This window comes from Oceanicaulis sp., assembly GCA_040112665.1.
Taxonomy (GTDB): Bacteria; Pseudomonadota; Alphaproteobacteria; order Caulobacterales; family Maricaulaceae; genus Oceanicaulis.
In genome coordinates, this window is the sequence record CP157796.1 from 1,466,899 (window position 1) to 1,523,220 (window position 56,322).

A 56,322-nucleotide genomic window follows, 5' to 3' on the forward strand; every position below is an offset into this window, starting at 1 on the left:
GGGCCTTGTCCTGCTGCCCGTCGGCGCGCAGCTCATCGTCACCGGCGGGGCGGGGATCGCGCGCGAGTTCGGCGTGTCCGAGGCGGTGATCGGGCTGACCATCCTGGCCTTCGGCACCTCGCTGCCCGAGCTCGCCACAGCCCTGGTCGCCGCGCTCAAGCGCCAGGCGGAGATGGCGATCGGCAACGTCATCGGCTCGAACATCTTCAACATCTGCGCGGTGGGCGGCATCACGGGCGTGGCCGCGAGCCTCGCCACGGGCGAACCCGCGCCGGTCGAGCAATCCTTCATCGCCTTCGATTTCTGGGTGATGGCCGGCGTCATGATCGCCATCGCGGGGCTGATCTTCGCCGGCCGCAAGGTCTCCCGGCCGGTCGGCGCGGTGTTCGCAGCCGCTTACGTCGCCTACGTGGTCTGGCTGGTCGCCCAGAACGTGCCGGGCGTGCTCTAGCGGTCAGCGCCGCCGCACGTCTCCTTGATGAAGGCGACATACTCCTCGAGCGTCCGCGGCTTGGAGCGGTAGAGACACGCGCCAGCCTCCAGCGCCCGCTTGCGGTCGTCTTCGGAGCGCGAAGTGGAGAACGCGGCGATCTGAGGGGGGCGGCTGGGCAGGGCGGTGATCTCGGCGATCACCTCGAACCCGCTCTTGCCGGGCATGTTGAGATCGACCAGCACCAGGTCGGGCGAGAGCGCGCCGCATTGCGCCAGCCCCTCGCTGCCGCTCTCGGCGTAGTGGATGTCGCAGGCGATCCCGGCGCTGTCGCGCGCGCTGCGCAGAAGCTCGGCCTCGGTCGGATCGTCGTCGATCAGCAGGACGGAGTGCACCCGGCCGGTCTTCGCTTCTCGCCTGACGTCCATCCCGCCCCCGTTTCGCGGTCCGCTCCTGCATAAGAAGAATACGTTGACCAAGAATGCCCGCGCCCGGCGAGCCCGCGCAAGGGCGCAACCGGCAAAATCCAGAACATATTATATTTTTCGCCGCCAGGTCCGGACCGGTTACCCGCGCCGCGCGCAGGCGGGGGCGGTCACACGCCCCTTAGACGCCACGCGGCGCGTCTCGCGCGCGGCCTGTGCATACCCGCTCTCTACGCCCCCAAGGCTCGCGCGCCCGCGCTTCCAGCCGGGCCCGCTCGCGGTGGGTGCGGATCCTCTTTCTCATGGACTGCAGGGCAAGCCCGGTGCGGGGGGAGGGGGGTGAGCCGCGGTCCGCGCCTTGCGCACGGCGTCCGCCTGGGCTGAAATCGGCGATGACAGAGGGGTCCGGGGGGAGCTCATGAACGCGATGATCACGGCGGCGGCCGAACATGTACGCTCGCTCGGCGATCCGCTGATCGCCGCGCTGGCGGTGCTGGCGCTCGGGGGCGGGGTCTGGCTGGCGACTGTCGTCTTTCGGCTCGGCGCCAGCTTGCTCTTTTCTGGAAACGGCGGCGCAGCGCGTGGTTTCCAAATTTCCGTGCATGACGAAAATCGCGGCGACCCGGAAGTTTGGATGAACTGGAACCAGGCGAAGGCGCTGGGTTTCGAGGACGGCGCGCCGGTCCTCCTCCGAGAGGACAAAACGATCGGCGCCAAGGCGGCGAAGGCGCTCGTCCGGCGACGGTACGCCTCGAAAGTGGAGGAAGGCACGCTCCAGCTGGACCGGCGCACCTTCGCCGTCTTGTTTCCCGACCTCGCGGACACCGAGGAACAGACGACTGAAGCGGCCTTGCGCCTCAAGCGCGACGGCGGGTTATGGAGCCATCCCCGGACAGAAATCCGAATCAGCGTGCGTCTGACCTTCTGGGTCTTCGTCGCCTCGGTTTTGGCGTCCATCCTGATCGAGCTGCTCGTATAGCCCCGGGCCCCCTTAACGGCATGCCCAGCCCGTTCGGCCCGTCGATCGATTCCCCGGATCGATCTCAAGGCCTCACCCCAGCGCGCCGGCCGGGGTGAGCGCTGGTCCGCAAAGCGGATGAAAGGGTCCGGGGGATCCTTTCAAAGCAGCGAACGGGCTGGCGAGCCCTCATTTGAAAGCGCGAACGGCCGGCCCTCCAGGCCGCTGCGAAGCGGTGAGCGGGCGCAGGCCGGTCTCCCGGACTTGATCCGGGGAATGACGCTCCGGCTTAAGCTGCGGGAGACGCGGGGTTGGAGTTAGGGGAGGGGGATTGCGTGTATTAGCTTGATTTCCCGCTAGTAATTTTGTTTTAACTCGACTTAAAGCTTTAATTATACTTAGATCGCTCAGTTAGCTAACGAATCGATGAGTTCCCAATGAGTCAGTCCGCAACGGAGCCGCTGCCAAAGCCAACCGCAATTGATCTTTTTAGCGGATGCGGCGGCCTGACTCTGGGTCTTAAGAAGGCGGGATATAGGGTCATTGGCGCCGTTGAAAACGACAAGCTTGCGGCTGAGACCTTTGAGTTAAATCACCCAAAGACGTACGTATTTAAGCGTGACATCAGGGACCTCCCGCTGAAAACGGTGACAGAAAAGCTCGGCCTTGAGCCAGGCCAGCTGACCCTGCTTGCTGGCTGCCCGCCATGTCAGGGGTTTTCAACTCTCAGAACCCGGAATGGTGCCGTACAGATTGCCGAGCCGATGAACGACCTTGTGTATGAGTTCGTACGGTTCGCCGAAGGCCTGCGCCCCCAAGCCGTAATGATGGAGAACGTGCCGGGTCTTGCTACTGATGAGCGCATTGAGGAAATCAAGGCTTCTTTGGAAGCGATTGGATACCAATGCGATTATAAAGTTTTCAACGCTGCTGAGTTTGGTGCCCCCCAGCGCCGCCGCAGAATGATCCTTATTGGCCTGCAGGGGCGAAAGCCTGAGTTTGCGGAGCCAAGCAAGCGACGGCGGACGGTTAAGTCGGTAATCGGTGCACTGCCTCCCGCCGGGAAATCGGGTGATCCCCTGCACGATTACGAGGTCCGCCGAGCTCATCATGTCCAGCAGATAATCAAAAGCATCCCGGTAGATGGCGGGAGCCGCAGAGATTTGCCTAAAGCCTTGCAGTTGAAATGCCACAAAGACTTTGATGGCTACCGCGATATCTATGGTCGGATGGCTTGGTCAAAGCCATCACCGACAATCACAGGCGGATGTATCAATCCGTCAAAAGGACGCTTCCTCCATCCTGAGCACGATCGTGCAATAACCCTACGTGAAGCAGCGATGCTCCAGGGGTTTCCAAAAAACTTCAAATTTGACGTTTCCAAGGGGCGTTATCCAACGGCGCAGATGATCGGTAACGCGTTTCCACCAATTTTCGCGCAGAAACACGCAACCGCGTTGCTCGCGCAGCTAAACGCAAGAACGGCGAACAAGGACGCAAACTCTCAATGACGGATGTCTCTGAGGTGCTTGCAAACGCATTGAATGACAGGCAACGCGCAGCAGCGACCGAGACTGCGGCCGAGACAGTCACACTTGCGTGCGCGGGATCAGGTAAATCGCGTACACTTGCCTATCGAATCGCATGGCTGATAGCAGACCAAGGCGCTGACCCGACAGGCATCGTCGCGTTCACTTTTACTGAAAAAGCGGCAGACTCGATCAAGCTTCGTGTTGCCGATGCTTTGCAGCGCTGTGGACTGGACGTGAATCTGCTTGGCCGAATGTACATCGGCACCATCCACTCGTTTTGCCAGTATCTACTAGGTCAAGTGGACGCAGCCTATCGCCAGCACGATGTCTTGGACGACAATAAGCTCAAACTCTTCCTGATGGAAAAGTATGGAATGCTCGGCCTCCACCGCTTCCGCCAACGCTTCTCCAATTCGTATTTCAAGACCATCCAGGGCATTTACGAGGCTTGGCTTCTTCTAAACGAAGAGCAACTGAAGATTGATGATATCGCGGAGCACGAAGTGGAATTGGCCGAGTGCCTGCGCGACCTTCGCGAAGCGATGTTGGAAAGCCGTTTCATTGACTTCTCGCTTATGCAGCGCTTGGCTGTGGAAGAACTGAGCGGCAATTCGCCGGCTGTAGAAGTTGCCGCCGAGCCAATTCAACACCTTCTGGTTGATGAATACCAAGACATCAACCCTATTCAAGACGCATTGATTCAGCAGCTTCACGAGCGATCGGAGACGCTGTTTGTGGTGGGTGACGATGACCAGTCAATCTATGGCTGGCGAGGGGCCGATGTTTCGCGAATTCAGACATTTACGGACCGCTATCCGGACGCTGCGACCCATACGCTTTCAGTAAATTATCGCAGCACGCCGCTTATTGTGAGGACTGCTGACCATTTCGCGCATCAAGAACTAGGCGCGGCCCGGATCATCAAAAATCCGGAAGCGCCAGAGACAGACCAGCCGAACGAATTTCGGACATTGTGGTTTGATACACGAGATGACGAAGCCGATTGGGTTGTCGCCAAGATCAACGAATTGCTCGGCACAGCTTACCGCGAAAGCGACGGAACTGTGCGAGGCCTTACGCCAGCCGATTTCGCGATATTGATGCGGTCCACGCGTCAACCCGAGCCAAATAATCACCCGCCACGCCACGTTGCATACACAGCCCGGTTGACTCAGTCTAACATCCCCTACTCGCTTGAAGCTGGAGGCGGTTTATTTGACCGGCCACACGTTCAAGTGATGCGAGCGGCATTTGATCTCTTGCGTGAGGGCCAACCGACGCGCGACGATGTGCAAGCGTTCGTCGACGAAAGCGCTGGCGACGTTTTCCCAAATACCGACTTTACGAAGCTGACGCGCGTATTCACCTCATGGGGGCGCGACATACATGCGCCTGTGGTCGGGGGCGCGCGCCGGCGCATCTATCCGCAGAATCTCGTCTTTGAGCTTCTTGAGGCATTCGGGGCGGCCCAGTCGAACCTTGACGAGGCGGTCTGGCAAGACTTGGGGGTCTTCAGCCGCATCATCCAGGACGTGGAGAGTGTCTATCCGAGTGTCGATTCAACTTCCCGGTTTCAGAGCATTCTCAACTTTTTGAATGTTGTAGCGGAGGCCGGATATGACACCTCTAGCTCAGAGGTGCTCCAGCGCCCTGATGCCGTAACCGTCTCGACTGTCCACAAGATGAAAGGGTTAGAGTTCCCTGTCGTCTTCGTGGTCGATGTCGAAAACAACCGCTTTCCCGGAAGGCGCAAGAGCTATCGTGGTATTGTTCCTGAGGCTGTGCTGGCAGGTGCACTGGAGCGTGGTGCGTATCAGGGGACACGCGAGGAGGAAGCGCGGCTGTTCTATACTGCCATCACTCGCGCCGAACGCTTTTTGTATGTAACCGGCTCCGCAATGGGTCCAGGTTGGAAAAGGGCTTTTCGTTCTTCTTCTTTCGTCGCCCACCTTCAAGACGATGCCATTATTTCCGAACCTGATACTCCGACCGATGGACTACTTCCCGCCCCACAAGCGCGCCGGCTGGATGCAGCAAACCTTCCCACCAGCTTCTCTGACATTCGCTACTATCTTCGGTGTCCCAAGGACTACCAATACCGAAAGCTGTTCGGCTTCAGTCCCGCCATCCCGGACCTCTTTGGCTTCGGAATGACTGTGCACGCAGCGATTGGAAAGCTTCATCAAGAGTTTTCTGAGGCGCCTCCGACTACCGATGATGCAGTCGCAATCGCAAGCAACTTGTTCCACCTGAAGCACGTGATCCCTAGTCGGGACCCCGAAGGCCGCCCAGGACCTTATGAGCGCGCCAAAAACCGTGCGCGTGAACTCGTTGTCGATTACGCGGATCGCTTCTCTGACGACTTTCGTCACCGCCGACAGGTCGAGGCTCGGTTCGAAATCCCAATTGAAGATGCAGTCGTTTCCGGCGCGATCGACTTGATGCTAAAGGAAGATGAGGCTGGCAACATTATTGATGCTTGCGTTATCGATTTTAAAACAATGGAGGGTGGAGCGGATCCCCAAAATGCCCTAGACTTGGAATGGACTGAGCTTTCGCTGCAGGTACAGCTATATGCTGCTGCAGCTCGTGATGTTCTAGGCGCTGCAGTAGAAGCTGGATACGTACATCTCCTCAAGGATGGTCAGCGGGTGCAAGTGCCAACCAGCGACGAAGCAATTGGCGCGGCATTGCAAACCATCGAGTGGGCGGTGGGGCGCATTATCCACGAAGACTTTCCGATGCGCCCCGAGAAAACAAAGTGCGAGGCTTGCGACTTTTTCAAATTATGCCCTCGTCAGCCCGAGTCTTTTGCAACCGACACGATTGCACCGGAGATCCATGTGCCAGGACAAGCATTGAAGAGTGCTGTGGCTGCCTTCAGGGAGTTCGATCCTGAATACGAGTAGAATGCGCTTGCTCTCTATATTTTTCTGAACCGCCTCCTCACCCTTCGAGACTCAGCTGCGCTTCGCACATCAGGATGAGCCCGCCGCCTCCTTCTCCAACCGCTTCACCTCATCCCTCAGCCGCGCCGCCTCCTCAAACTCCAGATTCGCCGCAGCCTCGCGCATACGTTTCTCCAGATCCGCGATCGCGGCCTTGAGATTGTTGGGTTCGAACTTCGCCTGCTCCTCGGCGACGCCGTCGGCGCGTTTCTGGCTGCGGCCTCGGCCTCTGCCCTTGGCGGTTTTTTCCATGACGCCTTCGAGCACGTCGGAGACGCCGCGCACGACTGTTCGTGGGGTGATCCCGTGCTCCAGATTATGGGCGGTCTGTTTCTCGCGGCGGCGGTCGGTCTCCTCCATGGCGCGCTGCATGGAGCCGGTGATCCGGTCGGCGTAGAGGATGACCTTGGCCTCGGCGTTGCGCGCGGCGCGGCCGATGGTTTGTACGAGGCTCGTCTCGCTTCTGAGGAAGCCCTCCTTGTCGGCGTCGAGAATGCCGACGAGGCCGCATTCGGGGATGTCGAGGCCCTCGCGCAGCAGGTTGATGCCCACCAGCACGTCGTAATGGCCCAGGCGCAGATCGCGGATCAGCTCGATGCGTTCGACCGTGTCGACGTCGGAATGCATGTAGCGCACGCGCAGGCCCTGCTCGTGCATGTATTCGGTGAGGTCTTCGGCCATGCGCTTGGTCAGCGTGGTGACGAGCGTGCGCAGGCCCTTTTCGGCCGTGTTGCGCGCCTCCGCGATGATGTCGTCGACCTGGGAGTGGTTCTCCGCCTGCACGGGGCGGACCTCCACGGGCGGATCGACGAGCCCTGTGGGGCGGATGACCTGCTCGGTGAAGACGCCGCCGGTCTGGTTTAATTCCCACGGCCCCGGCGTGGCGGAGACGTGGATGGTGGGCGGGCGCATGGCCTCCCACTCCTCGAATTTCAGCGGGCGGTTGTCCATGCAGCTGGGCAGGCGGAAGCCGTGCTCGGCCAGGGTGCGCTTGCGGTTGAAGTCGCCGCGGAACATGGCGCCGAGCTGGGGGACGGTCTGGTGGCTTTCATCGACGAAGACCAGCGCGTCGTCGGGCAGGTATTCGAACATGGTGGGCGGGGGCTCGCCGGGCTTGCGGCCGGTGAGGTAGCGCGAATAGTTCTCGATGCCCTGGCACGAGCCGGTGGCCTCGAGCATTTCGAGGTCGAACTCGGTGCGCTGCTGCAGGCGCTGGGCTTCCAGCAGCTTGCCGTTGGCTTCGAGCCAGGCAAGGCGCTCGGTGAGCTCGGTCTTAATCTCCTTGATGGCCTGGTTGAGCGTGGGGCGCGGGGTGACGTAGTGCGAGTTCGCGTAGACGCGGACCTGCTCGAGCCGGCCGGTGGGCTTGCCGGTGAGGACCTCGAACTCGGTGATCGCCTCGATCTCGTCGCCGAAAAAGCTGACCCGCCAGGCGTGCTCGTCATAGTGGGCGGGGAAGATCTCCACCGTGTCGCCGCGCACCCGGAACGTGCCGCGCTGGAAGGCGGCGTCGTTGCGCTGGTACTGCAGGGCCACGAGGTCGCGCATGAGCTGGCGGGGGTCCTTGCTGGCGCCCTCCTTCAGGTCGAACACCATGGCGGTGTAGGTCTCCACCGAGCCGATGCCGTAAATGCAGCTGACGCTGGCCACGATGATGACGTCGTCGCGCTCCAGGATCGACCGGGTGGCGGCGTGGCGCATCCGGTCGATGGCCTCGTTGATGGTGGATTCCTTCTCGATATAGGTATCGGTCCGCGGCACATACGCCTCGGGCTGGTAGTAGTCGTAATACGAAACAAAGTATTCGACGGCGTTATTCGGAAAAAAGGACTTGAACTCGCCATATAATTGCGCGGCGAGCGTCTTGTTCGGGGCGAGCACGAGCGCGGGCTTCTGAAGTTTTTCAATCACCTTCGCCATGGTGAAGGTCTTGCCCGAGCCGGTGACCCCGAGCAGCACCTGGTCTCTTTCGGAGGCATGCACGCCCTCGACCAGCTCCTTGATGGCGGCGGGCTGGTCGCCGGTGGGTTCGTACTCGCTGACCAGCTCGAACCTGCGGCCGCCCTCGCTTTTCTCCGGCCGGGCCGGGCGGTGGGGCGTCCAGTTCGCCGGCAGGCTCAGCGGGTCCTTGATGTCCGAGCCGGCGACCTCGTCCAGCGTGAAGTCGGCCTGGCCCATGTCGGAGACGCCGGGCGGGGTGAGGGCGGAGTCGTCGGTGGTGATCCGTGGCATGGGCGCAATATGGACCCGCCGGCCGCGCTGGAACAGGGGCGGAACCGCGCGCGGCGCAGAGGCTTTCCCCTGAGGTGTTTACAGCTGACGTGGAGCGCCTCCGCCATGACCGAACGCGCAGACCTCGCCGACCAGACCGCCGGCGCCGGAATCGGACCGGCCGGAGACGGAACCTCGGGATTCGGCTCGGCCGGGCAGGGTGCGGCGCGGATCACGCTGCTGGTGCTGGTGGTGCTGACGCTGGGCGGGCTCGTCTGGGTGTTTTTGCCCGAGGACGACGCAGGTGCTGGGACGGGCCAGCTGGCTTCGGCCGAGGAGTCGTTCTCGAACCGGTCTTTCTCCGAAGCGCTGATCAGCGCCCGGCAGGCCGACACGGGCGACGCGGCGCCCGCCCAACCCGCTCCGGCCGAAGGCGACGCGGCGGCCGAGGCCGCGCCTGAAGACGGCTGATCTTCCGCGCCGCCGGGCAAGCCTTGGTTAACGCTTGCCCGTCAGCATGGCGCAGAATCGTCTCCAACCCCCGGATCAGCCGATGTCGCAGGGCAGTTTCGAGCGGGTGCGCGTCCTCATTCTCGAGGACAACGCCCACATGTCGACCATCCTGCGCACGATCCTTCAGGGGTTCGGCGTCCGCTCCATCGTGGAGACGCGCGATGCGGCCGACGCGTTCGAGACGATGCGCGCCTCCAACCCCGATCTCGCTCTGGTCGACTACATGCTCGGCGACGTGGACGGGCTGGAGTTCACCCGGCTGACCCGGACCGCGTCCGACAGTCCCAACAAGTATCTGCCCATCATCATGGTGTCGGGTCATACCGACCGGACCAAGGTGATGGAGGCGATCAACGCCGGGGTGAACGAGTATCTCGCCAAGCCGGTCCGGCCTGTGGATCTCTATAACCGCCTGGTTTCGCTGATCGAACGGCCGCGCCGCTTCGTCAAGGCGCCGGGCTATTTCGGCCCGGACCGCCGGCGCCGCCAGGACCCGCGCTATTCAGGCCCGTGGCGGCGCGCGACCGACAAGCAGGACGAGGACGGCGACGACCTCAACTTCGGCGCGGACTAGGCGCTAGAGACCCAGTCGCGGGGCGGCGGGCGTGAGCTGGCCGGCGGTCGCGGTTCTGGTATCAAGATATTGAATTTCTAACCGTTCCAGGCCGCCGAAGCCTTCGAACAGACCTGACGCGTCGACATGGCCGATCCGCTCGGGCGCGTCGCAGGCGAAGGTCCAGTTCACCACCACGTCGTTATGCGCGCCGTGATCGTGGTCCCCATGGTCATGATCGGCGTGATCGTGGTCGTGCTCGCCATGTTCGTGTGCGTGATCATGGCCGTGATCGTGGTCGCTTTCGTCATGATCGTGACCGTGTTCGTGGTCGTGATCATGCGCTCTGTCATGGCCGTGCCCGTGCCCGTCATGATCGGGGTCGTGGGCGGCCTCGCCGGCCTCGGGCGCGCCCATGATCACCGTGTCGGTCAGGGTGCAGCCCGCCCGCTCGGAGAAGGTCACCAGCCCCCCGGCCGTCAGGCGCGCGCGGGCGTCGGCGACGGTCCGGCGCTGGGCCTCGGTCTGAATCGCGCCTTCGAAGCCGAAGAAGTTCCACGCCGCGCCGGAGAGCTCGGCGACGGCCGTACCGTCCGGGTTCACCGCGACGAGCAGTTCGGCCGCGCCGTGCACATGGGCGCCGAGCTGGCGCATGCCGTCCGCATCCTGGGCGAGCGCGGGCAGGGCGGTGGAGAGCGACAGGGCGGCGGCGAGGGCGAGCGTGCGGGTCATCGAAGATCTCCTCCGGTGCAGGGGGGCGGGCTCAGGGTTCGTGCGAGACCGGCCTGAAATCAGGCCTGTCGAATCCGGCGTGATCATGGCCGTCGTGCGCGTCATGGCCGTGATCGTGCCCGGCGTGCGCGAGGCTCATCAGCGCGGCGACGCCGGCGCCGGCGATCACCGCGCCGCCGCCGCGCAGAAGGCCGATCTCGGCGGCTTCGGTCATCAGCCGCGCCGCGCCGACATGCAGCAGCAAGCCGGCCACCACCGCGAACAGCGCATCGAGATGGCCCGGCTCCAGACCGGCGGCGTACGGCGCGGACAACGCGGCGGCTGCGAAGGTGGTGGCGCCGGCGGCCAGCCAGGCGCCGATCAGGCTCGCCCGGTCGCTCAGCCCGGCGCGCTGCAACAGCACGAAGCACACCACCGCCTCGGGCAGCTCATGCAGGACCAGGCCGGCGGCCGCGCCGAACCCGGCGACGGCGTCCACCGTGAGCGTCACCGAATAGACCAGCCCGTCGAGCACGGAGTGCAGCGCGATCGCGGCGACCGGCGCGAAGGCCGCGCCGCGCCGGACCGCTTCAGGATGGTGCGCGCCGATCCCGGCGGCGGCGTGCAGAAGAAAGCCCGCGCCGAACCCGGCCAGGACCAGCCAGGGCGCGCCCTCTCCGCCCGCCAGCGCGCGGGGCAGAAGATGCACCAGCGCGATGGTGATCACGATCCCGCCGGCGAAGGCGGCGAAGACCGGCCCGTTCGCGCGGGTGAAACCGGCCGCGAAACGCACCATGACCAGCGCCAGAAAGGCGACGGCGGCGGCGGCGGCGCCGAACAGGATCGAAGCGAGCACGGGCGTCACGGGCGGTCTTTCTGGTGACGTTATAATATATCGCCGCCCGTCTTACGCCCTCCTCGCGCGGCGGGCAAGCGATGGTCGGGCGCGTCCCCTAACGCCCCCTCACACCCCCGCCGTCGCGCGCACCTCCTCTGCGCTCATGCCGGCGTCGCGCATGGCCTGCAGGGTCATGGCGCGGTCGCGTTTGGCGAAGCGCTTGCCGGTTTCGTCCAGCAGCAGGCGGTGATGGCGGTAGATCGGGCGGGGCAGGCCGAGCAGGCGCTGCAGCAGCGCATGCAGATGGGTGGCGAAGAACAGGTCCTGGCCGCGGATCACGTGGGTGACGGCCTGTAGCGCGTCGTCATGCACGGCGGCGACGTGATAGCTCGCGCCGACATCCTTGCGGCCCAGGATCACGTCGCCCAGGGTTTCGGGCCGGGCTTTGACCAGGCCGTGCTCGCCGGCCGGGCCTTCGCCTTCCTCGATGAAGCTCAGCGTGTCCCAGCCTGCGCCCAGCGCGTCGCGGCAGGCCGCGATCGACAGCCGCCAGGCGTAGGGCTTGCCCTCGGCGAGCAGGGCGGCCTCTTCGGCGCCGCTCAGCGGCTGGTCGGGGCCGGGATAGATGACGCCCTCGGGCCCTTCGCCGGGATGGTGCGGCGCGCGATCGATCTCGTCTGCGATCTCCTTGCGGGTCTTGAAGCAGCGATAGACGAGGCCCCGCCCGGCCAGCGTCTCGATCACGCGGCGATATTCGGGAAGGTGCGCGCTCTGCCGGCGGACGGGCTCGGGCCAGCTCAGACCCAGCCATTTGAGGTCGGTGTAGATCGCCTCTTCGAACTCGGTCCTGCAGCGCGCGGTGTCGATATCCTCGATGCGCAGCAGGAACGTCCCGCCCGCCGCCTTCGCCGCTTCAAAGGCGGTCAGCGCGGAGAAGGCGTGGCCCAGATGCAGAAGGCCTGTCGGCGAGGGGGCGAAGCGGGTGAGGAAACCGGTCATGGCCTATCGGTTAGCACCGCCTGTACGCGGGGTCGACGCGAGGCTTTTTCTTGCGGGGCGCCCCCCATATGATCGCGCCGCAGAGCGAAGGGAGCCGCACATGATCCTCATCGACGGGCCGCGCATCGCGCCCAAATCGGGCACGGCGAAAAAGCTCGTGGTGCTGTTTCACGGCTACGGCTCGAACGGGCAGGATCTGGCGGGGCTGGCCCAGGCTTGGGCGCCGCAGTTTCCCGACATCGCCTGGGCGAGCCCGAACGCGCCCGAACCCGTGCCCGGCTTTCCCGGCGGCTATCAGTGGTTCCCGATCAGCCGGCTGGACCCCGCCCTGATGGAGCAGGGGGTGAGGAGCGCGCACGCCAGCGCCGAACAGTTCGTCAAGTCCGAGCTCAAGCGCTGGGGGCTGACCGATCGCGATCTGGTGCTGGTGGGTTTCTCGCAAGGCACGATGATGGCGCTGCACACCGGGCTCAGGCGTCCGGCCGCGCCGGCGGGGATCCTCGGGTATTCCGGCGCGCTGGCCGGGCCCGAGCGGCTGAAGGACGAGATGACCGCAAAGCCCCCGATCATGCTGATCCACGGCGATCAGGACGAGGTGCTGCCGCTGGGCATGACGTTGATGGCCGCGCAGGGGCTTTGCGCGGCGGGACACGGGGCGGAGTTTCACATCTCCTACGGCGTGCCGCACTCGATCGGCCAGGACGGGCTGGAGCTCGGCGCGCGGTTCATCAAGACGGCCACCGAGGGCAGGCTGGTCGACCGCGCGCTCTGAGCCGGTGTTGTCAAAGAGCTGTCTGCGCGTTGTCATGTCCGCGTCACGCCAGTTCGGTTAAAGTGCGGCCGACCCGGAAACCGCCTCTGTGATTCGTTTCATGGATTCAGGGGCCTGGACTTGAGGGAGGCGCGTCTTCAGGACGCTGCTGTCATATATGGGGCTCGCCCCGCGCCGCCGGCCTCTCGGCACGCTATCGGGAGGTCGTCATGCGCGTGTTTAAGGACGCGCCTGAAGATCTCCGTTGCCTGGTCCTGAACGCGGACTACCAGCCCCTGTCGTATTATCCGCTCTCCACCTGGCCCTGGCAGGAGGCGGTCAAGGCCGTCTTCCTCGAGCGGGTGGACATCGTCAGCGAATACGACACGCTGATCCGCAGCCCGTCCCTGTCCATGGCCGCGCCCAGCATCGTGGCGCTGCGCGACTATGTCAGCCAGGACCGGCCGCCCGCCTTCACCCGGTTCAACGTCTTCCTGCGCGACGGCTTCCGCTGTCAGTATTGCGGCACGAACAAGCTCGACCAGCTGACCTTCGATCACGTGGTGCCGCGCGCATACGGCGGCCGGACGACCTGGGACAATATCGTGGCGGCTTGTGCGCCGTGTAACCTCAAGAAGGGCGGCCGCACCCCGCGCGAAGCGAAGATGCCGCTATTGCAGCACGCCGAGCGGCCCAACATGCACCAGCTGCAGGCCCAGGGCCGCCGCTTCCCGCCGAAATACCTCCACGAAAGCTGGCTCGACTACCTGTACTGGGACATCACGCTGGAGGAGTGAGGGGCGTCTTTCTCCCCCCGTTCACGGGGGGAGTGGCCCGGACTTGATCCGGGGCGAGGGGGGCGGCGCCTTGCGTTGATTTGCAGCGCATCGCCTCCAGTCTAACCTCTGCGCCGCCCCCACCGGTCGCTTCGCGACCACCTCCCCCGTAAACGGGGAGGACATCTCACCGTTCGAGTTCGCATGACCCAGACCCGCACCCCGACCATCGCCATCGCCTATGATTTCGACGGCACGCTCAGCCCCGGCTCGATGCAGGAGCATTCCTTCATCCCCGAGATCGGCGAGGCCAAGGAGGCGTTCTGGAAGCGGGTGAACGGGGAGGCGGCCCGGCTGGGGGCGGACAACATCCTCGTCTACATGCACGAGATGGTGAAGGCCGCCCGGCGCGAGGACGTGCGCTTCCGCCGCGAGGACATCGAGCGGCACGGCCAGCGCATCGCCTTCTTTCCCGGCGTGGCGGAAGGCTGGTTCGACCGGCTGCGCGCCTACGGCGCCGAGCAGGGCGTGGCGGTGCAGCACTTCATCATCAGCTCGGGCCTGAAGGAGATGATCCGCGCCAGCGCGGTCGGGCCGAGCTTCGATGCGATCTTCGCCAGCGAGTTCAAGTACAACGCCGACGACGTACCCGAATGGGCCGCCGCGGCGGTGAACTACACCAACAAGACCCAGTTCCTGTTCCGCATCAACAAGGGCGCGCTCGACCTGTCCGACCACGCCGAGGTCAACAAATACATTCCCGAGGACGACCGGCCGGTGCCCTTCCGCAACATGATCTATATCGGCGACGGGGACACCGACGTGCCCTGCATGCGCACGGTGAAGGAGCAGGGCGGGGTGTCCATCGCGGTCCACCCGCCCGGCGACGAGGCGCTGGCGAAAAAGACCGCCAAGCTCAAGGCCGAGCGCCGCGTGCAGTTCACCGCCGACGCGGACTATTCCGAAGGCGCGCCGCTGGACGTCTATGTTCACGCAGTGATCGACAAGATGGCCGCGGTGGAGCGCCTCAAGGGCCTGGAGCGGGGTTAGGGGGGCGGCCTTTTCCGAGGCTGACCCCGGCGCGAGTTCATCCCTCCCTCCCCCTCGGGGGAGGGCCGGGGTGGGGGCGAGACGGTCTTGAGTTCGCGTTTGCGGCAGGGGAGGGAGGGCGCCGGGCCCGGCTCTCTCAAAGACTAACCGGGCTGGAATGGGGTTAGACCCGCTGCGTCACCGCGATCGCGGCGTGGCAGCCTGCGGTGATGGCTGCGCTGAGCAGGGGATAGCCGGGCGCGTCCTTCGCGCCTTCGTCCACGGCGAGGTCCTTGTGGGCGACCTCTTCGGCCTGGAACTGCGCGAACTGGTCGGCGAGTTCGGTCTCGCCCATCAGCCGCAGCTGTTCGACCTGGCGGCCGTAATGGCCCTCGATGACGTTTTCGACCGCCTCGGTGCAGGCGTGCGCGGCGCGCTCGCCCATGAAGGCGGTCACAGCCCCGAGAGCGAAGCCCGCCACGTCCCAGACCGGGCCCAGCAAGGTGGGCCGGGCGAGGCCTGAGCGGATATGGTCGTCGAACGCGTCCAGATGGTGCTGCTCGTCGGCTTCCATGCGCTGCAGCTGGCCGGCGATGCGCGATTTCGACGGCTGGTCGGCGAAGATCGCGCGCTGGCCCTTGTAGATGCGCACCGCGCCGTACTCGCCGGCATGGTCGACGCGGACCATCTCGGCGATGCGGCGGTCGTCGCGGGTGCGGCCGGGGCGGCGGACGGTCTTGCGGGTGAAGCTCATAGCACCCTCCAGGACGGGCTGCGGAACACGGCGATGAGGCTCAGACCAGCAAATAGCGCGCTGGCGAGCGCGTTGTAGCCCGCCATCGAAACGCCCAGGAACATCCAGGCGGGATCCTCGCACAGCACCACGTTCTGCGCGCGCTCCAGCCCGGCGAGCAGATCGTCGACCGAAATGCCGGAAATGTCGCTGGCCTGGCAGTCATAGGTCCACCAGCCGTACTCGACCCCGGCGTGATGGCCCGCGACCACGACCGACCAGGCGAAGACGGCGGCCAGCGCGACGCAGGCGATGCGTCCGATCCCCGCCGGCGCCCTGAGCGCCAGCCAGTAGCGCTTGAGCCGCGAGCCGGCCATGACCGGTTCGAGCGCCCGGGCCGCGTCGCGCGCCGCGCGCGGGCCCAGGCCGCGCACCACATGAACCAAGGTGAAGCCCGCAAGGCCCAGAACGAGCGCCCAGACATGCACCCAGCGCTGCTCGATGCAGAGCGGACAGGGCGGGTAGTTTCCGAAGACCTCGAACGCGAAAGCGGCCAGCAGCATGCCGGCGGCCGCCAGCGCGCCGAAAAGCGGCCAGCGGTCGGGTCTGAGGGCGGCGGAGACGAGGTCGGACAAGCGGTTCATCGCGGCCGAACTTAACCGCTCCGGTTCCGCCGCGCGAGGGTGCGCAGCGGCTGAAGCGTGCGACTTTCTCTTCACCTCGGCCCGGTTTCAGGCGATAGACGGGGCTCGCAGCGCGCGGGCGTGGCGGAATTGGTAGACGCAGGGGACTCAAAATCCCCCGGTTTTGCGACCTTGTCGGTTCGAGTCCGACCGCCCGTACCAGCCTTCGCGCCTCCGGCGCTTCGGCTCGGCAGGCCGGTGGCCGTGCGAAGGCTGTCGCGCCGAAGCCGCAGGCGAAGGCGGACATTTTTCCTGAGGCTCGCGCCCTGCCGGGCGCTCGCGGCGCGCCGTGCGCCGATGTCCTCCCCCCGCACGCGGGGGGAGACAGATACCCCCACCACAATTCACAAGCGGTTCAGGCGCCGCTGCGCGAAAATGACCGCGCTTCTTTGTTGAAGGAGGGGCGCATGAAGTTCATCGGGGACGTTTTCAAGCCGATCCTGACCATACTGGTCACGGTGTTCATGGGCGCGCTGATCGTCTCGATCGCATGGCCGGCCGGGGACGAATTCATCCAGACCTATCTTCCCGTCTGGGAGCGGCTCGATCCGGTCATCGCGCAGGTGCGCGAATGGCTCGGCATCCACCAGCCCGAAGAGCCTTCGCCCTGGTGGCGGTTCTGGGATTAGGCCCGCGTCAGCGCCGGAAACAGGCGGTCGAACGGCCCGCCTGCGCCTGAGAGGTCCCTGACCGCGCCGGCTTCGGCGATGCGGCCGTGTTCGAGCACGACGGCGCTGTCGGCGCGCTCGAGCAGCTTCGCGCGGTGGGTGACGATCAGCACCGAGCGGCGGCCGTCTTCGTTCAGCCAGGCGTCGAGGGCGTCGAGGAACTCGCGCTCGGTGTCCTCGTCCAGGCCCTCGGTGGGCTCGTCCAGCAGCATGACCGGCGCGTCCTTCAGGAAGGCGCGCGCCAGTGCGATGCGCCGCGCCTGCCCCCCCGAAACGAGCCCGCCCTGCTCGCCGATCCAGGTCAGAAGCCCGTCAGGCATCTTGCGGACGAACTCGGCCGCGCGCGCGCGTTCCAGCGCGTCCCACAGCCGGTGCTCGTCCGCTTCCGGATCGGCCAGTCTGAGATTGGCGCGCACCGTCGTCGACAGAAGCTCGGCGCGTTGATCGACCAGAGCGAAGCGCGCACGCACGTCGGCGGCCGCCAGGGTGGAGAGCGGCGCGCCGCCCAGCGTAATCGTCCCCGCGTCAGGCTCGTAAAACCGCATCAGCAGCTTGATGAGCGTGGACTTGCCCGATCCCGACGCGCCGACCAGCGCCAGCCGCCCGCCTTCGGGCAAGGCGAGCGAGACGTCCTCGATCGCCGCGCGGTCCGCGCCCGGATAGGTGAAGCTCACCCCCTGAACGCCGATATCGGATCGCGCTGGCGCGGCGGCGGGTTGCGCAGGCTCGGCGTAGGTGGGCGGGATTTCACTGAGCGCCCTGAGCCTGCGGGCCGAGCGAGCGGTCTGGCCGTAAGCCTCGGCGGCCGTGACAAGCGGGGCGGCGGCTTCAAACAGGCCGAACGCGACGAAGCCGGCGAGCGCGGCCAGCGGCGCGGGCGCGCCCGAGGCCGCCGCGCTGGCTACGCCGGCGACGAAGGCGAGGGGGCCTGCGAGCGCGAGCAGCGCGGAATCAAACAGCCCAGTCCGGGCCAGCGAACGCTGCGCGCCGATCCAGCGCGTGCTGGCCGCGTCCAGCCGTCCCACCAGCCGCGCGTCCGCGCCATAGGCCTTGAGCTCGGCGAGCCCGGCGGCGAGATCGCCCGCTTCGGCGCGCGCCTCGGCGGCGTTATCGGCTGCGCTCGCGCCGGCTTCTCCCCCGCTGCGCGCGGCGAGAAGCGGCAGGACCACGCCGGCCAGAACGAAGATCCCCAGCACGGGCAGGAGCGCGGCCGGAGCGAAGAGGGCGAGGATCACGCCGGCGAAAATCGCGCCGCAGACCGCCGCGAAGACCGGGGTGACGAGGCGGAGATAGAGATTGTCGAGCGCGTCGACGTCGCCGGTCACCCGCGCCAGCAAATCCCCGCCCCGGAACGTGCCCAGCCGGCCTGGCGCCAGCGGCGCGGCCTGGTCGAACACCCACAGCCGCAGCCGGGCGAGCACCCGGAAGGTGGCGTTATGGGTGACCATGCGCTCGGCGTAGCGCCCGGCGGTCCGGCCCATGGCGAAGGCGCGCACCCCGCCCGAGGCGAACAGGTAATTGAACGCCCGGCCTGCGCCCGCGAGCCCGGCGATCGCCGAGGCGGTGATGAACCAGCCCGAAAGAGACAGAAGTCCTATGCCGGCGAGCAGGGTGATCGCCGCGAGCGCCGCGCCCAGGCGCAGCCACCAGCGGTCCGGACGCGCCAGGCTGAGGAAGAAGCGTAAGTCCTTCACGCCCGCGCCTCCATCTCCACGACCGCGTCGCAGATCGCGCGGACGGCCGGGCTGTGCGTGGCGATGATCACGGTGCGCCCCTGCGCTGCGCGTCTGAGTGCGTCGAGGAAGCGCGCTTCGGCTTCGCCGTCGAGATGGGCGGTGGGCTCGTCGAGCAGAAGCAGCTTCATGTCGACGGCCAGAGCGCGCGCCAGCGCCACGCGCTGGGCCTGACCGCCAGACAGCCCGTAGCCGCGATCGCCCACCCGCGTGTCGAGCCCGTCAGGCAGGCTGGCGGCGAAATCGGTGACGCCCGCCGCCTCGGCGGCCGCAGCGATCGCAGCCTCGCCGATCTGCGGGTCGAACAGGGTGATGTTGTCGCGCAGGCTGCCGTGAAAGACCCGCGGGCGCTGGGCGATCCAGGCGGCCTGGCCGATGAGCGGACCGTCGAGCGCGGCGCCGTCGGCCTCGATCACGCCTTCGCTGAGCGGGGCGTAACCCATCAGCAGCTTCAGCGCGGTGGATTTGCCCGCGCCTGACGCGCCCCAGAGCGCGGTGATCTTTCCCGCCTCGGCGGTGAAGCTGAGCGAAGAGAGCCCGCGCCGCCCGTCGGCGTAGACCGATCCGGCGTTCCTGAACGTGATTGCTGGGGCCTCAGTCAGCCGGCGCGAGGCCGGGGCGGCGGCGTTCATATCGCCGGCGAAGAAGGGCGCGAGCGCTTCGGCGCCGGCTTCGGCGTCGGCGCGGTCGTGATAGGCCGCAGAAAGCCGCCGCAGGGGCAGATAGTATTCCGGCGCCAGGATCAGCACGAACAGACCGGCCTTGAGATCGATGCTCTCGCCCGGATCGAAGGGCAGCTCGCCTAAAAGCGCGAAGCCGACATAGACCGCCGTGCCCGCGACCGCGATGGCGGCGAAAAATTCAAGGATGGTCGAGGACAGGAAGGCGAGCGCCAGCACCTTCATGGTGCGCTTTCTGAAGTCCTCGCTGGCCGCGGCCAGCCCCTCGCGCTCGCGGCCGGCGGCGTTGAAGGCGTTCAGGGTCTCGAGCGCCTGGAGCCGGTCGTTGAACCGGCCCGCGAGCCGCCTGAGCGTGGCGAGCTGATCGCGGCTCGCCGCCGCCGCGCCCGCCCCGACCAGCGCCATGAAAATGATCAGCGCCGGAGCGGTGACGAGGAAGATCGTTCCCACCACCCAGGACTGGGTGTAGGCCGCCGCAAGGATCAGCAGCGGCGCGATCGCCACGACCGGCGCCAGCGGGCGGTAGCGGCCGAAATAGCCGTCGAGCTTCTCAACCGCGTCCACCAGCGCAGAGGCCGTCTCCCCGGAATCAGTGCGTTCGGCGAAGGCGGGGCCGCGCCGGGCCAGCGCCTCGGCGGCGGCGCGGCGCACATGGGCGCGCACGCGGGCGCTCGCCTCGAAGCCCAGCCGCGTCTCGCCGCCCTGGGCGATCGCGCGCAAGCCCCCGCAGACCAGCGCCAGCAAAAGCCCCGGCCACCAGGGCTCGCCTGCGACCAAACCGCTCACGGCCGAAGCCGCGCCCCAGGCGAAGCCGATGAACAAAGCGTACTGCAAAACGCCCAGCGCAGCGGCGGCGCGCTCTGCAGAGCGGCCCGCTTTTCTCCATGAATTCAGGAGCTTGCCCAGAGCGGCCTTGTCTGTGGTCACAGCCTCGGCGCCCGTCGGGCCTGTCAGCACGGCGTCAGTCATGGCTCTCGCATACACGGTTCGGGGGCGGTTTGTCTGCGGCAGTCGGTCCCATGCGACAGCTTGCGGGGCGCCCAGCGGCGTTTGAAAGGCGCATCAAGGGGCAAGTCCGTAGACCGGATATGGAAATTTCGGCCGCCCGCGCGCGGCGGCCAGGAGGCCCAACGGCATGATCGACATGGATGTCGTCGACCTTTCGCGGTGGCAGTTCGCGCTGACCGCGATGTACCACTTCCTGTTCGTCCCGCTCACGCTGGGGCTGGCGTTCATGCTGGCGATCATGGAGAGCGTGTACGTCATGACCGGCCGTCAGGTCTGGAAGGACATGACGAAGTTCTGGGGCGCGCTGTTCGGGATCAATTTCGTCCTGGGCGTGTCCACCGGCATCACCATGGAATTCCAGTTCGGCATGAACTGGTCGTACTACTCGCACTATGTGGGCGACGTGTTCGGCGCGCCGCTGGCCATCGAGGGGCTGATGGCCTTCTTCCTCGAAGCCACGCTGGTGGGCCTGTTCTTCTTCGGCTGGGACCGGATGAGCAAGGTCGGCCACCTGGCCGCGACCTGGCTGATGGCGCTGGGCACGAACCTGTCCGCGCTGTGGATCCTGGTGGCCAACGGCTGGATGCAGAACCCGGTCGGCGCGGTGTTCAATCCCGACACCATGCGCATGGAGATCACCGACTTCATGGCGGTGATCTTCAACCCTGTCGCCCAGGCGAAATTCGTGCACACCGTCTCGGCGGGCTATGTGACCGGCGCGCTGTTCGTTCTGGCGATCTCGGCCTTCTTCCTGCTCAACCGGCGCTTCACCGGCTTCGCCAAGCGCTCGATGACGGTGGCCAGCGCCTTCGGCCTGGCCGGCGCGCTGTCGGTCGTGGTGCTGGGCGACGAGAGCGGCTACGCGCTCACCGACAACCAGAAAATGAAGCTCGCCTCGCTGGAGGCCATGTGGGAGACCCACGAGCCCCCCGCGCCGCTGACCGTGGTGGGTTTCCCCAACATGGAGACGCGGGAGACCGAGCACGCGATCGACATCCCCTGGGTTCTGGGCCTGATCGCCACCCGGTCGGTCGACACCCCTGTGGAAGGCATCCTGCCGCTCGTCGCCCAGGCCGAAACGCGGGTGGAGAACGGGATCGGCGCCTATGACGCGCTGGTGCGCCTGAGGGCCGATCCCGCCGACATGGAAGCGCGCGCGCAGTTCGAGGAGAGCAAGTTCGACCTCGGCTACGGCATGCTGCTCAGGCGCTATGTCGAGGATCCGCGCGAGGCCACGCCCGAACAGATCAGCCAGGCCGCCTGGGACACCGTGCCCGACGTGCCGGTCATGTTCTGGAGCTTCCGGGTGATGGCGGGCCTGGGCTTTTACTTCATCGCCCTGTTCGGCGCGGCCTTCGTTCTGTCCACGATGCGCAAGCACGAGACCCGCTGGTTCCTGAAGCTCGCGCTCGTCTCGTTGCCGCTTCCGTGGATCGCGGCGGAGCTGGGGTGGATCCTCGCCGAGTACGGCCGCCAGCCCTGGATCATCGAAGGCGTTCTGCCGACCTTCCTCGGCGTGTCCAGCCTCGCGGCCGAGCAGATCATCCTGACCATGGTCGGCTTCACGGTCCTGTACGGCGTGCTCGCCGTGGTGGAGGTGATGCTGATGGTCCACTTCATCCGCAAGGGCCCCTATCCGGAAGAAAAAGGACGGCCCGCCCCCGAAGCCCCGCGCGGCGATCGCGACGGCGCGCGCGGCCTGATCCCGGCCGAGTGAGGAACGAGTGATGGAAATCCCGCTCTCATACGAAATGCTGCGCGTGATCTGGTGGGCGCTTCTGGGCGTCCTGCTGATCGGGTTCGCGCTGACCGACGGTTTCGATCTGGGCGTCGCCGGTCTTCTGCCTTTCGTGGCGAAGACCGACATGGAACGGCGCATGGTGATCAACACGGTGGGGCCGACCTGGGAAGGCAATCAGGTCTGGCTGATCCTGGGCGGCGGCGCGATCTTCGCGGCCTGGCCTATGGTCTACGCCACGGCGTTTTCCGCCTTCTATCTGGCCATGTTCGTGGTGCTCGCCGCGCTGATCCTGCGTCCGGTGGGGTTCAAGTACCGCTCCAAGCGCCAGGACAGGCGCTGGCGGAGCTTCTGGGACTGGGCGCTGTTCACCGGCGGCTTCGTGCCGGCGCTGATCTTCGGCGTGGCGGTGGGCAACGTGCTGGTCGGCGCGCCCTTCCGTCTCGACGATGATCTGAGGATTTTCTGGGACGGCAGCTTTTTCGGCCTGCTCAATCCGTTCGCGCTTCTGTGCGGGCTTTTGTCGGTCAGCATGCTGCTGCTTCACGGCGCGGCCTGGCTGTCGATGAAGCTCGACTACGGTCCGGTGCGTGACCGGGCGCGGGCGCTCGCCCCGGCCTTCGCGCTCGCCTCGATGGTGCTGTTCGCGATCGGGGGCGTCTGGGTGGCCTTCGCCGATTTCGGCTATGTCGCGAGCACGGTGGACACCAACGGGCCGTCAAACCCGCTGCTGACCGAGACGGTGCGCGAGGGCGGCGCCTGGCTCAATAATTACGCCGCCCGGCCCTGGACGATGATCGCGCCGTTCCTGGGCTTCGCCGGCGCGGCGCTGGCGATCGCCGGAATCCGGATGAACTCCGAGACGCTGACCTTCACCGGTTCGAACCTGTCCGCGCTGGGCATCATCGCTACGGTGGGCGTGTCGATGTTCCCCTTCATCCTGCCCTCGAGCGTGGACGCGGCCTCGAGCCTGACGGTGTGGAACAGCTCGTCGAGCCACGGCACGCTGTTCATCATGCTGATCGCGACGGTCGTGCTGCTGCCGATCGTGCTTTTGTACACCGCCTGGGCGTTCCGCGTGATGTTCGGCCGGGTCACCGAAAAAGACATCGCCTCGGGCGATTACTACTGAGGGAGAGACGCCATGTGGTATTTCGCCTGGATCCTCGGCATCGGCCTGGCCTGCGCCTTCGCCATCCTGAACGCGATGTGGCACGAGCTGCACCTGTCGGACGGCGGCGACACCGGAAGCTCGCACGAAGCCTGGTGAGCGAAACGAAAACGGCCCCGGCGAAGCGCCGGGGCCGTTTTTATCTTCGCAGACCCGCCGGTCAGATCAGGGGCGGCGGCGGCGCCTCGTTGAAGCTGATCATCCGGGTCCGTCCGCCCCATTCGGCGGTCAGACGCTTCTTCTCGTCTTCGCTGATCTCGACGTTCGAGGCGCACAGCACCCACTCCCCGCCGTCCTTCTTCAGCGGCGTCTGGACGGTGCGCCAGTGGCTCTCGCCAGTTCCGTTGCGGCCCGGCCAGGTCCACAGGACCTCGGCGTAGGCGATCTCGCCGGAGAACGCGCCGGTCTCCATCAGCTCGTTAATGATGCCGTTCGCCTCGTCGCCGAGATCGATGTTCATCACATCGCCGACCTCCAGCCCCTGGAACGGCGCGGCTTCGGTCAGCGGCCGGCTGGCGGCCTCCACCACGACCTTGCCGTCGCGCGCGGAGATCAGCGACATCAGAAACGGCGAATACGTGATCAGCGCCCGCATATGGTCGTAAAGCGGCCGGTGCGACGGCGCGGTCAGAAGCCGGCGCAGCCGCTCCTCGAGATCGGGCGACGGGGTCGCCGCACCGTTCTCCAGCCGTGACACGTACGCCTGGCTGACTTCCAGCAGGTGGGCGGCGGCCTCCTGCTTCAAACCGCTGCGCTGGCGGAACGCCTTGAGCTCTTCACCCCAATTCATTGGACAGACTCGCTTGAAAGGCTTGGATTTTTTGAAACATCAACACCTAGCTTGTGAGGGCAACTGAAAATATCATTATAAAATATGCAAAAAGCAGCCGCGCGGGGGTTGCATACGCGGAATTCTCCGCGCGTCTGCTGCTAACGCGGCTCCACCGCCCCGGTTGCCTTGACCGGTCCGCCCCGGGCCGTACTGTCGCGCTTCGCGCCGGTAGAGCGCATCCAGAGAGGGGAGCGAAGCATGGGTCTTTTCAAGGCGATCGGCCGCGAGTGGTTCTATACGACCGAGCTCGCGCGGCTTTTGGGCAAGCTGAAATCGATCACGCCTGACTCAGAGCATCTGACGCCCGATCTCCTGGAAGACAGCGTCGACGCGCACGCCAAGCGCACCGCCTTCCTGACCGAGGACGGCCGCAAGATCAGCTACGCCGAATTCGACGCCCATGCGAACCGCATCGCCCACTGGGCGGTCTCGCAGGGCATCGAGCCGGGCGATTCGGTCGCGCTCTACATGGGCAACCGGTGGGAGTACGTCGCGGTCTGGCACGGCCTGTCCAAGGTCGGCGTGCAGGGCGCGCTCATCAACAACCAGATCAGCGGCGCGCCGCTGGCGCACACCATCTCCATCTCCGGCGCGCGCCACGCCATCGTGGAGGGCGAGCTGGCCGGCCAGTTCGCTACAGGGCTCGACACCGTGGCCGACAAGCCGACCGTCTGGCTCACCGACGGCGCGGGCGGCATCCAGGGCGCGCAGGATTTCGACGCCGCCCTCGCCAAGTCCGACGATACGCGCCCGGACCGGTCCCGCCGCGCCCATCTTCGCGCCAAGGATCCGTGCATGAAGATGTACACCTCGGGCACCACGGGCCTGCCCAAGGCGGCGATCGTCGCGCACACCCGCTCGCTCTATTACCTGCAGGTGTTCGGCGTCGCGGCGCGCGCGAACAAGAACGACAGGATGATGATGGTCCTGCCGATGTATCACGCCACCGGCGGGCTGTGCGGGGTCGGCGCGGCGCTGAGCTTCGGCGGCACGCTGATCGTGCGCCGGAAGTTCTCCGCCTCGCGCTTCTGGGAAGACGCGGTGGAGACCGGCGCGACCATGTTCATGTATGTCGGCGAGCTCTGCCGCTTCCTGGTCGCCAACGATCCCAGCCCGGCGGAGAAGAAGCACAAGATCCGCGTCGCCATCGGCAACGGGCTGCGTCCCGACGTCTGGCCGCGCTTCGCCGAGCGTTCGGGCATTCCGCGCATCATCGAGTTCTACGGCGCGACCGAGGGCAATGTCGGGCTGATCAATCTCGATTCCAGGCCCGGCGCGATCGGCCGGGTCCCGCCCCATCTCGCCAAGCGCTTCAACATCAAGCTCGTGCGCTTCGACACCGAGAAGGAAGAGGTGATCCGCGACAAGAAGGGCCGCTGCATCCCCTGCGCGCCCGGCGAGGTCGGCGAGGCGATCGGCGAGATCCGCCCCGACGACGCGCGCTATCGGTTCGACGGCTATCAGGACGAGGAAGCCACGAAGAAGAAAATCCTGCGCGACGTGTTCAAGGACGGCGATCTGTATTTCCGGACCGGCGACCTGATGAAGCGCGACGAGCTCGGCTACTACTATTTCGTGGACCGGATCGGGGACACGTTCCGCTGGAAGTCGGAGAACGTCTCCACCAACGAGGTCGCCGAGGCGATGGGCGTGCATCCCGGCGTCATCCAGGCGAACGTCTACGGCGTCGAGGTGGCCGACTATTCGGGCAAGGCCGGCATGGCCGCGCTGATCATCGACGAGGATTTCGATCTTCAGGCCCTGCGCGCCCATGTGCACCGCGAGCTGCCCCATTACGCCCGCCCGCTTTTCGTCAGGCTGCACACCGACGCGCCGAGCGAGCACACCACAGGCACCTTCAAGCTGAAGAAGACCGATCTGGTGCGCGAGGGCTGGGACCCCGAGAAGGTCTCCGAGCCGCTCTATTTCGACGATCCGGACGCCGGCGCCTATGTCGAGCTGACGCCTGAGCTGCGCGCGGCGATCATCTCCGGCGAGAAGCGCGTGTGAGCCGTCCGCTCGATCCCGAAAGCGTTCTGCACTTCTGGTTCGTCGAGGCCGGGCCGAAGCGCTGGTTCAGCGTCGATCCGGCCTTCGACGCCGCGGTGCGCCGCCGGTTCGGACCTGCCTGCCATGCGTTGAGGACCGCCGGGGCGATCGCCGACCATCCCTGGCTGGTCGAGCCTGAAAGCGCGCTGGCGCTGATCATCCTGACAGACCAGGCGCCGCGTAACGTCTGGCGCGGCTCGAACGCGGCGTTCAGCCTCGATCCGCTGGGGCTGGAGGCGGCGCGCGCCGCCCTCGCCGCGGGCTGGGACTGGGCGCTCGCGCCCGACCGGCGCGCCTTCGTCTACATGCCGCTGATGCATTCCGAAGACATCGAGGATCAGGCGCTGTGCGTGGCGCTGTGCGAAGCCCGGTTGGGCGAGGGCGGTCAGACCGCCCGGCATGCGCGCGCCCATTTCGAGCTGATCCGCCGCTTCGGCCGCTTTCCCCATCGCAACGCCGCCCTGAACCGCACGCCGACCCCGGCGGAGACCGAATTTCTCGAGGCGGGCGGCTACGCGCCCGGCGCGAAACGCCCGGCAAAATAGGCCCGGCGGGCAGGCTCTTCCGCAGGCGTCTGAACCTAACTCATTGATATATGGCGTCATAAGCGCGGCAAGCCGCTTGCAATCCCGTCTCCGAACCATTGGAGACCGCCCATGCCCGCCGCCCGCCGCTCGCGCATCACGCCTGAAGACATCCGCATCATCGCCTTCACCCTGGTCGACCGGCACGGCGCGCGCGCGCTGGGCTACGCCGACCAGGCGGTGTGCGAGCTCGACGAGAAGGGCGAGGCGGAAAGCGCAGACGCCTGGCGCGCCCTGCGCAGCGAGATCGAGGACGCGCTGGGCGGGCGGATCAGCCGGGAAACCCCGATCGCCCTGCATTAGGTCTCCCGGCGATCGGTGACATTTCCGCGGCGGACGGCGCGCACGGCTTGCCCGATCCCGCTTGCGGGGCGATCCTTGCGGTCATGGCCGCCGAACCCAATCAGTTTCAGAAATTCTTCGACTTCTCCCGGCTCACCGAGATGTTCGGCGGGGACAAGAGCACGTCGGGGCTCCGCGATCTTCTGGCCCGGGCGCGCGACGTGGTCGAGCTGCCCCCTCCGCCGGTGGAAAAGCGGCTGACCGTCGATGTGGCGGGCGGAAACGGGCCGATCGCCGCGCGCGTCTACGTGCCTTACGGAGCGAGCGAGGAGACGCCGGGGCCGGGCCTGGTCTTCTACCATGGCGGCGGGTTCGTGATCGGCTCGCTGGACAGCTACGACCCGCTCTGCCAGCGCCTTGCGGCGGTGTCCGGCGTGCGCATCGTCTCGATCGACTACCGGCTGGCGCCCGAACACCCCTATCCGGCGGCGGTCGAGGACGCGTTCGCGAGCTTCGACGCGATCGCTGCGGGCGCGCTGACGAGTTTCGGCTTCGATCCTGCGCGCCTGGCCTTGGGCGGCGACAGCGCGGGCGGCAATCTCGCCGCGACCGTGGCGCGCGAGCGGCGCGACCGTGTCGTCTTCCAGCTTCTGCTCTATCCGCTTCTGCAGCTCGTTCAGGTCAAGAAGGACCGGCCGCGCTGGCAGGAAGGGCCGCTGATTTCGGTCGCCACGCTCGAAGAGATCGTCAAACGCTATCTCAAGGACGCCGACCGGTCAGATCCGCGCATCTCCCCGCTCATGGCCGCCGACCTCAAGGGCTTGCCGCCGTGCTGGATGCTGGCCGCCGAGCTCGATCCGCTGCTTGAAGAGGGCGAAGCCTACGCCGCCAAGCTCGCCGCCTTCGGCGTGCCGGTCGAGCGCAAGGTGTTCAACGGCCTGCCGCACGGCTTTCTCAACCTCTCCCGCGTCGTGCCCGCCACCGTGCCCGCGATCGAGACCGCTGCAAAAGCGCTGGCGAAAGGCGTGGCGAAGAAGGGCTAGGACGCTTTGCGTCCCGGCCTGCTGCTTCTAGGCTCGCCGCGCCTCTGGAAAGGGAGACGCCATGACCCGCAAGACCGACCACCCCGCCGGAACCGTGCACACGCTCGACCTCGAGATCGAGCGGCTGAAGGACAATCCGCTCGGCGATCCGCATGTGCGCCGCGTCGACGTCTGGACGCCGGCCGGTCATGACGGGGCGGGCCTGCCTTTGCTGGTCGATCTGGCGGGCTATACCGGCTCGGGCCTCAGCCATACCAACTGGAAGAATTTCGGCGAGAACGTCCCTGAACGGCTGGATCGTCTGGTCGGCTCGGGCGCGATGAAGCCCGCCGTCGTGGCCTTTCCCGACGGCTTCACCCGGCTTGGCGGCAACCAGTACGTCAACTCCGCAGCCCTGGGCCCGTGGGCGGACGTGATCTGCGAGGACGTGGTGCCGGGTGTGGAAAGCGTGTTCGGCTGCGGCGGGGACGGGCGCCGGGCGGTCTTCGGCAAAAGCTCGGGCGGGTTCGGCGCGATGCACCACGCCATGACCCGGCCCGACATCTGGGCGGCCGCGGCGTGCCACTCCGGCGATATGGGCTTCGAGCTGTGCTACGCGAAGGACTTCCCCGCGGCCCTGCGCGCGATCGCCAGGCACGGCTCGATCAAGGCGTTCATGGACAAGTTCGAGGAAAACCCCAAGCCGAGCGGATCGGACATCCACGTCCTGATGACCCTCGCAATGGCGGCGAGCTATGATCCGTGCCCGGACGGGGGGTATCTGGGGATCCGCCTGCCCGTCGATCCGCATACGTGCGAACGCATCGCCGAGCGCTGGAACAACTGGCTCGCCTTCGATCCGCTGGTGATGGTGGAGGAAAAGGCCGAGGCGCTGAAATCGCTGAAGGCGCTGTTCATCGATTGCGGCGACGTGGATCAGTACGACCTCGTCTACGGCGCCCGCCGCCTGCACCGCCGCCTCGACCAGCTCGGCGTGACCCACCGCTACGAAGAATTCCCCGACGACCATTCAGGCATCGACTACCGCATGGACGTCAGCCTGCCGTATCTGGTGGAGGCCTTGGGCTAGCCGCCTTCCCGATACGCGCTCAGCGGCAGGGGCGCGCCGGTGTTTGCGATCAGGGCCTTGCGGCGGAAAAAGCGGGTGAGGCCGGCCGCGCCCATGCGCGAGGGGCCGAGCCCTGAGTTTTTGAAGCTCTGTTTTTCGGCTTCATAGAAGAGCGCGGTGAGCGCGGCGTCGTTCAGCGACACCGCGCCGGCGTCGAGCCTGCGGGCGATCTGTTCGGCTTCGTCGAGATCGCCGGCGAAGACCGCCGCGCTCAGGCCGAACTCGGTGTCGTTGGCGAGCGCCACCGCTTCGTCGATCGTGTCATAGGCCATGACCGGCATGACCGGGCCGAAGGTCTCCTCGGTCATCACGGTCATGGCGTGGGTCGCGTCCGCGATCACGGTGGGGCGGATCCAGCGCCCGCCGCCATGGGTCTCGATCACCCCGCCGGTGAGCACGCGCGCGCCCTTGGACGCCGCATCGGCGATCTGACCGGCGATGATGTCGGCCTGCCGGTCGAAGATCAGCGGGCCGAGCTCGCCTTGATTGATGTCGGGCCAGTTCAGGCGCACCGCCTCGGCGGCGTCGACGAGCTTTGAGAGAAAGACGTCGTGCACCGCCCGGTCGACATAGATGCGCTCGATCGACTGGCAGGCCTGCCCGGTGGACAGCACCGAGCCTCTGAGCGCGGCGGTCACGGCGAGATCGAGATCGGCGCTTTTGGTGACGATCAGCGGGTCCTTGCCGCCGAGCTCCAGAAACGCCGGGATCAGCTTTTCCGCGGCGCTGGCGGCGACCTTGCGGCCGGTGGGGACCGAGCCGGTGAAGCAGACGAGATCGGAGCGCGCGATCACCGCCTGGCCGGTCTCCCCGCCGCCGTTCACGAAGGCGATGAGATCAGCCAGGCCCGCCGCCTCGATCGTCCGGGTGAGCGGCGCGACGAAGCGGGGGGTGACCTCGCTGGGTTTGACCAGCACCGCGCAGCCCGCAGCCAGCGCCGGGATCGCATCGATCAGCGACAGGGTGAGCGGGAAATTCCACGGGCTGATCACGCCGACCAGACCGTAGGGCACGTACTGGCCGGTGTGTTTCAGCGCCGGGTTGGACCGGCCCTCCAGCCAGTCCGCTTTCGGCGCCAGCAGCGGCGCGGACATCGCCCAGCCTCTCAGCGAGGCGGCCGCGCCTTGTACTTCGAGCCGCGCCACCCGCCGGCGGCCTGTGTCGGTCTCGAGCGCGGCGGCGAGCGCGTCCGCGTCCGCCTCGATCGCGCCGGCCCAGGCCGAGAGCCTGTCCATGCGCTCGGAGATCGGGGTGGCCGCCCACGCCCTTTGCGCATCGCGCAGCCGGCCGGCGATCTGGTCGAGATCGCCGGAGCTGGGCGGGGTGATCTCGTAATCGAACGCGCCGGTGCGCGGGTTTCTGACCTTCAGGGTCATGGTCTGTCTCCAAGGCCCAGCGCGCCGGGATTGATCAGGTTTTGGGGATCGAGCGCGGCCTTGACCGCCTTGAGCAGCGCCAGCGCCGGCGCGGAGCGGGTCGCCGCCAGCGGATAGGTGCGCCCGACCTGGAAATGCGCCGCGCCGTGCCGGACGAAGATCTCCACGACCTTTTCGCGCGCCTCGGCGACCAGATCGGTGGCGGCGGGGTCTTCAGGGCGCGGGGTGAGCTTTCCGAGATAGTCTTGCTCGACGCTGGCTTCATGCAGCGCGAAAAGCCGGTCGGGCCAGAGGAAGACCGGCTCGATCAGATAGCCGGTGGTCGAGAGCGTCGTCAGCAGAAAGCCGGTGGTCACGCCGTGCGCCTCGAAGCGGCCGGCCAGCTGCGCGAACAGCGCGTCGATCTCCGCCCAGACGGCCGGCCCCGCGCTCATCGGCACGATGCCGTGCACAGGAACCCAGCGCTCGGCGTTCGGGCCGATCATGTTGTTCAGCGGGGTGAAGGGCGCGGCGCGGATGACCTTGGGGATGGTCGGCTCCACGGAGGTTCCGCCCTCGGCCTCGCAGAGCTTCGCCAGCGTTCGATACGCGTCGTTCGCTCCGGCTTCGCTATGGCTTTCGGTGACGAAGTGCAGGTTGAAGTCCGCTTCGCCCAGAAAATTCCGGCCCGCCAGCGCCATCTTCGCGCCCTCGGCGAGGCCTTTGACGAGGTTTTTCTGCCCCGTCACCACCTTGCCGAACGTCTTCGCATCGCTCGCCAGCGAGGCGCGCTTCATCCGAACCTGGGTGAGCCCCGGATCAAAGGCGAAGAGCTCGCAGGCCAGGCCCGTGCGCCCCAGCGCAGCGACGGCCCGCGCGCAGGCGTCCCGATCGGTGAAGCTGAAACTGCCCCGCCGTTCATGGGCCGGCGCGGGCGCGAGGCGCAGCGTCACCTCGGTCTTCACCCCCAGCGCGCCGCAATCACCGCAGAACAGCCCCGTCAGGTCCGGGCCGTAATGACGGAAGAAGGGCCTCGCCGCGCCTTCGGGCGTCTCGCCCGAGGCCGTGCCGGTGCGCAGGATTTCGCCGGAGGCCAGAGCGACGGAGACCGAGAGAACGGAGTCCGCGGTCGGCCCGTGCGCGCTGGCGCCGAAAAACGCGTTGTTCTGGCTGACCCCGCCGCCGACCGTGGAGCTGATCCCCGAGAGCGGTCCCCAGAAGGGCGGGCGCAGCCCGGTGGGCTTCAGCGCCTCGTGCAGCGTCTTCCACGTGCAGCCGGCCTGAACGCGCACATACATGTCGCTCGCGTTGATCTCGACCACCTTATCCATGGCGGCGGTGTCGACCACCACGCCCCCCGGCCGGTCGGCGAGATAGCCTTTGGTGTAGCTCATCCCTCCGCCGCGCGGGTAGACGGGCACGCCGGCCTCGGTGCAGGCCCGGACCGCAGCGGCGCACTGCTCCTCGCTGCGCGGGCTGATCACCGCGTCGATCGGCGCGCCTTCGGTCCAGACGTCCTGGGCATAGAGCGCCCGCGCGTCCGCGCCGGTGGCCACGCCCGCCCGGCCCAGAATTTGGCTCAGCGTCTCGATCAGCGCGTCGTCGGCGAGGGTTTCGGCCATGCGGGCCTCCTTCAAGCGGGGGTGTAGACGCCCAGAAGCGCGGCGGCGAAGAGCGCGGCCCAGATCACCAGCACCCAGCGCTTGGCGCGCCTGAGGCTGGCGGCGACCGTAGCGTCGGCGGACGCCTCGCCGGCCATCACCTGCGCGAAGGCGGGGCCGAACCCGGCGAGCGCGCTGCGGATCATCAGGCCCGAACCGATCGTGAGCGCGAGCAGGCAGAGCTTCAGCGACAGAAAAAGCGGCGCGTCCCAGACCCCGGCCAGCGCGGCCAGAGCGGCGGCGAGGAGGCCCGCCATCACCACCCAGCGCAGCGCGGTGTCGAAATGCCTGGCGAGCGCGTGCGGGCCGGTCTTCAGATGCACCAGCCAGGCGGCGCCGGCCCAGATGACAGCCGCGATAAACGCTACGGCGACCCAGAGCGGGTCCAGCGCGATCCAGCCGCGCGAGGCGGCGAGCGCGAGCCCGGTCGGCAGGGTGAAGATCAGCGCCATGCGCGGCGCCATGTCGACATTCATCAGGATGTGCGCCGCAGCCCCGCGCGCCGCGGGCGGACGCGCAGGATCGGCGACGAGGCGGCTCGCGTAGAAGGCGCCGAGATCGCCGCCCAGCCAGTAGACGAACACCAGAATGTGCAGAAACAGCCAGATCGGCTCGATCATGAAAGCTCGCCCCCGCGGCGGTCAGCAAATGATATACTTATATATCATTTGCCCCGCCGGCCAAGCGGTCGGGCCGGGCCGTCAGGCCAGCTCCGCCGGGCCCCAGCCCGCCCCGCCGGCGTCCTTTTTCACAAGGCGCATATGGTAGCGGAAGCGCTCGGGCCGGTAATAGGCGAGGATGTGCTGCACCGCGCGTCCGTCCGCGCCGCGCATGATCCGTTTGATCTTCAGAAGCGGCGAGCCGGTGGCGATCTTCAGCGCGCCTGCGATCTGGGGATCGGCGGCGACGGCGGTGATCGTCTGGTCGGCCTCGACGGCTTCGGCGCCGGCTTGGCGCAGAAGCTCCAGCATGGGCTGGGTCTTCAGATCGTCCTCGGTGTAGCGCGCGGCGATCTCGCCGGGCACGTGGGTGACGAGATAGGAGAAGGTCTCGCCTTCCAGCGATCTCAGCCGGACCGCGCGCTGCACCGCCGCGCCGGGGTCGAGCGCCATCTCGAGCGCCAGCTCCTCGCCGGCGGGGTGGTTCTCCACCTCCAGAAGCCGGACCTCGGTCTCCAGCCCCATGCGCTTGAGCGCGTCGAACAGGGTGTCGAACCGGCCCTCGACGACCGGCGCGCCGGCGTTGTGGGTGACGACCGTGCCCCGCCCACGATGGCGGGTGACCAGGCCGTGCGCGGCCAGCTCGTTCATTGCGCGCTTGACGGTGATGCGGCTGACGTCGAACAGCCGTCCGAGCTCCTGCTCGCCGGGCAGAATGGCGCCCGCGGCGAACGCGCCGTCTCGTATCCGGTCCCTGAGGACCAGGAAGATCTGGTGATAGAGCGGGGTCGGCAAGGACTCGTCGATGAGTTCGGGGCCGAGCCTCGCGGCGTGTTCGGTCTTGCCCGGGCGTGCGGTCATGGTCTCTTCTGCGTCGCGACAGCCGGTGATGTAAAGACGATTTGCCGCCTGACGCCAGCGCGGCGCACCAAGGAGACGCCATGACGGCCCCCGCCTACACCGCCCTCGCCCTGCAATCGCTTTGCGAAGCGGTCAACGCCTGCGCCAGCCCTGAAGACGCGCGCGCGCAGATGATGCGCTCCATCAAACGCATGCGCGGGGAGATCGCCGGCTCGATCGGCTTCATCGGTCCCGAGGTGAAACTCGTCGTCTTGCCTGAATACGCGCTCACCGGTTTTCCGATGCGCGAGACCGCCGAAGAGTGGAAGGCCAAGGCCGCGATCGACGCGAACGGGCCGGAGTTCGAGGCGCTGGCGCAGATCGCGTCGGACTTTGGCGTGCACATCGCCTGGAACGGCTATGAGACAGACCCGCACTTCCCCGATCTCTACTTTCAGGGCTGCGTGGTGATCGATCCCGCCGGGGCTCAGGTGTTGCGCTATCGCCGGCTGATCTCGATGTACGCGCCCAGCCCCTATGACGTGCTCGACCCGTATCTGGACGCCTACGGCGAGGACGCGCTGTTTCCGGTCGCAGACACGGCGTTGGGCCGGCTCGCCGCGATCGCCAGCGAGGAAATCCTCTATCCCGAGATCGCACGGCTGCACGCGGTGAAGGGCGCGGAAGTCTTCGTACATTCGAGCTCGGAGATCGCGAGCCCGCAGCTCACCCCGAAGAACATCGCCAAGCAGGCCCGCGCCATCGAGAACCTCGCCTATGTCGTCTCGGCGAACACAGGCGGGATGACCGGCACGCCGATCCCGGTGGCCAGCGCCGACCGCGGCTCGAAGATCGTCGATCCCAGAGGGCTGATCATCGCCGAGGCCGCCACCGGCCCGTCCATGTGCGCCTTCGGGGAGGTCGATCTGGGCATGCTCCGCCGGCTGCGGCGCAAGACCGCGATGGGCAATCTCCTCGCCCGCCAGCCCATGGGGCTCTATGCCCGGCAATACGCGAGATCCGACATCCACCCCGAAGGCACGCTGCTCGATGAAAACGGCGCAGTGACGACGCCGGAGAAGAGCTTCTACCGCGACCGCCAGACCGCAGTGATCGAGGCGCTGGCGAAGCGCGGGGTGATCTGATGGTCTGCTGTCAAGGCGGGCTGCTCATAAAGGTTTGAGGGTCCGGCGGTCACCGTTTCGTCCAGATATCTGGCGCCGCCCCGATTCGCTGCTGTACATGCAACAAAATTGTTGCATGATGGCGGTATGGGACTTCCCTTCGACCCTCAGCTCAGCACGCTGTTCCGTGCTCTCGGCGACGACACTCGCCTGCTCATCCTTGAACAGCTCAGGGCGCGTGACGACCAGACCCTGTTCGAGCTTCACGGCCGGGTTTTCGACGAGCACGGCTTCTGCCTGACCCGGCAGGCCTTTTCGCGTCACCTCAACACGCTTGAGGAGGCCGGGCTGATCCGAACCGCCTGGCGCGGGCGCACGAAGGTCCACTCACTGACCGCGGCGGCCTCCTTCAAGGAGACGCTCACGCCGTTTTTGACAGGCTTCATCACAGGAGACCGGCCATGAAGATGTACATCAAGAGCGTGGTCGTGGACGACCAGGCGAAGGCGCGCGCCTTCTACACAGAGACGCTGGGCTTCAGGGTCAAACACGACATTCCCATGGGCGAGTTCAGCTGGCTGACTCTGGTCTCGCCCGAAGAGCCCGAGGGTGTGGAGCTTGCTTTGGAGCCCGACGCCCACGCGCCGACGCGCGCCTTCCGGGAGGCGCTCATGGCCGGCGGCATCCCGTTCACGGCCTTCAGCGTGGACGATCTCGACGCCGAGTATGCGCGGCTCTCCGCAGCGGGCGTGGAGTTCACCAACCCGCCGATGACCGCCGGCGGCGCGAAAATGGCGGTGTTCAACGACACCTGCGGCAATCTCATCCAGCTGATCGAAGTGCTGGACGGCTAATCCTCCAGCCGGAACAGCGCGTCGTCCCATTGCTCGCCGGTGGTGAAGCGCGTCCACCAGATCTCGTTGCGCTTGACCCCGTCATAGTAGAGCCGGACCCGGCCGGGCTGGACCCAGCCGCCGTCTTCGTTGGTGTAGAACTCCGAGTACTTGCGCTCGTGCCAGCCCTCGGGCGTGTCGAAGCCGACCTTCACCACGGCGAAGTCGTGCTGGCGGATGTTGAAGATCGTGCTTCCCCCCGCCGGGTCGTTCACCCGGATCGTGTAGGCCGGCGCGCCGTCCACATAGTCGTCGGCGAGCCGGTCGACGGAATAGCCTTCGTCGAGCGCGTGACGGATCACGCCGAAGCCGAAATTGGACGCCCAGCGGTCTGAATCCGCCTCGTCCTCGACCCGGCCGTCCTGGGTGTAGGTGTCGGTCCCGTCGAACGCGATCTGGAAGACGATCTGTTCGCCGTTCATCGCCTCGATCCGCACCCGTCCGTCCGCGGCGTGCGCGTCTTCCTTCACCTGCGGATAGACCCGCCACATCCGGTAGGGCTCGTAGCGCACGAAGCTTTCATCGCCGCCGTACCAGAACAGCCCGTAGCCCTCCATGTAGAGGCTTTCAGGGTTCACCCAGGCGTCACCGCCCGCCGCCTCATAGGCGCGGGAGACGATCTCGGGCCCGGTGAGGCTGTCGGGCGCTTGCAGGGCGGGCGGCTGGGCGAAGGCGGGGCTCGCGGCGAAGGCGGCGATCAGGACGGCGCGGATCATTGAAACTCCCCTTGCGGCGGCTTTTTCGCGCGCCGCCGCTTGCGTTTGCTGGCGCGCTAAATGGTATACCAACTCCCAGCCCGGCGGCGAGCCTTCGCCGCCGAAGGGTCAAACATCGGGGAGATTTGATGAAACTCTTGCGCGCCGCCACCCTGTCCGTGGCCGATCTGGACGCCGCCGAAGCCCGGTATCGCGATTTCCTCGACTATGAGACCGTCCACAAGGGCCCTCTGCCGGCCGATCTCGCCGAGAGCTTCGGTGCGCCGAAGGCGGCCGGGGCGAACCATGTCGTGATGAAGCCCGCCTCGGGCGCGGAGATCTATCTCAGGCTGATCGAGCAGCCGGTGGTCGAGGGCTACCGCCCGCTGGTCACCTACGGCTGGAACGCGATCGAGATCTGCGTTCAGGACGTGCTCGCCGCCCATGAGCGGGTCAAGGACAGCCCGTTCGAAGTGATCGGCCCGCCGCGCGAGATCGAGGGCCTGCCTGCGATCTATCCGATGCAGATGCGCGGCCCCGACGGGGAGATCGTCTACCTCACCCAGATCCGCGACGACCTGCCCGCCTACGACCTGCCGCGCGCCACCGCGCCGATCGACCGGCTGTTCATCCTGGTGGTGGGCTGTTCGGACATGCATGAGAGCCTGAAATGGTTCGACGCCACGCTGGGCTTCGAGACCGGCCGGGTGATGGACATCGAGTACCACATGCTGGCGGACGCCTACGGCACGCCGCGCAATGAGCTTCACACCATCTCCACCGCCGTGCACGGCCGGGACGTGTTTCTCGAGCTCGACCAGTATCCGCCCGAGGCCGGCCCGCGCCCGATGCGGGAGGGATACATGCCCCCCGGCGCCAGCGTGGGCAGCTTCCTGCATCCCGATTTCGACTCGGTGTGCGGGGATTGGGTGAGTGAACCGAAACCCCGCGACGGCGCGCCGTATAACGGCAAGCGCGCCGGCGTGCTGCGCGGCCCGGACGGCCTGCTGGTCGAGGTGATCGAGCTTTAAGGCGGGGCCTGAAGCGAAAGGACACCGCGATGAAACAGGGCGTCCTCAAACACGCGATCGACAAGAAGCCCGAGGCGGGCGATTTCAAGATCGTCGAGGCCGAGACCCCGGCCTGCCCGGACGGCGGGGTCCTGGTCAGGCTCGAGTTCGTCTCGATGGATCCGTATGTCGGCGCCCGCCTGCGCGGCCGGCATATGGGCGAGCCGGCGCCGAGACCGCTCGAAGACCCCATCCCCGGCCACGGCGTGGGGCGCGTGGTGCAGACCCGGACGACCGAGCTGAACGAAGGCGATCTCGTCTATCTGACGGAGGCGGGCTGGCGCGAATACGCCGCTGCGCCCGCCGGCTCGGTCCGCAGGATCGCCGAGACCGGCATCGAGCCCTCGATCTTTCTGGGCGCGCTGGGCATGCCGGGGCTGACCGCCTGGGCGGGAATGACCCAGCTGGCCGAGGCCGGGCCGGGCGATGTCGTGCTGGTGGACGCTGCGGCCGGTGCTGTGGGCGGCTCGGCGGGGCAGATCGCACGGGCGCGCGGCGCGGACCGGATCGTCGGGATCGCAGGCGGGCCTGAAAAGTGTGCGCTGGTGGAGCAGACCTACGGCTTCGACGCCTGCATCGACTACAAGGCCGAGGGCTGGCAGGACCGGCTCGCCGAAGCGCTCGAGGGAGAGCTGAGCGTTCATTTCGAGAACGTCTCCAGCGACATTCTCACGATCGCGCTCACCGCGATGAAGCCCTATGGCCGGGCGGTGCTGTGCGGGCTCGCCGCGCACTACCAGACCGGCAAGCCCGCGCCCGGAATTCCGTTCGGCCTCGTCATCGGCAAACGGGCCAAGCTAATGGGGCTGGTGGTGTACGATTTCTACGACCGCTGGGACGCCTTCCTGTCCGAATGCGCGCTGTTGGTCCGCAACGGCCGTCTGACCATCGCCGAGGACCGCGCAGACGGGCTGCACGCCGCACCCGAAGCCTTCGCCCGGCTGATGAACGGGCAGAACCGGGGCAAGGCCCTGATCGCGCTGTGAGCTTTTCTTTTCTCCCCTTTATCGCTTCCCGGGCGCCCGCAGGGCGACCCGGGATCTACGTTCGGCGCTCAGCCAGGATTGCTGAGTGTTTCCGGTGGATCCCGGCTCGGCGCCCCGGCCTGCGCCGGGGCTTGGCCGGGAAGCGAGGAAAGAGACGCGGGGAGGGCGAAGCATGACCGCCAACCACGCCTGGGGGCGGCGCGGCGCGGTGCGGGTGGACGGTCTCGCCGTGCATTACCGCCGCGCAGGGCCTGAAGGCGCGCCGGCGGTTCTCGCGCTGCACGGCAGCCCGGAGAGCGCGTCCGCGCTCGCCGACCTCGCAGCGGTCCTGTCTGACAGGTTCGACGTGATCGCGCCGGACACGCCGGGCAACGGGCTCTCCGAAGCGCTGCCCGGCGAGGCTCTGACCAGCGGTGATCTCGCCCGCGCGGCGCTGTCCTTCATGGACGCGCTGGGTCTGGACCGGCCTGCGGTCTACGGCTTTCACACCGGCGCGGCGACCGCGATGGAGCTCGCTTTGATCGCGCCGGACCGGGTGTCAGGGATGGTGCTCGACGGCTATCCGGTCTGGACCAAAGCCGAACGCGAGAGCCTGCTCTCGCATTATCTCGTCAGTTTTCCGCCGGTCTGGGACGGCGCGCATCTCGCCTCGATCTGGGCGCGGCTGGAAGAACAGCGCCTGTTCTTTCCCTGGTATGACCGCCGCCTGTCTGCGCGGATGGATCTGCCGCCTGCGCCTCTGGCGCTGCGGCTGCGCCGGCTGCGGGATTTCCTGACCGCCGGGCCCGCCTATGTGCCGGTCTACCGCACGGCGCTGGAGCGCCGGGGCGAGGAGGGGCCGGACCGGGTCTCGGTCCCCACCCTGATCGGCGCGAGCGATCCCGATCCGCTGAGCGTGCATCTGGACCGGATCGAAAGCCCCGCCCCGACAATCGACATCGAGCGCTGGGGCGCGGACCGGCCCGCCGCCTTCGACCGCATCGCGGCGTTCATCGCCGATCATCCCGGCGCGGCGGCCGGGCCGGACCCGGGCGACCCGGTTCTGCTCCGAAGCCTCGCCCGGCCTGAACCGGTCGCTGGCTGGACGCCGGACGATCATGGCGGGTTCCTGCTGCAGATCTGGCGCACGCTGCGGCTTCAGGCGATCGCGCGGGCCGAGAGCGACGACGCGCTCGCCGCCGGGCTCGATCCGCATGCGCTGCACGCCCGGCTGATCGCGGCGATCCAGGCCGAAACCGGACTTTGAGCGGTTTTCGCTGCACGGGCGGGGGAACGGGCGGGCCCCTGGCGCGTCGGACTTGAACCCGCCGCGCGGCGCCTTTAGCTCGATGACATGACCGCATCCTACCGCCCCGACCCGAAATTCGCCGCCATGGGCGAGGACGTCTCCGTACCGGTCGAACCGGCCGATTTCCCTGAGGCCCGGCAGATCTGGTGGAACCACCGCTGGGCGCGCGAGGTCGGCCTCGATCTCGATGAAGGCGCGCGCAAGGCGCATTTCCATCGCTTCGATCCGCTGCCCGATAACCAGGCCGAACCCCGGGCGATCCGGTATCACGGCCATCAGTTCCGCGTGTACAACCCCGAGATCGGCGACGGGCGCGGATTCCTGTTCGGCCAGCTGCGCGACTCCCGTGACCGCCTGCTCGATCTCGGGACCAAGGGGTCGGGCCAGACGCCTTTCTCCCGATCGGGCGACGGGCGATTGACGCTGAAAGGCGCGGTGCGCGAGATCCTCGCCGCCGAGACGCTCGAAGCGCTGGGCGTCTACACCTCGAAGATCTTCTCGGTGTTCGAAACCGGAGAGCAGCTTCACCGCGGCGACGAGCCGTCTCCGACGCGCTCTGCTGTGATGACCCGGCTGCAGCACTCACATGTCCGCTTCGGTGTGTTCCAGCGCCACGCCTATCACGACCGCGCCGACACGATCGAAGCGCTGGTCGATTACAGCCTCGCCGAGCTTCTTCCCGAGGCCGATCACGACCGCCCCGACAAGGCCGCCGCCCTGCTGGACGCGGCGTGCCGGAACTCCGCCCGGCTGGTCGCCCAGTGGATGGCGGCGGGCTTCGTGCACGGCGTGCTGAACACCGACAATCTGGTGCTGACCGGGGAAAGCTTCGACTACGGTCCCTGGCGCTTCCTGCCGCATTTCGAGCCCGGCTTCACGGCGGCCTATTTCGACCATTCGGGGCTCTACGCCTACGCCCGCCAGCCCGAAAGCGTGTTCTGGGCGCTGCAGCAGCTGGGCGGCGCGCTGACGCTGGTGGGCGACCGGGACCAGCTGATCGAGGCGCTGTCGGCCTATCCCGAGCACTACAAGGCGGAGATCCGCACCGCCTTCCTGCACAGGCTGGGGATTGCAAGCCTCGATCCCGAAAGCGACGGGGCGCTGGTCACAGGCCTCCTCGATTTCATGAAGGAGAGCGAAATCCCCTTCGAAGCGGTCTTCTTCGACTGGTTCTGCGGCGCGGCCTCGGCCACGCGCGCCGAGGCGAGCCCGCGCGGGGAATTCTACGCCCGCGCCGATTTCGCGCCGGTCCGCGCCGCCATCGAGGCGCGCGATCCCGTCCGGCCTGAACGGCTGGGCCATCGCTATTTCGACCGCGCCGACCCGCTGCACATGACGATCGATCTGGTGGAGGGGCTGTGGGCGCCGATCGCCGAAGCCGACGACTGGTCGATGTTCGGCGACACGCTCGCCCTCATCGCGGAGGCGCGGGCGGGCTATGATCTGGGCGCGGGGCGGACCGGTTTTCTGCCCGAGGAGAGCTGATGAGCGATCTCGAATTCGTCCGCGCGCCGTATTTCGGCGGCGACCGCGTGGTTCACGCCTTCACCACGCGCACGGGCGGGGTCAGCGAGGGCCCGTTCGAGAGCCTCAATCTCAGCTGGTCGCGCGGTGACGACAAATCCAATGTCGAGGAGAACCGCCGCCGGGTCGCAGAGGCGCTGGGCGGGGTGAGCCTGGTCTTCGCCAATCAGGTGCACGGCACAAACGTTCTGAAGGTCGACGCCAAACCCGAAGGCCGGTGGTCGGCGGGCGAGGGCGACGCGCTGATGACGAACGTGCCGGGCCTGGCGCTGTGCGCGCAGACCGCCGACTGCGTGCCGATCCTTCTGCACGACCCGGCCAATCGCGCCGTCGCAGCGGTGCATTCGGGCTGGCGCGGCACGGTGAAGGGCGTGCTGGCCGCCACGCTCAACGAGATGGAGATCGCCTACGGCACGCGGCCCGAACAGGTTCAGGCCGTGATCGGCCCGGCGATCTGCAAGGAGAATTACCGCGTCGGCCCGGAGGTGCTGGAAAAGTTCGAGGTTCATTTCGGCGGGCTGGACGATGCGCTCGCCGGGCCGCGCGACGAGGAGGGCGGGGCCGGGCTCGACGTCGCCGAGGCGTGCCGCCGTCAGCTGATGATGGCCGGCGTGCACGAGGATTTCATCGTCCGGCTGAACCACTGCACGTTCGCCGATCGTGAGCGCTTCTTCTCCTGCCGCCGCGCGGCGAAGGACGGCCATCCCGGCGCGTTCGGCGGTCAGTGCGGGGTGATTGCGCTGAACAAATAAATACATAGCTGTAAATCTCACGTTAAGGCTGCTCGCACTTTGGTTTGACAAGCGAAAGTGGGGTGGTGCGATGACGGATTCGGCTTTGACGAGATTTGTCGCGTTCTCGTTCTCGACGGCGGACATACTGATCGAGACCGACCTTGAAGGTGTGATCGGCTTTCACGCCGGCGCAACCAGCCGGTTCGAAGGGCTCGCGACCGTGACGTCTGGATCAACGCTCGCCGACTGCTTCGGGCCTGCGGGACGATCGATAATCGCCACGGTGCTGAACGCCCCGCCCAATCAGGGACGGGCTGGACCGTTCCCGATCCAGTCCGGTGATGCGCGTGGCGAGCTGAGCGCCTGGCGGATGAAGGACGCGCCCAGCATTCAATGGGCGATCCGGCTGAAAAAAGACAAGCAGGGCGCAGCGGCTTCCGGCGGTGAGTTCGCAGAGGCTGCCGGACGGGCGATCGAAAAGGCACGCGCGGCCGGGCGCTCGGTCGATCTCGCGCTGGTCTGGCTCGACAACGCCGAAGAGGTCCGAGACGTGCTCAGCGATCGCGAGGCGGACGGGTTCTTCGAGTCGCTTCAGCAACTCGCACGACTGCACGCCTTCGAGGACGTGCGGACGGAGATCTCCGAAACGGTGGTCGGCCTTTTGCCGGCAGAGCCCGGTGCGCTCAAACAACTGGAAGCCGACATCGACGCGCTCGCCCGCGCCGAGGGTTTCGAGCGGGTCAGTGCGGCCTCACGCTCACTCAAGACCGAAGGCCTAGAGCCGGAGCAGGCCGTCGAGGTGTTCCTGGAAGCCGCAGCCGGGTTCGATCCCGACGACATCGATCCCGCGTTCGACGATCCCTACGCCGCCGTCGCTGAACGCGCGCGGCGCCTTTCAGAGGCGCGCAAGCTTGCGGTCAAGCTGTCGATTCACAATCGGATTTTCGAACCCTACGTGCAGCCCCTGGTTGATCCGAAGGCAGGCGCGCCGGCGCAATACGAAATGCTTTGCCGCCTGCCTGGCGGGCGTTCCTTCGCGCCAGGCCTCCTGCTGGCCGAGCAGAGCGAGGCGACGATCGATCTTGATTTGGCGATGTGCGAGGCTGCGATCGAATTCCTCGAAGCTTCGCCTGACCGGCCCGGCCTGCACGTGAATTTATCGCCCCGCTCGCTCGGCGCGCCGGGCTTTTTCGATATGCTGAACGCCAAGCTGCGCGCGACCAAAATTGCGCCGGAGCGCCTCGTCTTCGAGATCACCGAAACCGCTGAAATCCAGAACTTCGAACTTGTCCGCAGTATCACTGATCGTCTGCGCTCGATGGGATATCGTATCGCGATCGACGATTTCGGCTCCGGGGCGGCGGGGATGGCCTATCTGTTCAAGCTGCCGGTCGACATGATCAAGCTGGACGGGGGCCTCGTCCCGCAGTCCAATCCCACCGAATGGGAGCGCGAAATGTTTCGCGAGATGGCGCGCTTCGCGCACGGGCTCGGCTCTCAGGTGGTCGCCGAACGCGTCGAACACCGTTGGCAAGCGCTGGTGTTTGAACAGGCCGGCTTCGACCTGCTTCAAGGCTTTCTCTATGGCAAGCCTTTTCCGCTCGCCGAACTGGGCGAACGCTTCAAACCCAGAGCCGTCCGCCAAGGCGCGATCGAAGCGTTCGGTTAGACGAAGCGCGCGGCGGCTTCGGCGATCACCTGTTCTTCGTCGGTCGGGATCATCCAGACCGAAACCGCGCTGTCGGGCGCGCTGATCTTCACCGGCGCGCCGCCGGCGCGCGCGTTCACGTCGAGATCCAGCTCGACGCCCAGCCAGCCCAGCCCCTCGCACACCGCTGCCCTGACAGACGGCGAGTGTTCGCCGATCCCGGCGGAGAAGACGAGCGCGTCGAGCCCCTGCAGGCTGGCGCACATCGCCGCGATCTCGCGCCGGCAGCGGGCGATGAAGTAGGCGAAGGCGGCCTTCGCCGCGTCGGTGCCCGCGCTTTCGACCGCGCGCATGTCGCCGCTGGTTCCGGACAGACCTTTCAGCCCGCTCTGCCTGTAGAGCAGATCCGTCAGCGCCTCGGCGCCGAGGCCTTCCTCGCTCATCAGATAGAGCAGCACGCCGGGATCGATCTGTCCGCATCGGGTCGCCATGGGCAGGCCGTCGAGCGCGGAGAAGCCCATCGAGCTGTCGCAGCTCACCCCGTCTTGAATCGCACACAGCGACGCGCCGGACCCCAGATGACAGAGCACGGCGCGTGAAGGCGTGCCGCCCTCGGCCTCGCTCAGGGCGCGGGCGAGATACTGATAGCTCAGCCCGTGAAAGCCGTAGCGCCTCACGCCTTGCTCGTAATAGCGCGCGGGCAGGGCGAAGGCGTCGGCGGTGAAACCGTGCGTGCGATGAAAGGCGGTGTCGAAACAGGCGACCTGGACCGCGGCGGGAAAGGCTTTCCGCGCGGTGCGCACGGCCTTGAGGTTATGGGGCTGGTGCAGCGGGGCGAGCGGGACGAGATTTTCGATCTCCGCTTCGACCTCGGCGGTGATCTCGGCGGGACCTGAAAACCGCGCCCCGCCGTGAACGATCCTGTGACCGACGCCATGCACGCGCTCGCCCGCCGCCTCGCCGGCGATCTCGAGCGCGGCCTCGAGCGCGCCTTCATGCGATCCGCCGCGTTTGAGGGTGCGGGTCTCGTCCTCCCGGCCAGGGCGCTTCAGGGTGAGTTCGGCCTGATCCTGACCGACGCCGTCGACATGACCGGTCAGCCGCCGCTCGCGCCCGTCGCGAGCGTAGACGGCGAATTTCAGAGACGACGAGCCGGCGTTGAGGGTGAGAAGGCTCACGCCTCGCCTCCTTCTTCGCCCGCATCGTCATCGTCGGTCAGGCCCGGCGCAGGCTTTCCGGTCTTCAGCCAGACCGCGTGGAGCGCGGCGACCGCGCAGCTCATCAGACGGGAGAACTCGTTGTCCGCGCGGCTGGTCAGGATCACCGGCGCCCGCGCGCCGATCACCACCCCGGCGCTTTCCGCCCGCGCGATGAAGGTCAGCTCCTTGGCGAGCATGTTGCCCGCCTCGATATCGGGCGCGACCAGGATTTCCGCCCGGCCGGCGACCTCGCCCTTAAGCTTTTTCACTTTCGCCGCGCCGGGATCGACCGCGTTGTCCATGGCGAGCGGGCCGTCCACCAGGCCGCGCCTGATCTGGCCGCGATCGGCCATCTTCGCGAGCGCTGCGGCGTGCAGCGTCGAGGTCAGGGCGGGGTTGATCGTCTCCACCGCCGAGAGCACGGCCGCCCTGGGCGTCTTCACGCCGAGCGCGCAGGCCAGATCGATGGCGTTCTGGACGATGTCGGCCTTGGCGGCGAGATCGGGCTCGATATTGACCGCCGCGTCGGTGACCAGGATCAGCCGATCCATCCCCGGCACGTCCATGACGAAGCAGTGCGAGACGCGGCTGTCGCCCCTGAGCCCGAAGGCCCGGTTCAGCACCGCCCTCAGAAGCGTGTCGGTGTGAAGATGGCCCTTCATGATCGAGGCGGCTTCGCCCTCGGCGACCATGCGGCAGGCGGTCTCCGCGGCGGCCTTCGCATCGCCCGCCTCGACGATTTCGAAGCCCGACAGGTCGCGGCCGATTTTTCCAGCCGCCGCCTCGATCTTTTCGGGCCGGCCGACCAGCACCGCCTTGATCAGCCCGCGATCGGCGGCCATCAGCGCGCCGTGAAGGGAGTCCTCGCTTTCAGGGCAGACCACGGCGGTGCGCGCCGCCTCGATCCCCTCGCACGCCTTCAAAAGCCGGTCGAAATGGGGATGCCGGCGCACCAGCAGGTCGGGCAGGGCGTAGCCTTCGAATTCGCGCGGGTTCTCGGGGGGCGCGACGACGAGCTCGCCGGTGAAGGCGGTTCCGTCCGGGCCGTCGACCCGGGCGGCGAGCGTGACGGTCTTCTCGTCCTTGCCGGTGACTTCAAGCCGGATGGCCGCGGTCTGCCCCAGGCTGAGCGGCGCGCCGACCTCTCCGGTCCAGCGCAGCGCGCGCGAGCCGGGGCCGGGCAGGGTGCGTGCGACCAGGGCTGCGACCAGCCCGCCCAGATAGGCCGCCGGCGCGAACGCTTCGGGCCGGCCGTCCCCGTCGCCGTCGATCTCGGGCAGGTGCAGCGGGTTGAGATCGCCCGAGGCGTGCGAATAGAAAACGAGATCGTTCGCGGTGACCGTGCGCCGGGTCTCGGCGGTCTCTCCGATCTCGATCTCGTCGAGGGCGCGGGCGCGCGCCGGTGCGTTTTCAGCCATCTGTCTGTCGGCCATCGGGCCTCCTACATCGGCCGGCCGTTATTGGCCTGAAGCAGCATGCGCCGCAGCTTGCGCATGCCGCCCACCCAGCGGTCGCGCTCGCCGCCTTTCATGGCGGCGTATTGCGGCGTCTGTTCGTGGGTGGTCACGAGAAAGCGCTTGTCCTCGATCGCCTTGAGAAGGGCGCCGGCCACGTCCTCGGGTTCGATATATCCCGACAACCCCTGCGCCCCGCCTTCGATCCCTTTGACGAGCGGCGTCTTCACCCCTTCCGGGCACAGGCAATGGACCTGCAGCCCGTCGTCGCCATGGGCGATCGCCATGCTCTCGGCGAACGAGACCGCCGCGGCCTTGGTGGCCGAATAGGCCGCGTCGCCGATCTGGTTGAGCAGGCCTGCGGCCGAGGCGGTGACGATGAACACGCCGCTGCGCGCGGCCATCTTCCGCGCCAGGTGCCGGGCGGCGTACACGCTGGCCATGACGTTGACGTCCCAGCAGGCCTGCCAGGCGGCGTTCGGCGCGTCGCCCGGGCCCCAGCCCGGCCCGTCGGTCGCGCCGATCCCGGCGTTGGAGAAATAAAGATCGATCTCGCCCAGCTCGCGCTCGACCTGGTTGATGAAGCGGGTCAGCGAGAACTCGTCGGTCACGTCCACCGCCCGGCCCATGCCGCCGCACGCCTCGCCGACCTTCGCCGCCGCCGCGCCGTCGAGATCGGCCACCGCGATCTTCATCCCGCGCGCGTGCAGCGCCTCTGCGACGGCCTTGCCGATCCCGCTCGCGCCGCCGGTGACGATTGCGACCTTTCCTGTGAAATCCATGACGCCCGCCTCTGCCAGACCTGAACACTTCAGCGGCGAGCCTAGAGTGATTTAACCGGCCGTGGGAACTCTCTCAGCGCCCGTCGACCGCAGCGGCCAGGATCGCGGCGACGATCGTCAGCGCGGCGCGGTACTGGTCGAGGGTTTCGGGCTTCTTCACCGAGCTGACTACGTTGGGAAAGCTCGCACAGGCGCGCTGCAGCCGGTCCGCGTCGCCCGAGAACACGATCACCGGAATGCGCGCCAGCGTCTCGTCTTCCAGCATCCGGTCGAGCAGCCAGAGCCCGTCCTCGCCCGCAAGCCTGAGATCGAGCACGACGCAGTCGGGGGCGGGGCCGGCTTTGAGCGATTCGAAGGCCTGCCGGCCCTCGACCATGCGCTCAATCTCGGCGGCGCCGACATCCTCGCGCAGCATTTTCTCAAACAGGAAGGCGTCCTGGTCGTCGTCTTCGACCAGCAGGACGCGGCGGTGCTCAGGCGTCTCGGTCATGAAGTAGGGGCCCCTAGACTGGGCCGCAGGGTAGCCGAGCCCGCACGCCGTGACCAGCGAGGCTACAGCCGGACCACATCCTCGTCGATATCGATCGGCGCAGGGTCGGACGCGCCTGACAGGGCGGCCAGCTCGATGAGCCGTTTCATCAGCGCGTCCGCGTCCATCGCGCGGAGCGCCGCGTAGTCGAACACCAGATCGGCGCGCTTTTCAGGCTGGATCGGCGTCATCGCCCAGTTTGCGAACAGCCGCTCGCCCGGCGTCCAGTAACGCGCCAGCACGACGCCGTCATGGCGCTCGTCGCGATAGATCCGCTCGAGCAGACGGCTGAGCGCGCCGCGCGGCCCCTCGACGAGCTGAAGATAGGCGTCGCGGCTGCCCGCCAGCACGCCGGTGATCTCGTCGGCAGTGTTGTTCGGCCGGCTCTGCGCTGCGATCCCGGCGAGGCGCTCGCGCACGGCTATCGGATCGGTCGCCCCGTCGGCGCGGCTGAAATACAGGCATGCGTCGACCATCGGTGTCTCCCGGTTTCTGCCTCAGGTAGACCTGCATCGTTCGAGCTCGCTCGTCACCCCGGACATAATTTATTATTCAGTCGCCGCGAACCGTTCGCGCCGCCGCGCTCGGCGCTGGCCCGCCGCGTTCGGGCTTGTTAGAAACACGCCGCGTGTCCCCGTAGCTCAGCAGGATAGAGCATCAGATTCCTAATCTGAGGGTCACAGGTTCGAATCCTGTCGGGGACACCATTCCCTTTTATTGCCTCGCTTCGCTCGCATTCGGCCCATCAGGGGCCGGCGCGCGGTCGCGCTTGCGGGCGCTTTCGCGCCCGGAGCGGTTGAAAAAAAAGCCCGGCGCGCCGCGCCGGGCTTTTTGGTTGGATAACCGCTAGACCCGCTGATCGGGCGTGTCGAAGCGGTCGAGCATCATCACCTTGCGCCAGGCGCGGGCGAAGTCGTGCACGAAGCGCTCCTTCATGTCGTCCTGGGCGTAGACCTCGGCCACCGCGCGCAGCTGTGAGTTCGAGCCGAAGACGAGATCGACCCGGCTGCCCCGCCAGCGCTCCGCGCCGGTCTCGCGGTCGGAGCCGATGAAGACCTTCTCCGAGCCGTCCTCGGGCTTCCAGGCGGTCGCCATGTCCAGAAGGTTCGTGAAGAAGTCCGGCGTGAGCACGCCCGGCCGGTCGGTGAACACGCCCTCTGGCTTGCGGCCGTGATTGGCGCCGAGCACGCGCAGCCCGCCGATCAGCACCGTCATCTCCGGAACCGACAGCGTCAGAAGCCGGGCCCGGTCGACCAGAAGCTCCTCGGCCGGCACGGTGTGCTCGGCGTGGACATAGTTCCTGAACCCGTCCGCGGCCGGCTCGAGCGGTTCGAAGCTCTCCGCGTCGGTCATCGCTTCGGTGGCGTCGGTGCGGCCCGGCGTAAAGGGAATGTCGACCGGAACGCCGGCGGCTTCGGCGGCCTTTTCGACCGCCGCGTCGCCGCCGAGCACGATGAGGTCGGCGAGCGAGACTTTCTTTTCGCCCTCGCCGTCGAACTCCGCCTTGATCTTTTCGAGCGCCTTGAGCACCGGGCCGGTGCGGGCGGGCTCGTTGGCTTCCCAGTCCTTCTGCGGGGCCAGGCGGATGCGTGCGCCGTTCACGCCGCCGCGCTTGTCTGAGTCGCGGTAGATCGAGGCCGCAGCCCAGGCGGTGAAGACCAGATCGGCGGGAGCGACGCCCGCGCCGAGGATCTCTCGCTTGAGCGCCTTCGCGTCCGCATCGTCGATCAGCGCGTGGTCGACCGCCGGAACCGGGTCCTGCCAGATCAGATCTTCTTCGGGGACTTCCGGGCCGAGATAGCGGCTCTTGGGGCCCATGTCGCGATGGGTCAGCTTGAACCAGGCCCGCGCGAACGCGTCGGCGAACTGGTCGGGGTTCTCGTAAAAGCGCCGGGAGATCTTCTCGTAGTCCGGATCGGCTTTCAGCGAGAGGTCGGTGGTGAGCATGATCGTGCCGACCGGGCCTTCGTCATGGGCGCCGGGAGCGAGGTCGTCCTGACCCTTGGGCGCGTACTGCCAGGCGCCGGCGGGGCTTTTCGTCAGCTCGAACTCGTAACTGAACAGGTTCTCGAAATACCGGTTCGTCCACTTGGTCGGCTCCTGGGTCCAGGGGCCTTCGAGCCCTGAGGTGTGGGTGTGCGCGCCATGGCCGAGCCCGTGCGCGTTCGTCCAGCCGAAGCCCTGGCTCGCAATGTCCGCGCCTTCAGGCTCGGGGCCGACCTCGGCGTCCGCCGCGCCGTGGCACTTGCCGAAGGTGTGACCGCCCGCGATCAGCGCCACGGTCTCCTCGTCGTTCATCGCCATGCGGCCGAAGGTGACGCGGATGTCGTGCGCGGCGGCTTCGGGATCGGGCTTTCCGCCGGGGCCCTCGGGATTGACGTAGATCAGCCCCATATGGCTCGCGGCCAGCGGGTTCTCGAGATAGCGGTCGCCGGTGAACCGGTCCTGGTCGCCCAGCCATTCGGCCTCGGTGCCCCAGTAGACGTCGGTCTCGGGCTCGTAGATGTCCTCACGGCCGCCGGCGAAGCCGAAGGTCTTAAAGCCCATCGTCTCCAGCGCCACGTTTCCGGTCAGCACCAGAAGATCGGCCCAGCTGAGCTTGTTTCCGTATTTCTGCTTGATCGGCCAGAGCAGGCGCCGCGCCTTGTCCAGATTGGCGTTGTCGGGCCAGGAGTTGAGCGGGGCGAAGCGCTGGGCGCCGGAATTGGCGCCGCCGCGGCCGTCGGAGACGCGATAGGTCCCCGCCGCGTGCCAGGCCATGCGGATGAAGAAGGGGCCGTAATGACCGTAATCGGCAGGCCACCAGGGCTTGGAGTCCGTCATCAGCGCGGCGAGATCGGCCTTCACCGCGTCGAGATCGAGGCTCTTGAACGCCTCGGCGTAATCAAAGCCCGGCTCCATCGGGCTGGGGCTCACCCCGCCATGGGTGAGGATGGAGAGGTCGAGCGAATTCGGCCACCAGTCGCGATTGGTGCGCCCCTGGCTGGGGGCGGTGCGGGCGAAGGGGCAGCGGGCCTGGTCGTCCATGAGGGGCTCCTCGGGCTGGCGGCGGGCAGAGGGGCGCGCGCCGTTCTAGTCGCAAAGCATGACCCGGCCGGCCCCGAATTGTCACACTCAGAATAGTGATAAAGCCCATAGGCGAAATCGATGTCTTGTTATTTTTCCATAGATTTAAAGGCCGGCCGCCAGCGCCGCCTGCCCGGCTGTCGCCTGAATGCATCACATTCCGGCCGCGTCGATCGGACACGCCGGGCTTCATCATGGTGTCGCCCAGCCGTCATCGAAGCGTAGCGAACCGATCCCATAACCCCTCTCGGAATTCCGGGATTTCCGGACCGGCACGGACCTCAAGGGGGATATGATGAAACGCACCGCACTCATGCTCGGCGCCGCTTCGGTGCTGGCGCTCGCCGCCGCCACCGCCGCGAACGCGGCCGAGATCACCGGCCGCATCACGGAAGCCACCGGCGATATCGGCCTTCAGGGCGCGATCGTGCGCATCGTGGAGACCGGTCAGACCACCTCGACCGACCGCCAGGGCGAATTCCGCTTCGCCAACGTGCCGGCCGGCGAATACACGCTGGAGGTCAGCTATCTGGGCGCGGACCAGCAGACCCGTCAGGTCGTGCTGACCTCTGACGCGGACGCGGTGACCACCAACTTCACGCTCGGCGGCGACGTGTCGGTGCGCGACAACATCCTCGTGGTCGGCCAGCGCGGCCAGCTGACCGACGCGATCAACCGCCAGCGCTCGGCCGACGGCCTGATCGCGGTGCTCTCTTCGGACGCGGTCGACCGCCTGCCTGACGAGAACGTCGCCGAGGCCGCGCGCCGCGCGGTCGGCGTGAACGTGCTCAACGACCAGGGCGAAGGCCGCTTCGTCTCGATCCGCGGCATCGACCCGAACCTGAACACCACCACGGTCAACGGCGTGCGCCTGCCCTCGCCGGAAAGCGACAACCGCCAGGTGCCGCTCGACGTGATCGATTCCGACGTGCTGTCCTCGATCGTGATCTCCAAGTCGCTGACGCCGGACATGCCCGGCGACACGATCGGCGGCAATATCGAGATCGAGACGCTGTCGGGCCTGGATCAGGACGACCGCCTGCTGCAAGTGCGCCTGCGCGGCATCTACGCCGACATCGTGGAAGATTACGGCTATCGCGGCTCGGTGACCTTCGCCGACAACTTCATGGACGGCCGTCTGGGCGTGGCGCTTTCGGTCTCCGACCAGGAGCGCGCGTTCGGGTCGGACAACGTCGAAGTCGACGGCGGCTGGGATTTCGGCGAGTCGGTGCCGTTCCCGGGCGAGTTCGAACTGCGCAATTACGACATCACGCGGGAGCGGACCTCCTACGTGTTCAATCTGGACTTCGACGCCAGCGAGAGCACCTCGCTCTATCTGCGCACGACCTATTCGGACTTCTCAGACCAGGAATTCCGGTCGCGGGTCGAGAACAAGTTCGAAGACGCCGAGTACAGCACCGCGGCCTCGGGCGGCGGCGTGGCCTTCTTCAACGCCACCGGCTCTGACGAGTACGAGGTCGATCGCGACATCAAGGACCGCCTGGAAACCCAGACCATCTACGCGATCGCGGCCGGCGGGGAGTCGATCTTCGGCGCCTGGACGGCCGATTACCAGATCGCCTACGCCTACGCCGAGGAAGCCGAGCCGAACCGGATCGACGCCGCGTTCCGCCAGAACTTCGACACCGGCGTGTTCGGCGTGGACGTGAGCAACCCGATCCGGCCGCGCCTGGTGTTCGGCGACGCCGCCTCCGAAGCGGCCTATTTCGACGCCTCGGCCTATGAGTTCGACGATCTCGAATACCTCAACGGCGTCGCCGAAGACGACGAATGGTCCGCCGAGTTCAACCTCAATCGCGAAACCAGCTTCGGCCGGTATTACGGCTATGTGCAGGGCGGCCTCAGCTACCGGACCCGCGAGAAGGGCTACACCGCCGATCTCGAAGTCTATGACGGCTTCGGTCCGCGCGACCTGTTCCTCGACGAGTTCGGCGAGACCGTCGATTTCGGCCTCAACCCGATCGGCGTGACCCCTTCGGCGGGCGCGCTGCGCCAGTTCTTCTTCGCCAACCGGTCCGACTTCGAACTCGACCCGATCAACACCGCGATCGGCTCGGCGGCGGACTTCTACCGGGCCGAGGAAGACGTGTTCTCGGGCTATCTGATGGCTTCAGTGGACATCGACCGGCTGCGCATCGTCGGCGGGGTCCGCGTCGAGGACACCGAATACGCAGCCCGCGGCTTCGAAGTGCTCGAGCAGGCTGTCGAAGAAGTCGTCGCCGGCGACGTCACCGGCTCGTTCGCCGGCTTCATTCCTGCCCCCGCCCTGCCGGGCACGCTGATCGCCGATACGGTGGAAGCGGACTACGACTCTGTGGCCGACGAGACCGAGATCGAGGGCGACCGGGTGTATCGCCGCGAGGTCAGGGCCTCGAACGACTACACCGACTGGCTTCCGAGCGTGAACCTGCGCTACGAGGCGAGCGATCGCATGGTGCTGCGCGGCGCCTATTACGCCTCGATCTCGCGGCCGAATCTGGCCCAGGCCGCGCCGCGCGTGGCCATCGAGCAGGACGACGGGGGCGATGTGGAAGCCGAATTCGGCAACCCCGATCTCGAACGTCAGCAGGCGCACAATTTCGACGTCGCGGTCGAGTACTACCCCAACCGCGACTCGGTGGTCTCGGCCGGCCTGTTCTACAAGTCGATCGACAACTTCATCGCCGCCCAGGAATTCACGGGCATCACGGTGAACGGCGTCGCGATCGATGAAGGCCTGAGCTTCGTGAACATCGAAGAGGCCGATCTGCTCGGTCTCGAACTGAACTACCAGCAGGCGCTGACCTTCCTGCCGGGCCTGCTGCAGCACACCGTGATCGGGGCGAACTACACCTATGTCGACAGCGAAGCCACGCTGCCCGGCGGCCGTGAGATCACCCTGCCGCTGCAGTCCGAGCAGGTGGCCAACCTGATCCTGGGCTATGACGACGGCGATCTCGATCTGCGTGCCGCGCTGTCCTTCCGCGACGAGTATATCGACGTGATCGACGAAGGCGGCGCCGGGATCGACCGGATCATCGACGCCCACATGCAGTTCGATTTCTCGGCCAAGTACGACGTGACCGAGAACCTGCGCGCCTATCTCGACTTCAAGAACATCAACGACGAGCCCTTCGTCGCGGTCTTCCGCGACGGCGGCCGCACGGTGAACAGCCAGTACGAGACCTATGGCTGGCAGGCCCAGTTCGGCTTCCGCTACACCTTCGGCGGCTAGGACGACTTCAGACGCGAGCGAACCCCCGGGAGCCCGGCTCCCGGGGGTTTTCTTTTCCGCGTCACCGCCCCGCCATGGCGTGCACGGCGGCCAGCGCTTCTGCAGTGATCTGATCGTCGTCGAGATCGTCGAGCGCATGCGCCGCCGAGCCGGCGGTGAAGCCCAGAAGCACTGGTTCGCCCGTGACCTTGTGCAGGTTGAACCAGCCCGCAAAGCGGCCCGGCCTTTCGGCCATGAAGCCGAACCCGTCGGCGTCTTCAGGCCAGAAGGCGCGCTCGAATTTCAGATAGACCTTGTCCAGAAGCCCCATGCCGAGCCGGTCGATCGCGCCGGTCTTGGCGCCGGGCAGGCCGGGTTCGAAGCGCACCGCACTGTCCTCGAGCACGCCCAAAGGCAGGGTGACGAGCACGGCGTCCGCTCGAACGACCTCGCCGCCGGCCAGCGCGATTTCCGCGCCGTGCTCACTCCATCCCACCGCTTCGGCTTCCGCGCCCAGCCGGACGGCGTAATCGCCCCCGAGCACGGCGAAGATCTGGTCGTAGCCGCCGGGAAACACCGCCTCCGCGCCGGGAAAGGCGTCTGTGAACGACCGCATGGACGGGTGAAGATCAGCCATGTCGGCGGCGAAGCCGAGCTCGTAATCCAGCGTGTCGCGGAAGGTTTGCGGGGTCAGCAGATAGCGCCGCCGACGGCCCGCCGCGTCATATATCCTGATCCGGTCCCAGGACGTGACGGCGAGGTCCGCGCCGGCCCGCCGCGCCAGCGCTGTCACAGGGTTTCCGTCAAGGCCGTGGATCCAGCTCGCGCCCAGATCGAGGGCCGGGCCGAGCGAGCGGTCGGTGTGCACCCGTCCGCCGATCCTGTCGCGCGCTTCAAAGACGGTGACTGTGCGCCCGGCCTCGCTCAGCGCCTGCGCCGCGGCGAGCCCCGCCGCGCCCGCGCCGATCACCGCGATCGCCCTCGCCGGGGTCGCCGCGATCTCCCGCGCCGCACGGGTGCCGCTCATCAGCGCGCCATGAACGGTGGAGGGCTTGTCCGGCTCGGTCGCCTCGCCGGCGAAGAAGACGCGGTCGCTGATCGGCGCAGCCAGCGCCAGCCGGTCCTCAGGCCGGGCGCGGACCGAGAGGAAGGAGTAGGACCCGCGCGCGAACCGGTCCTGCGCCCAGCGGGTGATCCGCGCGCCGGTCAGCGGCGCAGGCTCGCCGAACCCCCGCCCGCCGCAGCCGCCCAGCGCAAACCCGCTGAGCCCCGCGCCGAGACCGGCGAGGGTGCCTCTACGTGTGAAGCCGGTAATCCGATCGAGCACCATCGCGCCTCTTTCAATATAGCGCGGGAAGTGAACCGTCCCGCAGCCGTCTCGGCAAGACTGTTCGCGGCGCAGCCGGACCGCTTCGCTATGGCGCTCGGGATGTGGACGTGGTTAAAATGCAATTGTGGGGCGTACGAAGAACGTACAGGTGAAAAGCGGGGCGGAGCGATGACAGGCGTTCTGCGAATCCTCTTGATCGTCGTGCTGTTCGCCGCGAGCACTACGGCGTTCGCGCGCAATACCGACCGCGACGCACAGCTGCAGATTTCCGCCGCGGTCTACGCTGCAGCCGCCACGCAGGCCGCGATCCAGCGGCGCGCCGACGAGCGGACCCGCGCCTTGCAGGCCGAGATCGACGCTCTTGCCTCGGAGGTCGCGGCCGGCGAAGCCGAGCGTGAGCGCCTCGTGCAGGCGCACGAGGCGCTTATTTCCGATCTCGCCGAGCGTGACCGCGAATACGCGGTGGAGATCGCGGTTTTTCGCGGCGCGCTCGAAACGATCGTGGAAACCGAAGAGGGGTTGGCGGCGCTGGCGCGGTTCAACGCCGGCGACGAGATAGGAGCGCTGGACGTGCTCGACGATCTGGCTGAGGCCCGCGCTTCAGCCCGCGAGGCGGCCGCGCGCACCGCCGAGGCCGAAGACCGGCGGCCGACCGCGAACCTCGCGCTGGACGCCCAGCGGCGCGGACGTGTGCCGCTGAATTCGGTGATCGAACGCTTCCAGCGCATCGTCGCGCTCGACCCCGGCGGTCTTCGTGAATGGCGCATCCTGGCGGTGCTGCAAATCGAGGCGGACGATCTTGAAGGCGCGATCGCCAGCGTGCGCACCGCCCTGGAACGCGCCGAAGGCTCAACTGAAGAGCCAGGTCTGCTCGAGCAGCTCGGCGAGGCGCTCGTGCTCAACGGCGATACCGTAGGTGCGCTTGAAGTGTTTCAGCGCCGGCTCGCGATCGAGCGCGCCGCGCTGGCGGCCGATCCCGACCATCCGCCGAACAGGCGCACCGTGTCGGTGGCGCTGCACGATCTGGGTCAGGCCTATGGCGACCTGGCCGATTACACCGCTGCGCTCGAGGCCTATCGCGAGGCTCGTGCGATCAATCGCGCGCTCGTCGACGCTCTGCCCGTCGAGGGCGACCCGGCCGCCGCCGAGAGGTGGGCGTATACGGTGATGCGGTCGCTGACCGTCAGCCTGAACCGGATGGGCGAGACCCATCGCCTGCTGGGCGATCTGCCCGCAGCGCTGAGTGCGTTCCGCGAAGCGCACGAGATCCGGGTGACGCTGCGCG

At 67.1% G+C, this 56,322-nt stretch carries 51 protein-coding genes and 2 tRNA genes (2 of these 53 cut by a window edge); 31 read left to right on the top strand and 22 right to left on the bottom strand.

What is annotated here, in order from left to right; genetic code table 11:
• Positions 1-451: the 3' end of a calcium/sodium antiporter gene (locus tag ABL308_07005; GenBank protein ID XBQ17624.1), read on the top strand. 551 nt of this gene lie to the left of the window's left edge; only the last 451 of its 1,002 coding nucleotides appear in the window; its start codon lies off the left edge, out of view; the stop codon is at positions 449-451.
• On the opposite strand, the gene ABL308_07010 is transcribed toward ABL308_07005, so the two are convergent.
• Positions 448-858 (bottom strand): response regulator, encoded by a 411-nt coding sequence (locus ABL308_07010; GenBank protein ID XBQ17625.1) that lies wholly within the window; start codon positions 856-858, stop codon positions 448-450. The genes ABL308_07005 and ABL308_07010 overlap by 4 nt on opposite strands.
• A gap of 415 nt (positions 859-1,273) precedes the next feature.
• Here ABL308_07010 and ABL308_07015 point away from each other — a divergent pair, with 415 nt between their 5' ends.
• The 3 genes from ABL308_07015 to ABL308_07025 all read left to right on the top strand — a co-directional run bounded on the left by ABL308_07015 (position 1,274) and on the right by ABL308_07025 (position 6,254).
• Positions 1,274-1,834, top strand: coding sequence for a hypothetical protein (locus ABL308_07015; GenBank protein ID XBQ17626.1), 561 nt, complete (start codon positions 1,274-1,276; stop codon positions 1,832-1,834).
• Between the two features lie 416 nt (positions 1,835-2,250).
• Positions 2,251-3,324 carry a DNA cytosine methyltransferase gene (locus ABL308_07020; GenBank protein XBQ17627.1) on the top strand — a complete coding sequence of 358 codons (1,074 nt, stop codon included), beginning with the start codon at positions 2,251-2,253 and terminating at the stop codon, positions 3,322-3,324.
• Positions 3,321-6,254, top strand: coding sequence for an ATP-dependent DNA helicase (locus ABL308_07025; GenBank protein ID XBQ17628.1), 2,934 nt, complete (start codon positions 3,321-3,323; stop codon positions 6,252-6,254). The genes ABL308_07020 and ABL308_07025 overlap by 4 nt, the downstream gene beginning before the upstream one ends.
• Positions 6,255-6,323: 69 nt before the next feature.
• Here ABL308_07025 and uvrB read toward each other — a convergent pair whose 3' ends face one another.
• On the bottom strand, positions 6,324-8,471 hold the full coding sequence (gene uvrB / locus ABL308_07030; GenBank protein ID XBQ17722.1) for an excinuclease ABC subunit UvrB: 2,148 nt from the start codon (positions 8,469-8,471) through the stop codon (positions 6,324-6,326).
• Positions 8,472-8,630: 159 nt separating this feature from the next.
• On the opposite strand from uvrB, the gene ABL308_07035 reads away from it, so the two are divergent.
• Positions 8,631-8,975 carry a hypothetical protein gene (locus ABL308_07035; GenBank protein ID XBQ17629.1) on the top strand — a complete coding sequence of 115 codons (345 nt, stop codon included), beginning with the start codon at positions 8,631-8,633 and terminating at the stop codon, positions 8,973-8,975.
• Positions 8,976-9,057: 82 nt separating this feature from the next.
• Positions 9,058-9,591: a response regulator gene (locus tag ABL308_07040; GenBank protein ID XBQ17630.1), complete on the top strand. Its 534-nt coding sequence runs from the start codon at positions 9,058-9,060 to the stop codon at positions 9,589-9,591.
• 3 nt (positions 9,592-9,594) lie between these two features.
• On the opposite strand, the gene ABL308_07045 is transcribed toward ABL308_07040, so the two are convergent.
• From ABL308_07045 to gluQRS, 3 genes are all read right to left on the bottom strand, one after another.
• Positions 9,595-10,302 (bottom strand): DUF2796 domain-containing protein, encoded by a 708-nt coding sequence (locus ABL308_07045; protein XBQ17631.1) that lies wholly within the window; start codon positions 10,300-10,302, stop codon positions 9,595-9,597.
• 31 nt (positions 10,303-10,333) lie between these two features.
• Positions 10,334-11,146, bottom strand: coding sequence for a zinc ABC transporter permease (locus ABL308_07050; protein ID XBQ17632.1), 813 nt, complete (start codon positions 11,144-11,146; stop codon positions 10,334-10,336).
• Positions 11,147-11,245: 99 nt separating this feature from the next.
• Positions 11,246-12,118, bottom strand: coding sequence for a tRNA glutamyl-Q(34) synthetase GluQRS (gene gluQRS, locus ABL308_07055; protein ID XBQ17633.1), 873 nt, complete (start codon positions 12,116-12,118; stop codon positions 11,246-11,248).
• 100 nt (positions 12,119-12,218) lie between these two features.
• Between gluQRS and ABL308_07060 the strand changes: the two genes are divergently transcribed.
• From ABL308_07060 to ABL308_07070, 3 genes are all read left to right on the top strand, one after another.
• Positions 12,219-12,890, top strand: coding sequence for a phospholipase (locus ABL308_07060; protein XBQ17634.1), 672 nt, complete (start codon positions 12,219-12,221; stop codon positions 12,888-12,890).
• A gap of 209 nt (positions 12,891-13,099) precedes the next feature.
• Positions 13,100-13,666, top strand: coding sequence for an HNH endonuclease (locus ABL308_07065; protein XBQ17635.1), 567 nt, complete (start codon positions 13,100-13,102; stop codon positions 13,664-13,666).
• 183 nt (positions 13,667-13,849) lie between these two features.
• Positions 13,850-14,695 (top strand): HAD family hydrolase, encoded by an 846-nt coding sequence (locus ABL308_07070; protein ID XBQ17636.1) that lies wholly within the window; start codon positions 13,850-13,852, stop codon positions 14,693-14,695.
• A 163-nt stretch (positions 14,696-14,858) separates the two neighbouring features.
• Here the strand turns inward: ABL308_07070 and ABL308_07075 are convergent, their stop codons facing one another.
• Together ABL308_07075 and ABL308_07080 are read right to left on the bottom strand one after the other, a co-directional pair.
• On the bottom strand, positions 14,859-15,428 hold the full coding sequence (locus ABL308_07075; protein XBQ17637.1) for a demethoxyubiquinone hydroxylase family protein: 570 nt from the start codon (positions 15,426-15,428) through the stop codon (positions 14,859-14,861).
• Positions 15,425-16,051 (bottom strand): disulfide bond formation protein B, encoded by a 627-nt coding sequence (locus ABL308_07080; GenBank protein XBQ17638.1) that lies wholly within the window; start codon positions 16,049-16,051, stop codon positions 15,425-15,427. The genes ABL308_07075 and ABL308_07080 overlap by 4 nt, the downstream gene beginning before the upstream one ends.
• 114 nt (positions 16,052-16,165) lie before the next feature.
• Here ABL308_07080 and ABL308_07085 point away from each other — a divergent pair.
• Together ABL308_07085 and ABL308_07090 are read left to right on the top strand one after the other, a co-directional pair.
• Positions 16,166-16,252: transfer RNA gene (locus tag ABL308_07085), tRNA-Leu, on the top strand.
• Between the two features lie 245 nt (positions 16,253-16,497).
• A complete protein-coding gene (locus tag ABL308_07090) occupies positions 16,498-16,719 on the top strand; it encodes a hypothetical protein (GenBank protein ID XBQ17639.1) in 222 nt (73 codons plus the stop codon).
• On the opposite strand, the gene cydC is transcribed toward ABL308_07090, so the two are convergent.
• Together cydC and cydD are read right to left on the bottom strand one after the other, a co-directional pair.
• On the bottom strand, positions 16,716-18,452 hold the full coding sequence (cydC, locus tag ABL308_07095) for a thiol reductant ABC exporter subunit CydC (protein ID XBQ17640.1): 1,737 nt from the start codon (positions 18,450-18,452) through the stop codon (positions 16,716-16,718). The genes ABL308_07090 and cydC overlap by 4 nt on opposite strands.
• On the bottom strand, positions 18,449-20,140 hold the full coding sequence (cydD, locus tag ABL308_07100; protein XBQ17641.1) for a thiol reductant ABC exporter subunit CydD: 1,692 nt from the start codon (positions 20,138-20,140) through the stop codon (positions 18,449-18,451). The genes cydC and cydD overlap by 4 nt, the downstream gene beginning before the upstream one ends.
• A 166-nt stretch (positions 20,141-20,306) precedes the next feature.
• On the opposite strand from cydD, the gene ABL308_07105 reads away from it, so the two are divergent.
• From ABL308_07105 to cydX, 3 genes are read left to right on the top strand one after another with little or no spacing between them, the layout of a single operon-like run.
• On the top strand, positions 20,307-21,896 hold the full coding sequence (locus tag ABL308_07105) for a cytochrome ubiquinol oxidase subunit I (GenBank protein ID XBQ17642.1): 1,590 nt from the start codon (positions 20,307-20,309) through the stop codon (positions 21,894-21,896).
• 10 nt (positions 21,897-21,906) lie between these two features.
• Positions 21,907-23,049 carry a cytochrome d ubiquinol oxidase subunit II gene (cydB, locus tag ABL308_07110; GenBank protein XBQ17643.1) on the top strand — a complete coding sequence of 381 codons (1,143 nt, stop codon included), beginning with the start codon at positions 21,907-21,909 and terminating at the stop codon, positions 23,047-23,049.
• Positions 23,050-23,061: 12 nt separating this feature from the next.
• Positions 23,062-23,187: a cytochrome bd-I oxidase subunit CydX gene (gene cydX, locus ABL308_07115; protein XBQ17644.1), complete on the top strand. Its 126-nt coding sequence runs from the start codon at positions 23,062-23,064 to the stop codon at positions 23,185-23,187.
• A gap of 61 nt (positions 23,188-23,248) precedes the next feature.
• On the opposite strand, the gene ABL308_07120 is transcribed toward cydX, so the two are convergent.
• A complete protein-coding gene (locus ABL308_07120; GenBank protein XBQ17645.1) occupies positions 23,249-23,878 on the bottom strand; it encodes a helix-turn-helix transcriptional regulator in 630 nt (209 codons plus the stop codon).
• A 240-nt stretch (positions 23,879-24,118) separates the two neighbouring features.
• On the opposite strand from ABL308_07120, the gene ABL308_07125 reads away from it, so the two are divergent.
• From ABL308_07125 to ABL308_07145, 5 genes are all read left to right on the top strand, one after another.
• Positions 24,119-25,930, top strand: a complete 1,812-nt coding sequence (locus tag ABL308_07125) for a long-chain-acyl-CoA synthetase (protein XBQ17646.1) — start codon at positions 24,119-24,121, stop codon at positions 25,928-25,930.
• A complete protein-coding gene (locus tag ABL308_07130; protein XBQ17647.1) occupies positions 25,927-26,514 on the top strand; it encodes a DUF924 family protein in 588 nt (195 codons plus the stop codon). Before ABL308_07125 ends, ABL308_07130 begins: the two co-directional genes overlap by 4 nt.
• A gap of 111 nt (positions 26,515-26,625) precedes the next feature.
• Positions 26,626-26,856: a hypothetical protein gene (locus ABL308_07135; protein XBQ17648.1), complete on the top strand. Its 231-nt coding sequence runs from the start codon at positions 26,626-26,628 to the stop codon at positions 26,854-26,856.
• A 47-nt stretch (positions 26,857-26,903) separates the two neighbouring features.
• On the top strand, positions 26,904-27,878 hold the full coding sequence (locus ABL308_07140) for an alpha/beta hydrolase (protein XBQ17649.1): 975 nt from the start codon (positions 26,904-26,906) through the stop codon (positions 27,876-27,878).
• Positions 27,879-27,939: 61 nt separating this feature from the next.
• The gene (locus tag ABL308_07145; GenBank protein ID XBQ17650.1) at positions 27,940-28,947 is read left to right on the top strand and encodes an alpha/beta hydrolase-fold protein; all 1,008 of its coding nucleotides are present in this window, start codon (positions 27,940-27,942) and stop codon (positions 28,945-28,947) included.
• Here the strand turns inward: ABL308_07145 and ABL308_07150 are convergent.
• From ABL308_07150 to ABL308_07165, 4 genes are all read right to left on the bottom strand, one after another.
• Positions 28,944-30,362, bottom strand: coding sequence for an aldehyde dehydrogenase family protein (locus tag ABL308_07150; protein XBQ17651.1), 1,419 nt, complete (start codon positions 30,360-30,362; stop codon positions 28,944-28,946). The genes ABL308_07145 and ABL308_07150 overlap by 4 nt on opposite strands.
• Positions 30,359-31,963 (bottom strand): FAD-binding oxidoreductase, encoded by a 1,605-nt coding sequence (locus ABL308_07155; GenBank protein ID XBQ17652.1) that lies wholly within the window; start codon positions 31,961-31,963, stop codon positions 30,359-30,361. Before ABL308_07155 ends, ABL308_07150 begins: the two co-directional genes overlap by 4 nt.
• Before the next feature lie 11 nt (positions 31,964-31,974).
• Positions 31,975-32,622: a hypothetical protein gene (locus ABL308_07160; GenBank protein XBQ17653.1), complete on the bottom strand. Its 648-nt coding sequence runs from the start codon at positions 32,620-32,622 to the stop codon at positions 31,975-31,977.
• A gap of 81 nt (positions 32,623-32,703) precedes the next feature.
• Entirely contained in the window at positions 32,704-33,522 is an 819-nt protein-coding gene (locus ABL308_07165) for a GntR family transcriptional regulator (protein ID XBQ17654.1), read from the bottom strand.
• 80 nt (positions 33,523-33,602) lie between these two features.
• Here ABL308_07165 and ABL308_07170 point away from each other — a divergent pair, with 80 nt between their 5' ends.
• From ABL308_07170 to ABL308_07180, 3 genes are all read left to right on the top strand, one after another.
• On the top strand, positions 33,603-34,646 hold the full coding sequence (locus ABL308_07170) for a nitrilase-related carbon-nitrogen hydrolase (GenBank protein ID XBQ17655.1): 1,044 nt from the start codon (positions 33,603-33,605) through the stop codon (positions 34,644-34,646).
• A 126-nt stretch (positions 34,647-34,772) separates the two neighbouring features.
• On the top strand, positions 34,773-35,090 hold the full coding sequence (locus ABL308_07175) for a winged helix-turn-helix domain-containing protein (GenBank protein XBQ17656.1): 318 nt from the start codon (positions 34,773-34,775) through the stop codon (positions 35,088-35,090).
• On the top strand, positions 35,087-35,479 hold the full coding sequence (locus ABL308_07180; GenBank protein XBQ17657.1) for a VOC family protein: 393 nt from the start codon (positions 35,087-35,089) through the stop codon (positions 35,477-35,479). Before ABL308_07175 ends, ABL308_07180 begins: the two co-directional genes overlap by 4 nt.
• Here the strand turns inward: ABL308_07180 and ABL308_07185 are convergent.
• Complete coding sequence (locus ABL308_07185; protein XBQ17658.1) at positions 35,476-36,234, bottom strand: hypothetical protein; 759 nt, start codon at positions 36,232-36,234, stop codon at positions 35,476-35,478. The two genes, ABL308_07180 and ABL308_07185, sit on opposite strands and share 4 nt — an antisense overlap.
• A gap of 128 nt (positions 36,235-36,362) precedes the next feature.
• Here ABL308_07185 and ABL308_07190 point away from each other — a divergent pair, with 128 nt between their 5' ends.
• The 6 genes from ABL308_07190 to ABL308_07215 all read left to right on the top strand — a co-directional run bounded on the left by ABL308_07190 (position 36,363) and on the right by ABL308_07215 (position 43,484).
• On the top strand, positions 36,363-37,244 hold the full coding sequence (locus tag ABL308_07190) for a hypothetical protein (GenBank protein ID XBQ17659.1): 882 nt from the start codon (positions 36,363-36,365) through the stop codon (positions 37,242-37,244).
• Positions 37,245-37,273: 29 nt separating this feature from the next.
• Positions 37,274-38,269, top strand: a complete 996-nt coding sequence (locus ABL308_07195) for an NADP-dependent oxidoreductase (protein ID XBQ17660.1) — start codon at positions 37,274-37,276, stop codon at positions 38,267-38,269.
• Between the two features lie 172 nt (positions 38,270-38,441).
• Entirely contained in the window at positions 38,442-39,515 is a 1,074-nt protein-coding gene (locus ABL308_07200; GenBank protein XBQ17661.1) for an alpha/beta hydrolase, read from the top strand.
• An 87-nt stretch (positions 39,516-39,602) separates the two neighbouring features.
• Positions 39,603-41,042 carry a protein adenylyltransferase SelO family protein gene (locus ABL308_07205; GenBank protein ID XBQ17662.1) on the top strand — a complete coding sequence of 480 codons (1,440 nt, stop codon included), beginning with the start codon at positions 39,603-39,605 and terminating at the stop codon, positions 41,040-41,042.
• Positions 41,042-41,833 carry a peptidoglycan editing factor PgeF gene (gene pgeF, locus ABL308_07210; GenBank protein ID XBQ17663.1) on the top strand — a complete coding sequence of 264 codons (792 nt, stop codon included), beginning with the start codon at positions 41,042-41,044 and terminating at the stop codon, positions 41,831-41,833. Before ABL308_07205 ends, pgeF begins: the two co-directional genes overlap by 1 nt.
• Positions 41,834-41,918: 85 nt before the next feature.
• Positions 41,919-43,484 (top strand): EAL domain-containing protein, encoded by a 1,566-nt coding sequence (locus ABL308_07215; protein XBQ17664.1) that lies wholly within the window; start codon positions 41,919-41,921, stop codon positions 43,482-43,484.
• On the opposite strand, the gene ABL308_07220 is transcribed toward ABL308_07215, so the two are convergent.
• The 5 genes from ABL308_07220 to ABL308_07240 all read right to left on the bottom strand — a co-directional run bounded on the left by ABL308_07220 (position 43,481) and on the right by ABL308_07240 (position 47,903).
• The gene (locus tag ABL308_07220) at positions 43,481-44,641 is read right to left on the bottom strand and encodes an acetate/propionate family kinase (protein XBQ17665.1); all 1,161 of its coding nucleotides are present in this window, start codon (positions 44,639-44,641) and stop codon (positions 43,481-43,483) included. The two genes, ABL308_07215 and ABL308_07220, sit on opposite strands and share 4 nt — an antisense overlap.
• Complete coding sequence (locus ABL308_07225; protein ID XBQ17666.1) at positions 44,638-46,095, bottom strand: bifunctional enoyl-CoA hydratase/phosphate acetyltransferase; 1,458 nt, start codon at positions 46,093-46,095, stop codon at positions 44,638-44,640. Before ABL308_07225 ends, ABL308_07220 begins: the two co-directional genes overlap by 4 nt.
• Positions 46,096-46,103: 8 nt before the next feature.
• Positions 46,104-46,898: an SDR family oxidoreductase gene (locus ABL308_07230; protein XBQ17667.1), complete on the bottom strand. Its 795-nt coding sequence runs from the start codon at positions 46,896-46,898 to the stop codon at positions 46,104-46,106.
• A 73-nt stretch (positions 46,899-46,971) separates the two neighbouring features.
• Positions 46,972-47,388: a response regulator gene (locus ABL308_07235; GenBank protein ID XBQ17668.1), complete on the bottom strand. Its 417-nt coding sequence runs from the start codon at positions 47,386-47,388 to the stop codon at positions 46,972-46,974.
• Between the two features lie 62 nt (positions 47,389-47,450).
• Complete coding sequence (locus ABL308_07240) at positions 47,451-47,903, bottom strand: BLUF domain-containing protein (protein XBQ17669.1); 453 nt, start codon at positions 47,901-47,903, stop codon at positions 47,451-47,453.
• A 154-nt stretch (positions 47,904-48,057) separates the two neighbouring features.
• On the opposite strand from ABL308_07240, the gene ABL308_07245 reads away from it, so the two are divergent.
• Positions 48,058-48,134 (top strand) — tRNA-Arg (locus ABL308_07245).
• A gap of 139 nt (positions 48,135-48,273) precedes the next feature.
• On the opposite strand, the gene katG is transcribed toward ABL308_07245, so the two are convergent.
• On the bottom strand, positions 48,274-50,454 hold the full coding sequence (gene katG, locus ABL308_07250; protein ID XBQ17670.1) for a catalase/peroxidase HPI: 2,181 nt from the start codon (positions 50,452-50,454) through the stop codon (positions 48,274-48,276).
• Between the two features lie 334 nt (positions 50,455-50,788).
• Between katG and ABL308_07255 the strand changes: the two genes are divergently transcribed.
• On the top strand, positions 50,789-53,728 hold the full coding sequence (locus tag ABL308_07255) for a TonB-dependent receptor (protein XBQ17671.1): 2,940 nt from the start codon (positions 50,789-50,791) through the stop codon (positions 53,726-53,728).
• Between the two features lie 61 nt (positions 53,729-53,789).
• Here ABL308_07255 and ABL308_07260 read toward each other — a convergent pair whose 3' ends face one another.
• The gene (locus ABL308_07260) at positions 53,790-55,034 is read right to left on the bottom strand and encodes an FAD-dependent oxidoreductase (GenBank protein XBQ17672.1); all 1,245 of its coding nucleotides are present in this window, start codon (positions 55,032-55,034) and stop codon (positions 53,790-53,792) included.
• A 171-nt stretch (positions 55,035-55,205) separates the two neighbouring features.
• On the opposite strand from ABL308_07260, the gene ABL308_07265 reads away from it, so the two are divergent.
• Positions 55,206-56,322 carry the start of a tetratricopeptide repeat protein gene (locus ABL308_07265; protein ID XBQ17673.1) on the top strand. 1,661 nt of this gene lie beyond the right edge of the window, so 1,117 of the gene's 2,778 nt are visible here — the first part of the coding sequence; it begins with the start codon at positions 55,206-55,208; the stop codon falls past the right edge of the window.

Excerpts from the sequence above, each read along its gene's own strand:
- ABL308_07010 (XBQ17625.1), bottom strand. The coding sequence starts at position 858 with ATGGACGTCAGGCGAGAAGCGAAGACCGGCCGGGTGCACTCCGTCCTG.
- ABL308_07015 (XBQ17626.1), top strand. The coding sequence starts at position 1,274 with ATGAACGCGATGATCACGGCGGCGGCCGAACATGTACGCTCGCTCGGC.
- ABL308_07020 (XBQ17627.1), top strand. The coding sequence starts at position 2,251 with ATGAGTCAGTCCGCAACGGAGCCGCTGCCAAAGCCAACCGCAATTGAT.
- ABL308_07025 (XBQ17628.1), top strand. The coding sequence starts at position 3,321 with ATGACGGATGTCTCTGAGGTGCTTGCAAACGCATTGAATGACAGGCAA.
- uvrB (XBQ17722.1), bottom strand. The coding sequence starts at position 8,471 with ATGGGCCAGGCCGACTTCACGCTGGACGAGGTCGCCGGCTCGGACATC.
- ABL308_07035 (XBQ17629.1), top strand. The coding sequence starts at position 8,631 with ATGACCGAACGCGCAGACCTCGCCGACCAGACCGCCGGCGCCGGAATC.
- ABL308_07040 (XBQ17630.1), top strand. The coding sequence starts at position 9,058 with ATGTCGCAGGGCAGTTTCGAGCGGGTGCGCGTCCTCATTCTCGAGGAC.
- ABL308_07045 (XBQ17631.1), bottom strand. The coding sequence starts at position 10,302 with ATGACCCGCACGCTCGCCCTCGCCGCCGCCCTGTCGCTCTCCACCGCC.
- gluQRS (XBQ17633.1), bottom strand. The coding sequence starts at position 12,118 with ATGACCGGTTTCCTCACCCGCTTCGCCCCCTCGCCGACAGGCCTTCTG.
- ABL308_07060 (XBQ17634.1), top strand. The coding sequence starts at position 12,219 with ATGATCCTCATCGACGGGCCGCGCATCGCGCCCAAATCGGGCACGGCG.
- ABL308_07065 (XBQ17635.1), top strand. The coding sequence starts at position 13,100 with ATGCGCGTGTTTAAGGACGCGCCTGAAGATCTCCGTTGCCTGGTCCTG.
- ABL308_07070 (XBQ17636.1), top strand. The coding sequence starts at position 13,850 with ATGACCCAGACCCGCACCCCGACCATCGCCATCGCCTATGATTTCGAC.
- ABL308_07075 (XBQ17637.1), bottom strand. The coding sequence starts at position 15,428 with ATGAGCTTCACCCGCAAGACCGTCCGCCGCCCCGGCCGCACCCGCGAC.
- ABL308_07080 (XBQ17638.1), bottom strand. The coding sequence starts at position 16,051 with ATGAACCGCTTGTCCGACCTCGTCTCCGCCGCCCTCAGACCCGACCGC.
- ABL308_07090 (XBQ17639.1), top strand. The coding sequence starts at position 16,498 with ATGAAGTTCATCGGGGACGTTTTCAAGCCGATCCTGACCATACTGGTC.
- cydD (XBQ17641.1), bottom strand. The coding sequence starts at position 20,140 with ATGACTGACGCCGTGCTGACAGGCCCGACGGGCGCCGAGGCTGTGACC.
- ABL308_07105 (XBQ17642.1), top strand. The coding sequence starts at position 20,307 with ATGATCGACATGGATGTCGTCGACCTTTCGCGGTGGCAGTTCGCGCTG.
- cydB (XBQ17643.1), top strand. The coding sequence starts at position 21,907 with ATGGAAATCCCGCTCTCATACGAAATGCTGCGCGTGATCTGGTGGGCG.
- cydX (XBQ17644.1), top strand. The coding sequence starts at position 23,062 with ATGTGGTATTTCGCCTGGATCCTCGGCATCGGCCTGGCCTGCGCCTTC.
- ABL308_07120 (XBQ17645.1), bottom strand. The coding sequence starts at position 23,878 with ATGAATTGGGGTGAAGAGCTCAAGGCGTTCCGCCAGCGCAGCGGTTTG.
- ABL308_07125 (XBQ17646.1), top strand. The coding sequence starts at position 24,119 with ATGGGTCTTTTCAAGGCGATCGGCCGCGAGTGGTTCTATACGACCGAG.
- ABL308_07135 (XBQ17648.1), top strand. The coding sequence starts at position 26,626 with ATGCCCGCCGCCCGCCGCTCGCGCATCACGCCTGAAGACATCCGCATC.
- ABL308_07145 (XBQ17650.1), top strand. The coding sequence starts at position 27,940 with ATGACCCGCAAGACCGACCACCCCGCCGGAACCGTGCACACGCTCGAC.
- ABL308_07150 (XBQ17651.1), bottom strand. The coding sequence starts at position 30,362 with ATGACCCTGAAGGTCAGAAACCCGCGCACCGGCGCGTTCGATTACGAG.
- ABL308_07155 (XBQ17652.1), bottom strand. The coding sequence starts at position 31,963 with ATGGCCGAAACCCTCGCCGACGACGCGCTGATCGAGACGCTGAGCCAA.
- ABL308_07160 (XBQ17653.1), bottom strand. The coding sequence starts at position 32,622 with ATGATCGAGCCGATCTGGCTGTTTCTGCACATTCTGGTGTTCGTCTAC.
- ABL308_07165 (XBQ17654.1), bottom strand. The coding sequence starts at position 33,522 with ATGACCGCACGCCCGGGCAAGACCGAACACGCCGCGAGGCTCGGCCCC.
- ABL308_07170 (XBQ17655.1), top strand. The coding sequence starts at position 33,603 with ATGACGGCCCCCGCCTACACCGCCCTCGCCCTGCAATCGCTTTGCGAA.
- ABL308_07175 (XBQ17656.1), top strand. The coding sequence starts at position 34,773 with ATGGGACTTCCCTTCGACCCTCAGCTCAGCACGCTGTTCCGTGCTCTC.
- ABL308_07180 (XBQ17657.1), top strand. The coding sequence starts at position 35,087 with ATGAAGATGTACATCAAGAGCGTGGTCGTGGACGACCAGGCGAAGGCG.
- ABL308_07185 (XBQ17658.1), bottom strand. The coding sequence starts at position 36,234 with ATGATCCGCGCCGTCCTGATCGCCGCCTTCGCCGCGAGCCCCGCCTTC.
- ABL308_07190 (XBQ17659.1), top strand. The coding sequence starts at position 36,363 with ATGAAACTCTTGCGCGCCGCCACCCTGTCCGTGGCCGATCTGGACGCC.
- ABL308_07195 (XBQ17660.1), top strand. The coding sequence starts at position 37,274 with ATGAAACAGGGCGTCCTCAAACACGCGATCGACAAGAAGCCCGAGGCG.
- ABL308_07200 (XBQ17661.1), top strand. The coding sequence starts at position 38,442 with ATGACCGCCAACCACGCCTGGGGGCGGCGCGGCGCGGTGCGGGTGGAC.
- ABL308_07205 (XBQ17662.1), top strand. The coding sequence starts at position 39,603 with ATGACCGCATCCTACCGCCCCGACCCGAAATTCGCCGCCATGGGCGAG.
- pgeF (XBQ17663.1), top strand. The coding sequence starts at position 41,042 with ATGAGCGATCTCGAATTCGTCCGCGCGCCGTATTTCGGCGGCGACCGC.
- ABL308_07225 (XBQ17666.1), bottom strand. The coding sequence starts at position 46,095 with ATGGCCGACAGACAGATGGCTGAAAACGCACCGGCGCGCGCCCGCGCC.
- ABL308_07230 (XBQ17667.1), bottom strand. The coding sequence starts at position 46,898 with ATGGATTTCACAGGAAAGGTCGCAATCGTCACCGGCGGCGCGAGCGGG.
- ABL308_07235 (XBQ17668.1), bottom strand. The coding sequence starts at position 47,388 with ATGACCGAGACGCCTGAGCACCGCCGCGTCCTGCTGGTCGAAGACGAC.
- ABL308_07240 (XBQ17669.1), bottom strand. The coding sequence starts at position 47,903 with ATGGTCGACGCATGCCTGTATTTCAGCCGCGCCGACGGGGCGACCGAT.
- katG (XBQ17670.1), bottom strand. The coding sequence starts at position 50,454 with ATGGACGACCAGGCCCGCTGCCCCTTCGCCCGCACCGCCCCCAGCCAG.
- ABL308_07255 (XBQ17671.1), top strand. The coding sequence starts at position 50,789 with ATGAAACGCACCGCACTCATGCTCGGCGCCGCTTCGGTGCTGGCGCTC.